This is a genomic window from Ruminococcus sp. B05 (assembly GCF_003628495.1).
GTDB lineage: Bacteria > Bacillota > Clostridia > Lachnospirales > Lachnospiraceae > Schaedlerella > Schaedlerella hominis.
Window position 1 is genome coordinate 1 of the sequence record NZ_RBZR01000021.1, and the last position, 56,725, is coordinate 56,725.

Annotated in this window: 48 protein-coding genes and 1 pseudogene; 47 read left to right on the forward strand and 2 right to left on the reverse strand. The window is 37.4% G+C overall.

The features are described 5' to 3' along the window. The first annotated feature begins 152 nt into the window (after positions 1 to 152). The 9 genes from D8Q48_RS13270 to clpB all read left to right on the forward strand — a co-directional run bounded on the left by D8Q48_RS13270 (position 153) and on the right by clpB (position 10,783). Positions 153 to 680 (forward strand): flavodoxin domain-containing protein, encoded by a 528-nt coding sequence (locus D8Q48_RS13270; protein ID WP_021422708.1) that lies wholly within the window; start codon positions 153 to 155, stop codon positions 678 to 680. 29 nt (positions 681 to 709) lie between these two features. After that, positions 710 to 1,105: an SRPBCC family protein gene (locus tag D8Q48_RS13275; RefSeq protein ID WP_011068146.1), complete on the forward strand. Its 396-nt coding sequence runs from the start codon at positions 710 to 712 to the stop codon at positions 1,103 to 1,105. 26 nt (positions 1,106 to 1,131) lie between these two features. Next, positions 1,132 to 1,452, forward strand: a complete 321-nt coding sequence (locus D8Q48_RS13280) for a TfoX/Sxy family protein (RefSeq protein ID WP_105309540.1) — start codon at positions 1,132 to 1,134, stop codon at positions 1,450 to 1,452. Positions 1,453 to 1,672: 220 nt separating this feature from the next. Beyond that, complete coding sequence (locus D8Q48_RS13285; protein ID WP_021422709.1) at positions 1,673 to 2,146, forward strand: GNAT family N-acetyltransferase; 474 nt, start codon at positions 1,673 to 1,675, stop codon at positions 2,144 to 2,146. A gap of 383 nt (positions 2,147 to 2,529) precedes the next feature. Further along, positions 2,530 to 3,498 (forward strand): calcium/sodium antiporter, encoded by a 969-nt coding sequence (locus tag D8Q48_RS13290; protein ID WP_022076282.1) that lies wholly within the window; start codon positions 2,530 to 2,532, stop codon positions 3,496 to 3,498. An 84-nt stretch (positions 3,499 to 3,582) separates the two neighbouring features. Beyond that, positions 3,583 to 5,160 carry an ABC transporter ATP-binding protein gene (locus D8Q48_RS17815; protein ID WP_118724316.1) on the forward strand — a complete coding sequence of 526 codons (1,578 nt, stop codon included), beginning with the start codon at positions 3,583 to 3,585 and terminating at the stop codon, positions 5,158 to 5,160. Position 5,161: 1 nt separating this feature from the next. Then, a complete protein-coding gene (locus D8Q48_RS13300; RefSeq protein ID WP_117991155.1) occupies positions 5,162 to 5,998 on the forward strand; it encodes an ABC transporter permease in 837 nt (278 codons plus the stop codon). 4 nt (positions 5,999 to 6,002) lie between these two features. Then, positions 6,003 to 7,898, forward strand: coding sequence for an extracellular solute-binding protein (locus D8Q48_RS13305; protein WP_121056772.1), 1,896 nt, complete (start codon positions 6,003 to 6,005; stop codon positions 7,896 to 7,898). A 287-nt stretch (positions 7,899 to 8,185) separates the two neighbouring features. After that, positions 8,186 to 10,783 (forward strand): ATP-dependent chaperone ClpB, encoded by a 2,598-nt coding sequence (gene clpB / locus D8Q48_RS13310; RefSeq protein WP_121056774.1) that lies wholly within the window; start codon positions 8,186 to 8,188, stop codon positions 10,781 to 10,783. Positions 10,784 to 10,975: 192 nt separating this feature from the next. Here the strand turns inward: clpB and D8Q48_RS13315 are convergent, their stop codons facing one another. Further along, positions 10,976 to 11,944 (reverse strand): 3-isopropylmalate dehydrogenase, encoded by a 969-nt coding sequence (locus D8Q48_RS13315; protein WP_121056776.1) that lies wholly within the window; start codon positions 11,942 to 11,944, stop codon positions 10,976 to 10,978. 1,075 nt (positions 11,945 to 13,019) lie between these two features. On the opposite strand from D8Q48_RS13315, the gene D8Q48_RS13325 reads away from it, so the two are divergent. The 26 genes from D8Q48_RS13325 (at position 13,020) to D8Q48_RS13450 (ending at position 41,607) form a co-directional block, all read left to right on the forward strand. After that, the gene (locus tag D8Q48_RS13325) at positions 13,020 to 13,742 is read left to right on the forward strand and encodes a CpsB/CapC family capsule biosynthesis tyrosine phosphatase (protein ID WP_121056780.1); all 723 of its coding nucleotides are present in this window, start codon (positions 13,020 to 13,022) and stop codon (positions 13,740 to 13,742) included. Between the two features lie 2 nt (positions 13,743 to 13,744). Continuing rightward, positions 13,745 to 14,527: a Wzz/FepE/Etk N-terminal domain-containing protein gene (locus tag D8Q48_RS13330; protein ID WP_121056782.1), complete on the forward strand. Its 783-nt coding sequence runs from the start codon at positions 13,745 to 13,747 to the stop codon at positions 14,525 to 14,527. Between the two features lie 16 nt (positions 14,528 to 14,543). Next, positions 14,544 to 15,266, forward strand: a complete 723-nt coding sequence (locus D8Q48_RS13335) for a polysaccharide biosynthesis tyrosine autokinase (RefSeq protein ID WP_121056783.1) — start codon at positions 14,544 to 14,546, stop codon at positions 15,264 to 15,266. Then, the gene (locus D8Q48_RS13340) at positions 15,263 to 15,970 is read left to right on the forward strand and encodes an immunoglobulin-like domain-containing protein (protein ID WP_121056785.1); all 708 of its coding nucleotides are present in this window, start codon (positions 15,263 to 15,265) and stop codon (positions 15,968 to 15,970) included. The genes D8Q48_RS13335 and D8Q48_RS13340 overlap by 4 nt, the downstream gene beginning before the upstream one ends. Before the next feature lie 54 nt (positions 15,971 to 16,024). Beyond that, positions 16,025 to 17,446, forward strand: coding sequence for an LCP family protein (locus D8Q48_RS17820; protein ID WP_279230739.1), 1,422 nt, complete (start codon positions 16,025 to 16,027; stop codon positions 17,444 to 17,446). 73 nt (positions 17,447 to 17,519) lie between these two features. Next, positions 17,520 to 19,526, forward strand: a complete 2,007-nt coding sequence (locus tag D8Q48_RS13350; protein ID WP_121056787.1) for a nucleoside-diphosphate sugar epimerase/dehydratase — start codon at positions 17,520 to 17,522, stop codon at positions 19,524 to 19,526. Positions 19,527 to 20,016: 490 nt separating this feature from the next. Then, positions 20,017 to 21,303 carry a DegT/DnrJ/EryC1/StrS family aminotransferase gene (locus D8Q48_RS13355; protein ID WP_121056789.1) on the forward strand — a complete coding sequence of 429 codons (1,287 nt, stop codon included), beginning with the start codon at positions 20,017 to 20,019 and terminating at the stop codon, positions 21,301 to 21,303. A gap of 9 nt (positions 21,304 to 21,312) precedes the next feature. Beyond that, positions 21,313 to 21,687, forward strand: coding sequence for a sugar transferase (locus tag D8Q48_RS13360; RefSeq protein ID WP_121056791.1), 375 nt, complete (start codon positions 21,313 to 21,315; stop codon positions 21,685 to 21,687). Between the two features lie 232 nt (positions 21,688 to 21,919). Continuing rightward, a complete protein-coding gene (locus D8Q48_RS13365; protein WP_158576599.1) occupies positions 21,920 to 22,429 on the forward strand; it encodes a hypothetical protein in 510 nt (169 codons plus the stop codon). Positions 22,430 to 22,490: 61 nt separating this feature from the next. Next, entirely contained in the window at positions 22,491 to 24,434 is a 1,944-nt protein-coding gene (locus tag D8Q48_RS13370) for a nucleoside-diphosphate sugar epimerase/dehydratase (RefSeq protein WP_118062460.1), read from the forward strand. A 43-nt stretch (positions 24,435 to 24,477) separates the two neighbouring features. After that, complete coding sequence (locus D8Q48_RS13375) at positions 24,478 to 25,761, forward strand: DegT/DnrJ/EryC1/StrS family aminotransferase (protein ID WP_121056793.1); 1,284 nt, start codon at positions 24,478 to 24,480, stop codon at positions 25,759 to 25,761. Positions 25,762 to 25,785: 24 nt separating this feature from the next. Next, complete coding sequence (locus D8Q48_RS17915) at positions 25,786 to 27,411, forward strand: sugar transferase (RefSeq protein ID WP_330514725.1); 1,626 nt, start codon at positions 25,786 to 25,788, stop codon at positions 27,409 to 27,411. A 275-nt stretch (positions 27,412 to 27,686) separates the two neighbouring features. Next, a complete protein-coding gene (locus D8Q48_RS13385; protein WP_121056795.1) occupies positions 27,687 to 28,121 on the forward strand; it encodes a hypothetical protein in 435 nt (144 codons plus the stop codon). Positions 28,122 to 28,145: 24 nt separating this feature from the next. Continuing rightward, the gene (locus tag D8Q48_RS13390) at positions 28,146 to 29,189 is read left to right on the forward strand and encodes a glycosyltransferase (RefSeq protein WP_121056816.1); all 1,044 of its coding nucleotides are present in this window, start codon (positions 28,146 to 28,148) and stop codon (positions 29,187 to 29,189) included. 7 nt (positions 29,190 to 29,196) lie between these two features. Further along, the gene (locus D8Q48_RS13395; protein WP_121056796.1) at positions 29,197 to 30,210 is read left to right on the forward strand and encodes a hypothetical protein; all 1,014 of its coding nucleotides are present in this window, start codon (positions 29,197 to 29,199) and stop codon (positions 30,208 to 30,210) included. Then, positions 30,197 to 31,444 (forward strand): hypothetical protein, encoded by a 1,248-nt coding sequence (locus D8Q48_RS13400; RefSeq protein WP_118062455.1) that lies wholly within the window; start codon positions 30,197 to 30,199, stop codon positions 31,442 to 31,444. Before D8Q48_RS13395 ends, D8Q48_RS13400 begins: the two co-directional genes overlap by 14 nt. Before the next feature lie 31 nt (positions 31,445 to 31,475). Next, positions 31,476 to 32,471 (forward strand): glycosyltransferase family 2 protein, encoded by a 996-nt coding sequence (locus D8Q48_RS13405; RefSeq protein ID WP_118062454.1) that lies wholly within the window; start codon positions 31,476 to 31,478, stop codon positions 32,469 to 32,471. 4 nt (positions 32,472 to 32,475) lie between these two features. Next, on the forward strand, positions 32,476 to 33,576 hold the full coding sequence (locus D8Q48_RS13410; RefSeq protein WP_118062453.1) for a polysaccharide pyruvyl transferase family protein: 1,101 nt from the start codon (positions 32,476 to 32,478) through the stop codon (positions 33,574 to 33,576). Then, positions 33,566 to 35,053, forward strand: a complete 1,488-nt coding sequence (locus D8Q48_RS13415) for a lipid II flippase MurJ (protein WP_121056798.1) — start codon at positions 33,566 to 33,568, stop codon at positions 35,051 to 35,053. Before D8Q48_RS13410 ends, D8Q48_RS13415 begins: the two co-directional genes overlap by 11 nt. Positions 35,054 to 35,061: 8 nt before the next feature. After that, on the forward strand, positions 35,062 to 35,589 hold the full coding sequence (locus tag D8Q48_RS17825; RefSeq protein ID WP_118062451.1) for an acyltransferase: 528 nt from the start codon (positions 35,062 to 35,064) through the stop codon (positions 35,587 to 35,589). 4 nt (positions 35,590 to 35,593) lie between these two features. Continuing rightward, positions 35,594 to 36,718, forward strand: a complete 1,125-nt coding sequence (wecB, locus tag D8Q48_RS13425; protein ID WP_118062450.1) for a UDP-N-acetylglucosamine 2-epimerase (non-hydrolyzing) — start codon at positions 35,594 to 35,596, stop codon at positions 36,716 to 36,718. A 20-nt stretch (positions 36,719 to 36,738) separates the two neighbouring features. Further along, entirely contained in the window at positions 36,739 to 37,977 is a 1,239-nt protein-coding gene (locus D8Q48_RS13430) for a nucleotide sugar dehydrogenase (RefSeq protein ID WP_121056800.1), read from the forward strand. Positions 37,978 to 38,038: 61 nt separating this feature from the next. Next, positions 38,039 to 39,907 (forward strand): glutamine--fructose-6-phosphate transaminase (isomerizing), encoded by a 1,869-nt coding sequence (glmS, locus tag D8Q48_RS13435; protein ID WP_118062448.1) that lies wholly within the window; start codon positions 38,039 to 38,041, stop codon positions 39,905 to 39,907. Between the two features lie 88 nt (positions 39,908 to 39,995). Beyond that, the gene (locus tag D8Q48_RS17635; protein WP_243003841.1) at positions 39,996 to 40,727 is read left to right on the forward strand and encodes a helix-turn-helix domain-containing protein; all 732 of its coding nucleotides are present in this window, start codon (positions 39,996 to 39,998) and stop codon (positions 40,725 to 40,727) included. Next, positions 40,696 to 41,229 carry a VanZ family protein gene (locus tag D8Q48_RS13445; protein WP_118062447.1) on the forward strand — a complete coding sequence of 178 codons (534 nt, stop codon included), beginning with the start codon at positions 40,696 to 40,698 and terminating at the stop codon, positions 41,227 to 41,229. Before D8Q48_RS17635 ends, D8Q48_RS13445 begins: the two co-directional genes overlap by 32 nt. Positions 41,230 to 41,418: 189 nt before the next feature. After that, positions 41,419 to 41,607 (forward strand): hypothetical protein, encoded by a 189-nt coding sequence (locus D8Q48_RS13450; protein WP_118743823.1) that lies wholly within the window; start codon positions 41,419 to 41,421, stop codon positions 41,605 to 41,607. Positions 41,608 to 41,686: 79 nt separating this feature from the next. Here D8Q48_RS13450 and D8Q48_RS13455 read toward each other — a convergent pair whose 3' ends face one another. Then, positions 41,687 to 42,754 carry a helix-turn-helix transcriptional regulator gene (locus D8Q48_RS13455; RefSeq protein ID WP_118062445.1) on the reverse strand — a complete coding sequence of 356 codons (1,068 nt, stop codon included), beginning with the start codon at positions 42,752 to 42,754 and terminating at the stop codon, positions 41,687 to 41,689. Positions 42,755 to 43,387: 633 nt separating this feature from the next. On the opposite strand from D8Q48_RS13455, the gene D8Q48_RS13460 reads away from it, so the two are divergent. The 12 genes and pseudogenes from D8Q48_RS13460 to D8Q48_RS13505 all read left to right on the forward strand — a co-directional run. Beyond that, positions 43,388 to 43,639, forward strand: coding sequence for a hypothetical protein (locus tag D8Q48_RS13460; protein ID WP_118062444.1), 252 nt, complete (start codon positions 43,388 to 43,390; stop codon positions 43,637 to 43,639). Positions 43,640 to 43,790: 151 nt separating this feature from the next. Then, positions 43,791 to 44,258: a helix-turn-helix transcriptional regulator gene (locus D8Q48_RS13465; RefSeq protein ID WP_121056802.1), complete on the forward strand. Its 468-nt coding sequence runs from the start codon at positions 43,791 to 43,793 to the stop codon at positions 44,256 to 44,258. A 158-nt stretch (positions 44,259 to 44,416) separates the two neighbouring features. Then, positions 44,417 to 44,560 carry a hypothetical protein gene (locus D8Q48_RS17270; RefSeq protein WP_158576601.1) on the forward strand — a complete coding sequence of 48 codons (144 nt, stop codon included), beginning with the start codon at positions 44,417 to 44,419 and terminating at the stop codon, positions 44,558 to 44,560. 163 nt (positions 44,561 to 44,723) lie between these two features. Further along, on the forward strand, positions 44,724 to 45,392 hold the full coding sequence (locus D8Q48_RS13470) for a sigma factor-like helix-turn-helix DNA-binding protein (RefSeq protein WP_118743825.1): 669 nt from the start codon (positions 44,724 to 44,726) through the stop codon (positions 45,390 to 45,392). Positions 45,393 to 45,863: 471 nt separating this feature from the next. Beyond that, positions 45,864 to 51,764: a SpaA isopeptide-forming pilin-related protein gene (locus D8Q48_RS13475; protein WP_121056806.1), complete on the forward strand. Its 5,901-nt coding sequence runs from the start codon at positions 45,864 to 45,866 to the stop codon at positions 51,762 to 51,764. Positions 51,765 to 51,858: 94 nt separating this feature from the next. Then, positions 51,859 to 52,005, forward strand: coding sequence for a hypothetical protein (locus tag D8Q48_RS17275; RefSeq protein WP_172697015.1), 147 nt, complete (start codon positions 51,859 to 51,861; stop codon positions 52,003 to 52,005). Further along, a complete protein-coding gene (locus tag D8Q48_RS13480) occupies positions 51,998 to 52,237 on the forward strand; it encodes a hypothetical protein (RefSeq protein ID WP_087202978.1) in 240 nt (79 codons plus the stop codon). Before D8Q48_RS17275 ends, D8Q48_RS13480 begins: the two co-directional genes overlap by 8 nt. Positions 52,238 to 52,298: 61 nt before the next feature. Next, the gene (locus D8Q48_RS13485) at positions 52,299 to 53,138 is read left to right on the forward strand and encodes a DUF6017 domain-containing protein (protein ID WP_270372691.1); all 840 of its coding nucleotides are present in this window, start codon (positions 52,299 to 52,301) and stop codon (positions 53,136 to 53,138) included. A 24-nt stretch (positions 53,139 to 53,162) separates the two neighbouring features. Next, complete coding sequence (locus D8Q48_RS13490) at positions 53,163 to 53,684, forward strand: PcfB family protein (protein ID WP_118062439.1); 522 nt, start codon at positions 53,163 to 53,165, stop codon at positions 53,682 to 53,684. Between the two features lie 56 nt (positions 53,685 to 53,740). Further along, a complete protein-coding gene (locus tag D8Q48_RS13495; RefSeq protein ID WP_330514726.1) occupies positions 53,741 to 55,630 on the forward strand; it encodes a VirD4-like conjugal transfer protein, CD1115 family in 1,890 nt (629 codons plus the stop codon). Positions 55,631 to 55,763: 133 nt separating this feature from the next. Beyond that, complete coding sequence (locus D8Q48_RS13500) at positions 55,764 to 55,976, forward strand: Maff2 family mobile element protein (RefSeq protein WP_005421639.1); 213 nt, start codon at positions 55,764 to 55,766, stop codon at positions 55,974 to 55,976. Between the two features lie 27 nt (positions 55,977 to 56,003). Beyond that, positions 56,004 to 56,597, forward strand: a pseudogene (locus tag D8Q48_RS13505) (CD0415/CD1112 family protein); the annotation flags it as partial. Positions 56,598 to 56,725: the final 128 nt, after the last annotated feature.

Sequence of the window (56,725 nt, forward strand, 5' to 3'; positions counted from 1 at the left end):
ATTGTTTTGTGTGGTAACTTTACAATATCAAATACTGGTAAGAATTGCCATTGCCTATTTTATTATTGAGAAAAAGAAAGCTGTGCCACAGCCTTGGCAGGCCATCGCGCAGCGATTTTGTTCAATTGGAAGTTGTAGAGGTATAAAGAATTATGAAAAGTTTAATTATATATGGTAGTCAATATGGAACAGCAAAAGCATACGCTACAAAACTTTCAGAGATAACAGAAATTCCTTGCATAAGTTATGAAAACATAAAGGATATAAAGGATTACGAGCAGATAATTTATTTTGGGGGGTTGTATGCAGGTGGTGTAAAAGGATTAAAAAACACATTTAGACTATTGAAAAATAGCAATATCAAAACGATTCTGGTTACTGTAGGGCTTGCAGATGTAAATAATAAAGAAAATACTAATAACATTAAAGCCTCCCTTGAAAAACAACTTGAAAAAGATATTTATAAAAACTCTTTAATCTTTCACTTAAGAGGTGGTATAGACTACAGTAAATTGAATTTCAAGCACAAGACTATGATGAAAATGTTATATCATTCTCTTAAAAACAAGCCAGTTGAAAGCCTTACGCAAGAAGATAAGGCACTGATAGAAACCTATAACACAAAAGTAGATTTTGTTGATTATGATTCGCTAAAACAAATTGTAGAGGTAATTCAATAAATCTCAGTTTGAAAAGGGGAAATGAAAAAGTGGCAATTTCAAATATAAATACAATTATTAGTAATGATTTTCAAAAAGTTTGGAACATTGTTTTAGCTGTTGATAAATATAACTCATGGCGAAGTGATTTGAGCAAAACAGAAATAATAAATGACAAACAATTTATTGAATACACAAAAAATGGATATGCTACTACATTTACCGTCACCGTTGTAGAACCATATAAACGCTGGGAATTTGATATGGAGAATAGCAACATGAAAGGTCATTGGATTGGTGTTTTTATAGACAAAGGGAATGAAACACAAATAGACTTTACAGAAAATGTGATACCTAAAAAGTGGTTTATGAAACCTTTTGTAAAAACCTATTTAAAAAAACAACAAAAGCAATTTGTTCTGGACTTAAAGAAAGCATTGGAATAATAAAATTCAAGATTGGAGGGTTGGAAATGGCTTCAAGTAAAGATTATTTACAATTTGTTTTAGAACAATTATCAGAATTACAAGAAATAACATATCGTGCAATGATGGGAGAATTTATTATCTATTATCGTGGAAAAATCATTGGCGGTATATATGATGATAGGTTACTGGTAAAACCAACAAAGTCTGCAATTTCTTATATGCCAACAGTTACTTATGAAATTCCATACGAAAATGCCAAAGAAATGTTATTGGTGGAAGAAATTGATAATAAAGATTTTCTGACGGGGTTATTTAATGTGATGTATGATGAACTACCAACGCAAAAACCTAAAAAGAAAAAATAAACAGTTTTTAACTTGACAATTTCATATCCATACACACAAAGCAGTTAGTCTTAGGATTGACTGCTTTTTTCTTACCAAAATTATAGATTGGAGTGATGAAATGATATACTCTTAGAACTTTTTAACAAGATTATTGAAGCATAAAATTTTGTTGTAGTGCTTATATGTGAATGGTATAATCGGGGTATGAAAAAAGATAAAATAGATTAGGAGTCAAGTTATGGATTATATCATAAGGGAAATTAAAAAAGCAGAATATGATTTACTCAATGACTTTTTGTATGAAGCAATTTATATTCCAGACGGTGTTGAGCCACCACCTAAATCAATAATTAACTGTCCAGAATTACAAGAATATGTTTTTGAATTTGGAAAGCGAAAAGATGATAGGGCTTTAGTTGCGGAAGTTCAAGGAAATGTCATAGGTGCTATTTGGGTACGAATAATGAACGATTACGGACACATTGACAATGATACACCGTCCCTTGCTATGTCTGTTTTTCAAAAGTATAGAGGACAAGGGATTGGGACTTCATTATTGCAACAATTATTGTTAGTGGAAAAATCTTTTGGTTATTCAAAAATTTCCTTATCTGTTCAGAAAAATAATTATGCAGTAAAAATGTATAAGAAAGCAGGTTTTCTTGTTGTTGATGAAAACAGCGAAGAATATATTATGACTATAAATCTATAACAGACAATCTAGTTTACAATTTCATATCCCTACATACAAAGCAGTTAGTCTTATGATTGACTGCTTTTTAAAAAGACACCATTTAGGTGTAATGATGTCTTTTGGGTGTTATTTTATAGTCATATCAAGGCTCATTCAATCGTGGTAAATTAGTGGTAAAATGAATGGTTTTCTATACTCCAAAATGCTTGAAAGTATAGTGGTTATGCGAATAATCCAAAATTAGATATAAAAATTAATATAAAAGCTATAGCGAAAAACAAAGCTCATAAGAAAAATTATGCGAAAATTTATGTGAAAATAAATAGAAGTTCCTTGACAGAAAATGCATTGGATTTTATCATGAAAGATACGTGAATTACGCAGGATGAAGGAGAAAAAATATGGATTATATATTATTGATCATCGGATTTGTATTGTTAATCAAAGGGGCAGACTTTTTCGTAGACGGAAGCTCCAGCGTGGCAAAAATATTAAAGGTGCCGACAATCATCATCGGTCTTACAGTCGTAGCATTTGGAACAAGTATGCCGGAGCTCTCAGTCAGTGTGACGGCAGCACTTCGGGGAAGTAATGACCTGGCAGTCAGCAACGTGTTAGGTTCCAATATTTTTAACCTGTTGGTTGTCCTAGGATGTTGTGCATTGGTAAAACCTGTGGCGGCAAAATGGTCCTTGCTCAAAAAAGAGTTTCCATTTTCAATATTGATCACAATTATTTTACTGCTTGTAGATTCTGATTTTTCTATTATGAAAATATTGGACGGAAACCAGGGATTTGTCCTGGGAAGATGGGCAGGATTACTGTTTTTGATTTTGTTTGTTCTTTATATATATGCAACCGTAAAATCCGCACTTCGCTCCAGAGCAGAAGCAAAAGATATGGAAGAGGAAGAGTATAAGACGATGAGCCCACTAAAAAGCGGCATTTATATCGTAATCGGATTAATCGGAATTGTGTGGGGCGGTAATCTGGTCGTAGACAGCGCATCGAATATCGCATTGACATTTGGATGGAGCCAGACATTTATCGGGCTTACAATTGTAGCACTTGGAACATCACTTCCAGAGCTGGTTACATCTGTTGTAGCAGCAAGAAAAGGAGAAAATGACCTTGCAGTAGGGAATGTTGTCGGTTCAAACATTTTCAACATTTTATTGATACTTGGAGTGTCTTCCTTTATCACACCAATCACACTCGATGTGACAGCGGTGTATGATACAATCATTTTAATTATAGCAAGTATCGTCGTGTATGTATCAGCAATCAGCAAACGCGAGATTCAAAGAAAAGAAGGAATTCTCTTTTTAGTTTGCTATTTTGCATTTTTCCTTTACGTGTTTATGAGATAGAAACAAGTGAGATATTTCATAAGGAATAGAGTTATAAAAAAAGAAAAATCGTAGTCGATAGATTACAAAAGAAGGGAGAGGACAATGGAGAAGAAAAAAATTATTGAATTCCGTAACATTGTAAAAAATTTTGATGGTCAGATTGTATTAAAAGGTATCAATCTGGATATTTATGAAAATGAATTTGTGACCCTGTTAGGACCAAGTGGATGCGGTAAAACCACATTGCTTCGAATTCTGGGAGGATTCCTGGATGCGGACGAGGGAAGCGTAATGTTTGATGGAGAAGAAATCAGTCAAAAACCTCCATATGAACGTGAGTTGAATACTGTATTTCAGAAATACGCATTATTTCCACATTTAAGTGTTTATGAAAATATTGCGTTTGGTCTTAAGATAAAAAAGATGAGCAAGGATATCATTGACCAGAAGGTTATGAAGATGCTTAAACTCATCGGTCTGGAAGGGTATGAAGATAAAAATACAACCCTGCTTTCCGGAGGACAGCAGCAGAGAGTAGCGATTGCCCGCGCCCTTGTAAATGAGCCGAAGGTCTTATTATTAGACGAACCATTGGCGGCGCTGGATTTGAAACTGCGTAAAGAGATGCAGTATGAGTTGAAACGTATCCAGCAGGAAGTAGGAATCACATTTATTTTTGTAACACATGATCAGGAAGAAGCACTGACAATGTCAGACAAGATCGTTGTTATGAAAGGCGGAGAAATCCAGCAGGTAGGAACACCGGAAGAAATCTACAACGAGCCTGCAAACGTATATGTAGCCAATTTCATCGGCGAAAGCAACATCATTTCCGGAAGAATGCTCGAAGATTACAAAGTACGATTTGATGATGTAACATTTGACTGTGTAGATTTCGGATTCAGAAAAGACGAACCGGTAGATGTAGTATTGCGTCCAGAAGATATCGATATTGTTGATGTCAAAGACGGAAAACTTACCGGAGAAGTACAGAGCGTACTCTTTAAAGGAGTCCACTACGAGATTATTGTTGAGACAGTCCCGGGAACAAGTGTAACCGTAAACATGCGAGTAGTACATAACCGTGATGTGACAAGCGAAGACGGAACAGAAAAAATCAGTGCCAGCGATTTTTACGTCGATGTGGAAGATGTAGAAGCACTTGATGATAAAGACATTATCGCTTTCTCAAATGCACAGGCATGGGATCCAAAGACAGACGAGTACATTTCCATCGCAAGAATTGAATATGATTTGAAGCCGGAAGAAGGAGAATATCCAGTTACATTCTCAACATCGAAAGGAACAAGTGTACAAAGAAACATTTTTGTTGTCAACCAGCCTTTCGTTAAAAATGAGAGAGCAAATGAAGGTGTTATGGCATTTAACTTCTCAAAAACAGTAGATGAAATCATAGAATCCCAGGCACTGGATACAGATTTGAAAACATGGGCAAATGCACAAGGTTGGAAGTTGACAGACGAAGACCAGAGTGTAGATTTAAGTGTAGATTACGATTTTGAGCCGGAAGATGTAAAAGAAGGTGTATATAAGATCACATTCTCAACGACAGGTCGTGAGTTTAAGATTCATACAACAGACTATTCCGAGGAAGGTCAGGAAGTCGGGCTGACATTCTTCCCGGAAGATATCCATGTTATGTCGAAGGTGGTATTTTAATATGAAGAAATTCTCACAGTTAGCAATCCCATATATCGTGTGGGCGGTGTTGATGCTCGTACTTCCAATGGCACTGATTTTCCTTTACTCTATCACAGAGCCTGGAAACAGCATCATATCCTTCTCAATAACACTGGATCAGTACATCAAATTCTTTACCGACAAAGATTTCTTACTGATTCTGTGGCGCTCACTTGCAATTGCGGTTAAGACAACCATCATCTGTCTGCTGCTTGGTTATCCGATTGCATATTACATTGCAAGAACAAAAGAAAAAACACAGAACATGTTAATCTTATGCATTACAATTCCAATGTGGATCAACATGCTTGTGCGTACTTATGCGTGGATCGGTCTCTTAAGTGATGGCGGATTGATCCAGAAAATATTAAGTCTCGTAGGTCTTGGACACATAAAGCTCCTTTACACAGAAGGTGCAGTATTGCTTGGTATGGTATACAACTTCCTGCCATTTATGATTTTGCAGATTCAGACATCCCTGTGTAAAATGGATACTTCCTTATTAGAAGCAAGCGCAGATTTAGGGGCAAGTCCGGCGCAGACATTTCGACGCATCACCCTGCCATTATCATTGCCGGGCGTGATCAACGGAATCACATTAGTATTTTTGCCGGCAGTAAGCTCCTTCTTCATTCCAAAGCTGTTAGGAGGAGGTCAGTATTTCCTTATTGGAAATATGATTGAAAACCAGTTTATTACAGTAGGAGAGTGGAACTTCGGAAGTGCCATCTCTATGATCATGGCAGTTATTATGATGCTACTTATGATGGCAGTGCGTAAAACTGAAAAACGAAATGCAGGCGGAAAGGAGGCATAATCTAATGAAAAAAAATAAGCATCCATTTGGTAAGATACTTCTGGTTCTGACGATTGTGTTCTTCTATCTTCCAATTATATATATGATTATTTTTTCATTTAACGATGGAAAATCATTGACAAAATTTACCGGATTTTCATTGCGCTGGTATCAGCATATGATGGATTCCGGAGATATGATGAGCGCATTATCCACAACATTTAGCGTGGCAATCATCGCAACAATCATTTCAACAATTATCGGAACAATCACGGCAATCGGATTAAGCAAATCCAAAAAGATTATCAGAGATCTGATGGAGCAGGTAAACAATCTGCCGATGATGAATCCGGAAATCGTAACAGCGATTGGATTTATGCTGCTGTTCATTACATTTAAAATAGAAAAAGGCTATGTGACAATGCTTCTGGCACATATCGCATTTTGTATACCATATGTAATCTTGTCAGTCATGCCAAAAATCCGTTCGCTTGACCCAAATATCGCAGATGCGGCGATGGATTTAGGGGCGACACCGTGGCAGGCATTGACAAAAGCCATTGTACCGCAGATTACACCGGGAATTATCTCAGGTGCACTGATTGCATTTACCATGTCAATAGATGATTTTATTATTTCATACTTCGTGACAGGCCGCGGCGTAAAAAACTTAAGTATTGTAGTTTATACGATGAGCAAGCGTGTAAATCCAAGTATCAATGCGGTGTCAACACTTGTTGTTGTCATTATTACAATAGCGCTGGTAATTATTAACATTGCACCGGTCGTAGCTTCAAAACGTGCAAAAAAAGAAAATGTAGGCCGAAGAAAATTCGTTTATCCGGCAACTGCAGCAGTATGTGTATTGTTAGCAATTGTGGTTTTTGTAAATATATCCGGAAACAAGGCCGCGTCAAAGCCATTTGAAGGCCAGACCTTGCACATTTACAACTGGGGCGAATATACCGGTGAAAATATCATCAACGATTTCCAGAAAGAGACCGGGGCAACCGTTGTTATGGAGAACTTTGATTCCAATGAACAAATGTATATCAAAGTCGCAAATGGAGAATCCTACGATATCCTTGTTCCAAGTGATTACATGATCCAGAGATTGATAGGCGAAGGATATCTGCAAAAATTAGATCATTCAAAACTAGACTGCCTTGATAAGCTCGATGATGGCGTAAAAAATCTGGCATACGATCCGGGAAATGAATACTCAATACCATATTTCTGGGGAACAGTCGGAATCATTTACGATAAAACAAAGGTAGATATCGAAGATTTGAAAAAAGAAGGCTACAACATTTTCCTCGATGAAAAATATAAAGGAGATATCTATCTCTACGATTCCGAGAGAGATTCCTTTATGATGGCGTTGAAAGCATTGGGATATTCCATGAATACAACGAATGAAAAAGAAATCCAGAAGGCTTATGACTGGCTCCTTCAGTGTGTGCAGACGATGGATTCGGAAATCGTTATGGACGAAATCATTGACAACATGGCACAAGGCCGAAAAGCATTAGGCTTAATCTATTCAGGAGATGCAACTTATGTCATGGCAGAAAATGAAAACATGGGTTACTATTTACCGGAAAGCGGAACAAACCTCTGGTCTGATGCGATGGTTATTCCGAAAAATGCAAAGAATCCAGAACTTGCATACGCATTTATCAACTATGCAAGCGACTATGACGGAGCTTATGATAACTCAAGCTATATAGGTTACACTGCCGCAAATAAAGAAGTTATGGATGATCTCTCCAAAGTGGGCGGCGATTTCGAAGGAATCAATGCGTACATTCCAAGAAGCGACAATCAAAATGATGAAATATTTGAATATAATGAAGATACAAAGAAGATTATCAGTGATCTGTGGAGCAGAGTAAAAATTGCAGCAAGTAATGCGAAGTGATAAGAGGGGTGCGAAAGCACTCCTTTTTCTATGTGGCGAACGTAAGTATTTCTTATTATATGAAAGTGGATGTGAGGGCTTACGAAAGCAGATTGGTATCTGAAAAGAGACATGAAAATAAAATTAGCACTCACCATTAAAAAGTGCTAACAAAAGTGTTGACAAACCAAAAAAGCAGTGGTATTGTTATAGAGTAAATAGAACAAGAAAAATTCATGGTAGCTTTTAGAACGCTTTTAAAAACTACCATTTAGCAACCAATTTTTATAAAAAAGGGGGTTTGTGTTATGAACATTAATAAATTTACACAGAATTCATTGCAGGCAGTTCAGTCTTGTGAGAAGGTTGCCTATGATTATGGCAATCAGGAGATCGCACAGGAACATTTACTCTATGCACTGGTTACACAGGATGACAGCCTGATTTTAAAATTATTAGAGAAGATGAACGTTCAAGGCACATTGTTTATCAATCGTGTAGAAGAAGCAATCAATAAAAGACCAAAGGTGCAAGGGGGACAGGTGTTTGTCGGACAGGATCTGAATAATGTATTGATCCATGCAGAAGACGAGGCCAAACAGATGGGAGACGAATACGTTTCAGTTGAGCATTTGTTCCTTGCATTGTTAAAACACGCAAGCAGAGAGATGAAAGCACTGTTTCGAGAGTTTGGAATCGACCGCAACTCATTTCTCCAGGCATTGTCCAGTGTCAGAGGTAATCAGAAAGTGACAAGCGATAATCCGGAGGCAACCTACGATGCACTTGCAAAATATGGTACCGACCTGGTTGAGCGTGCAAGAGAGCAGAAACTGGACCCGGTTATCGGACGAGATGCTGAGATCCGTAATGTAATCCGAATCCTTTCACGTAAGACAAAGAACAATCCGGTTCTGATTGGTGAACCAGGTGTTGGTAAAACGGCAGCAGTAGAAGGTCTTGCACAGCGAATTGTAAGAGGAGATGTGCCGGAAGGCCTGAAAGATAAGATTATTTTCGCACTGGATATGGGGGCACTTGTAGCAGGAGCAAAGTATCGAGGAGAATTCGAAGAACGTCTGAAAGCCGTATTGGAAGAAGTAAAGAACAGCGAAGGCAAGATCATTCTCTTCATCGATGAGCTGCATACAATTGTCGGAGCTGGTAAGACAGAAGGCTCTATGGACGCCGGAAATATGCTCAAGCCAATGCTTGCACGAGGCGAGTTACATTGTATCGGAGCTACAACTCTGGACGAATATAGAAAATATATCGAGAAAGACGCAGCACTTGAGAGACGTTTCCAGCCGGTTTTAGTAGATGAACCAAGCGTAGAAGATGCCATTTCCATCCTTCGTGGACTGAAAGAACGTTATGAAGTATACCATGGCGTTAAAATCACAGACGGAGCACTTGTGGCAGCGGCAACATTGTCCAACCGATATATATCAGACCGTTTCCTTCCGGATAAAGCAATCGACCTTGTCGATGAAGCATGTGCATTGATTAAGACAGAATTAGATTCCATGCCGGCCGAGATGGACGAATTGCGAAGAAAGATTATGCAGCTTGAGATCGAAGAAGCAGCACTTAAAAAAGAAGAAGACCGGTTAAGCAAAGAAAGACTGGAACATTTACAGCAAGAACTTGCAGAACTTAGAGAACAATTTTCAAAACAGAAAGCACAGTGGGATAATGAAAAACATTCCGTAGAACGTGTTCAAAAAATCCGTGAAGAGATCGAACAGATTAATAACGATATCCAAAAAGCACAGCGCTCATACGATTTGGAAAAAGCAGCCGAGCTGCAGTATGGAAAACTTCCACAGCTTCAAAAACAATTAGAAGAAGAGGAAGCACATATCAAAGAGAAAGACTTACGTCTGGTACATGAAAGTGTTACAGATAATGAAATCGCCAGAATCATTTCCAGATGGACAGGAATTCCGGTAGCAAAACTAAACGAGAGCGAGCGAAGCAAGACTCTTCATCTTGACGAAGAACTGCACAAACGTGTCATTGGACAAGACGAAGGCGTAACAAAAGTGACAGAAGCTATCATCCGTTCCAAAGCAGGAATCAAAGATCCATCCAAACCAATCGGTTCATTCCTATTCTTAGGACCAACCGGTGTAGGTAAGACAGAACTTGCGAAAGCTCTCGCAGAAAGCTTGTTTGATGATGAAAATAACATGGTTCGTATCGACATGAGCGAATACATGGAGAAATATTCCGTGAGCCGTCTGATCGGAGCTCCTCCGGGATATGTCGGATACGATGAAGGCGGTCAGCTGACAGAAGCAGTTCGTAGAAAACCATACTCCGTTGTACTGTTCGATGAGATTGAAAAAGCACATCCGGACGTATTCAATGTACTTTTGCAAGTACTGGATGATGGTCGTATCACAGACTCACAAGGCCGTACAGTAGACTTTAAAAATACAATATTGATCATGACATCCAACATCGGATCCTCCTACCTGCTGGATGGAATTCAGGACAACGGCGAAATCAAGCCAGAAAATCAAGAAATGGTAATGCAAGATTTAAGAGCACATTTCAGACCAGAATTCCTGAACCGTCTCGATGAGATTATCATGTTCAAACCATTGACAAAAGAAAACATCGGTTCAATTGTAGATTTAATGATTGCAGATGTAAACAAGAGACTGGAAGATAAAGAAATCTCCATCGAATTGACACCAGAAGCAAAAAGCTTCGTTATAGATGGCGGTTACGATCCAACTTACGGTGCAAGACCACTCAAACGATATCTGCAGAAACACGTTGATACATTAGCTGCAAAACTGATCCTCGAAGGAAATGTCGGAACAGGCGATGTGATCTTATTACAGGTTGAAGATGGCAAACTTGTAGCGAAGATAAAAGGTCGAAGTGATATTTAATAAAGAGAATAAGTAATATTAGATGGCAGACTGTGCGAGCAGTCTGCCATTATTTTAGTCTCAGATAGCATAATGCCCACAAAAATACCAAGCGACTATGCTCTCTTGCTCAGCTTCGTCGGGCAAGCCCGACTCCAATTCGCCAGATTGCATAGTCGCTTGGTATTTTGTATGGTGGAACGGGGGATCCCATCACTTATCCAATACTTTATTAATCTGTTCCACAGGTAAATTCAAAAGTTCAGCAAGCTTATCAACATCAGTGATTGACTTAGATAGAGTTCTGATAAATTCTTCGGTCACTTGTTCTGTTACCTGTTCTGTTACCTGTTCTGTTACTTGTTCGGTCACCTGTTCGGTTACTTGTGCTGTTACTTGTTCGGTCACTTGTTCTGTTACTTGCTCCGTTACTCGTTTCGTTACTTCCTCCGTCACTCGCTTCGTTACCAGTTCTTCCTGTTCTTGAAATTCCTCCGCCATTAATTCTCTCAATGCTTCACACATAGTTTCTTTAACCTCCTTTACTGCATCCCAGTTCGCTCGGGTAATAACTTCCATTGCAGCTTGATATAATTTCGATGATTTTTTTGTCTCATATTCTCTGAGAAGCGTTTCAATTTCATCAGGCTCAGACATGTTGTTGCGTAAACTCTGCAACCAGAGATTTTCTTTCGGATCTAATTCCCTCGTCACCAAAAGCTGCATCGGAAAAGCATCCCCGGTAATATAATAGATTCCAGCCTCCACATGACTAATATCCAGTCCACGAAATTCTTTCAAATGTTGAACCATTCTTCTCGGAAAATGATTACAAATGAAAGTGATAGTCAATTCATCGGGTGGAATCTCGCAAATTTTATCTGTGTCTGACTGATAAAAACAGCAGTATCCGTACACTTTGTAAAAGTCATTGATTGTTAGGTTATCATCCGGACTTTTGTATTCAATGATATTGTATTTTTTAAAAATCCTGCCAATATTTTTGTGAATCGCTTCGTTTTCAGCAACCTTGATGATCAATTCATCCATTTGCATAGGCTTTTTGGAAAGCAAATGCTCCGGCTCAAAGGTAAGTTTTTCAGCTTCGGCTTCAAATTCGATCTGGATTGATGCCTGAAAAGCCGGATGCCATTGAATTGTATCTTTTGTACCTTCCTTCAATTAAAGTCTCCTTTCATTATAAAGTTTCCAGTTACTTAATGCAATGACAAAGAGACAACAAAAAATATACCATTGAAGTGAAAAACAATATAGAAATCCTCGATTATCAACTTGTCAAAAGCATCTTTTTTCATATCGGATTATGTTTCAGAAATCGAAACCCGAGATGAGAGCCTTGCGGCTTAGATAATTCAGAGAAAAGAAATCCCCTGAAGACGTAGTGATACCATATCATGAAAATTAAGTTATGTAAAGTAAGAAGTTTTATGTTTCACAATACACAGTTTAGCAGAAAGCGAGGGGAAGCATCTACGAGTCTTGGAATAAGCAAGTTGAGGATGTTGTTTTTGGAGCAGAAGCATCTACAAGCCTTGGAATAAGTAAATTGAAGATGCAATTTTTGAGTGGGAAGCATCTTCAAGTTATAGAATAAGCAGGTTGCAGATGCAATTTAAGTAGAAGTGAATATCTGCAAGTCATGAAATAAGTAAATTGCAGATGCAATTATACATGAGTGGCAGGGAAAAAGCATCCGCAACAGCGAATATCCCACTCTTGCAGATACCGCCGCATCAAAAAAAGCATCTGCGATATCGAATATCCCACTCTTGCAGATATCACTGCATCCTAAAAAGCATCTGCAACAGCGCATAACCGTTCCTCCCCCGCCACCTCTTGTACAAATAAAAAACAACAAATTTTTCGGGGGGGCGTTGACATAGGTATATCAAAGTTTTATACTTAAAATGTTTTGTAAACAAATAATTGCAATTTATAGTTATACGTAAGATGAAAAAAATGAAAAAATGAAAAAATGAAAAGATGCAAAAAACATAACCCAAAAGCGTAAAGAAAAAGCTTTTCGCTTGTCTTATTTCTAGAGACATTTTAATATCAAAATGTTTTGTCTGGATAACACTACCCGATTTGATACGACAGATACTAAAAGGCAAAATAGAATTAGAGTGGAATTTATTGACAAATTTCATGAATACCTATAGACTAATATTAGCGAAATAGGTCTTTTTGCGACCTTTTTTAGCAAATAATTGAGAAAGATGGAGGTCATTTTTGAATGGACAGATACATAGATATGCACTGTCACATTTTGCCTGGTGTGGATGACGGAGCACAGAATCTGGAAGAGACAAGACAGATGCTGCAGATTGCCTTTAATGAAGGAACCCGTTTAATCATTGCAACTCCACATCATCATCCGCGCAGAGGACATAAAAGGCCGGAGATACTTAACGAACAGTTAAGACTGGTACGGGCAGAAGCAGCGAAGATTAGTGATAAATTCCGAATTTATCTGGGAACCGAGGTTTTCTTTGGACAGGATGTTCCGGAGAAGATAAACAGGGGAGAGATTCTTACAATGAATAAAAGAAACACTGTATTGCTGGAATTTTCTCCATCCGATAGTTACGACTACATACGTCAGGGAGTGCAGCAGGTTCAGATGACCGGGAATCAAGTGATTATTGCCCATGCAGAGCGTTATCAATGTCTGCTAGATGATATTGGATATGCAGAAGAATTGTGTGATATGGGCGCAAGCATTCAGGTGAATGCAGGAAGTATCATTGGCGATGGCGGTCGCAGAGCCAAGAAGTTTGTAAAAGAACTGATGGATGAAGATATGGTGTTCGGAGTAGGAACCGACGCACATGGAGTACAGACACGTGCTCCAAAGATGAAAAAGGCGGCAGATTACGTCAAGAAAAAATATGGAGAAGAATACATGAGGAGGATTTTCTTCGATAACGCAGCTACGTTATTGAGAAAGAGAAAGTAGTTATGAATCAATACACAAAAAATACAAGAATGAATCCAGAGTCAGATAATGACGAATTGACAATTGACCTGACAGAAGTTATCGGTGCTTTGTTAAAAAAAGCACACATCATTATTCTGACAGGAATTATCGTAGCTTTGTTGGCATTTATTGGAACAAAGCTTTTTATTACGCCTATGTATACGGCAGAGACAAAAGTATATGTACTGTCCAAATCAGATGGGGCAGCAGGTATAACAACAAGTGATTTACAGGCTGGTTCATATTTAATAAAGGACTACACAGAGCTGGTAAAGAGCCGTACAGTAATGGAACAGGTTATCGCAGTATTAAACCTGGATGTGAAACCTGAAGAGTTAATGAAGATGATATCGGTTGAAGCTGCAACAGACTCACGAATCCTTACTATCAAAGTAGAAAACGATGATCCAAAACAGGCGAAAGAGATTGCAGATGCAGTTCGCGAAGCTGTCAGCGTACAGATCACAGAGATTATGGATGCAGATGCAGTTAATACAGTTGAGAAGGCAGACCTTCCAAGTGCACCATCTTCACCAAATACAATGAAGAATACAATGATGGGTGGAATCCTTGGGATTATTCTGGCAATGGGAGTTGTTGTATTAATCTATATCATGGATGACACAATTAAGACACCAGACGACGTAGAACGTTATCTGGGACTGAATACATTAACGTCTATTCCAATCGCAGAAGGAGCAAAGAAGAATAAAAAAGCGAAAGGATTGTCAGCATGTCAGTTCACAAAGACGATGAACAGATAACAAAGAGGGAATAAAGATGCAGGAAATAGAATTAAAAGAAATAAAAAAAGATTATCGGAGTAATGAAGCATACAAGTCTCTCCGTACCAACATTGAGTTTTCAGGAGAGGATAATAAAGTATTGGTGTTTACAAGTTGCACACCAAACGAAGGAAAGAGTACAGTAACAATCGCAGTGGCACATTCATTTGCCGAGGCAGGTAAGAAAGTACTGTTTATTGATGCTGATTTAAGAAAATCAGTATTAGCAGGACGACATAAAGTAAACGGACAACTGAAAGGACTGTCACATTTCTTATCAGGACAGACAGAGCTTGGAGAAGTTATGTATCGTGTAAAAGATACAAACATGGTTATGATCTTCGCAGGTGTAGTACCGCCAAACCCTGCCGAGCTGTTAGGAGGCAAACGATTTGAAAGTCTCCTTACAAGTGCAAGAAAAGCCTATGATTATGTAATTATTGATGCACCGCCGCTGGGAAGCGTTATTGATGCAGCGATTATAGCAAAACAGAGCGATGCATCAGTGCTTGTAATTTCAGCAAACACAGTCAGTCATAAATTTGCAAAAGTTGTAAAAGAGCAGTTGGAAAAATCAGGCTGTCCAATCCTTGGAGTAGTATTAAATAAAGTAGATATGGGACAGAATAAGTATTATGGAAAATACTATGGAAAATATTATGGCTCATATGGCGATTATGGTCATGAGGAAGAGGGAAAGGCTGAGGAAGAGGCATGAAACAAGAAAAGTTAGTAGCTGTGCTGATAGCAGGCTGTCTGATACTTGGAGGTGCAGCACTGGTTGTTCGTGGCAGTCAGGATCGACAGGCTCCGGTTATTAAAGTGAAGAAAGCAGACCTCACATATCAAGAAGGGCAAGGTTATGGAGAACTTTTAAAAGGTGTCAGTGCAGAAGATAACCGAGACGGAGACCTTACCGATGAAGTGTTTGTAGACCGCGTTGTGCAGATTAAAGATGGCAAAGCAATCGTATATTACGGTGTGATGGACAAGGCAAAGAATGTAGGAACTGCCAAGCGAACAGTTAATTATGTAGAAAATGGAAATGCACAGACGGATGCACATCCTAACACAGAAAATATAGCGGATGAGAATACAGAACAATCCGGAGAGGCAGCAGCATCACAGAACGAGCCTGCCAAAGCAGATGCAAACAATGATCTCACACCGGTCGGAGAAGCACCGGTAATCGCACTTACAACAGACCAGGTAACAATTGCAGCCGGAACAGAATTTGACCTTATGAGTGTAGTCAAAGGTGTTGCCGATGGCAATGATGATGCAGATTCATTATCAACGCGTATCAGTGTAGATGGTCAGTATGATGTAAATGTTCCAGGAAGTTATTTATTACATTACTATGTAATAGATTCCGATGGCAATGCATCTGAAGTAAAAGCATTTACATTGAACGTGCAGTAGGATATGTACATTAAGAGGATACAAACAGCAGGATAGAAGGAGTATATCAATCAGATGAAAGAACAGAAGAAGACACTGCATATGGCAGGAAAGTTGATTACATTAATACAGTTGATTCTTGCGGTCGGTTTGATTGCAGTTATCTGGAACAGCGGATTGGTACCAACGAAATATCTGGTGGCAATTATCATTGTATTATTAATATTATTTGGAGTAACATTCGGATTACAATATGTAAAAAATAAAGTCTATATCGTAGGAATTGTACTTAGTATTATACTGAGTATCTTACAGGCAATTGGAATTGTCTATATGTTGAAGGCAGACAAGCTGATGGCAGATGTAGGTGGAGCAAATTATAAGACAGATAATATGATCGTAGTTGTTAAAAAAGACAACCCGGCATCGAATCTGATGGATGCTTCGATGTATCGCTTTGGTACACAGACTGCTGTAGACCAGGAAAACACACAGACAATGCTGGATAACATTAACAAGGCATTGGGACGCGAAGTTAAAGTAGAGCAGTATGGTACTGTTCAGGAACTTGCAAATGCTTTATTAGAAGGTAGGGTAGATGCGGCAATTTATAATCAGGCATTAGATGGCCTGATCACAGATTCAATTGAAGATTATTCCGACAAAGTACGTGTTTTATATCACTATGGAATTGAGACAGAACTCGAACAGGAAACAGCAGATGTAGGAGAACCATTTAATGTATACATAAGCGGTATTGATGTAGATGGTCCAATCGCAACAAACAGCCGAAGTGATGTCAATATTATTATGACAGTAAACCCAAATACAAAGAAGATTTTACTGACAACAACACCACGTGATTATTACGTACAGATACCGGATATTTCAGGAGAGCAGAGAGATAAGCTGACACATGCAGGCATTTATGGCGTGGATGCATCTATGCGAACATTAGAGCAGTTGTATGGCATTGATATTTCTTATTATGCAAGAGTAAACTTTTCGTCGCTGGTTAAAATCGTAGATACATTAGGCGGCGTGGATGTGGACTCGGATTTTGAGTTTACAGCAGGAGGATATCAGTTTAAAAAGGGAATGAATCATCTTGACGGAAAACAGGCATTGGCATTCTCAAGAGAACGTTACAGTTTTGAAGATGGAGATAATCAGAGAGGAAAAGACCAACAGAAGGTTCTGACAGCGATTTTAAATAAAGCAATGTCACCTGCAATTTTGTCTAATGCAAGTGCATTGATTGCAGATGTCAGCGACAGTGTACAGACTAATATGACACAGGAAGAGATGGCGAAATTTATTAAGATGCAGTTGAATGATGGTGCAAGCTGGACTATTGAATCTCAGGCAGCATCAGGAAACGGAGATACACAAGCATGTTATTCATCAGGAGACCAGCCACTGTATGTGATGTGGCCGGATGAAGCAGTGGTACAGAGCATTAGTGCAAAGATGAATGAGATATTAAATGGAAATTAAAGGATAAAGGTAATAAGGTTTAAAGGAAGAGAAGAAAAAATATGAGTGGAGTATCAAATCAAGATAAAGAAAGATGAAAAAAAAGAAAATTGAACACTGGCAGATGATAGCATTATATCTGATGATATATGATGTGCTCGCAATTAACTTTGCCTACTTTTTTGGATTGTGGCTGCGTTTTGATTTGCACTTCACAAGTATTCCGGCAGAGTATATGAGTGCATTCTTGAAGTTTGCACCGATACATACAGTATTTACGATTTTTGTATTTGCACAATTACGTCTCTATAACAGCTTGTGGAGATTCGCAAGCTTTAGCGAACTGAACAGAGTAATTGTTGCATCTGTGATTACAACTATCTTTAATATAGTAGGAATGACAGCATTTATTCAGCGTATGCCATTATCTTACTATATAATCGGATCGGTTTTACAGTTTGGACTTACATTGACAATTCGTTTTTCATACCGCTATATGAATTTAGAGCGTGGCAGACGAGAGAAAGAGGCGAACCCATTACATAATGCAATGATCATCGGTGCCGGTGCAGCAGGTCAGACTTTAATCAGAGAGCTGAAAAGCTCAGGAGAGGTAAAATCAAAAGCTTGCTGCGTGATAGATGATAACCCAAATAAATGGGGTCGTGTTATGGAAGGCGTGCCGATTGTCGGGGGTCGTGAAGATATTCTCATCAATGTGAAGAAATATAAGATTGACCAGATTTTATTTGCGATACCGACTGCAAGTGCACAGGCAAGAAGAGAAATCTTAAATATATGTAAAGAAACAGATTGTGAATTAAAACAGCTTCCGGGAATCTTTCAGCTGGCAAATGGCGAAGTGTCCATGAGCAAAATGAGACCGGTTGCGATTGAAGATTTACTTGGGCGAGATACAATCAAAGTAAATATGGAAGAAATCTTCCAGTACCTTAAAGGAAAAGTAATTCTCGTAACAGGTGGTGGCGGTTCAATCGGAAGCGAGCTGTGCCGTCAGATTGCGGCACATGAACCGAAACAGTTGATTATATTTGATATCTATGAGAACAATGCATATGATATCGAGCAGGAATTAAGACGAAAATATCCAGAATTAAACTTGAAGGTTCTGATCGGTTCAGTACGTGACAGTAAAAGAATCAATCAGGTGTTTGAAACATATAAACCACAGATTGTATATCATGCGGCAGCACATAAGCATGTACCGCTTATGGAGACAAGCCCGAATGAAGCAATTAAAAACAATGTAGTAGGAACTTACAAGACAGCCTACGCAGCACTGAAGAATGGAACAGAGAGATTCGTACTGATCAGTACAGATAAAGCCGTAAACCCGACAAATATTATGGGAGCGAGCAAGCGTCTCTGTGAAATGGTCATCCAGAGTATGGACAAGATCAGTAAATCCGGTCATACAGAATGGCTTCCATTCTTACATGAACATGAAGATAAACATGTGAATGGACAGATAGTTCCGGACCCGGAAGACCATATGACTGTAAATGTAGAAGAAAATGCGGCTGCATATGGTAAAGGAAAAACAGATTTTGTTGCCGTTCGTTTTGGAAATGTACTTGGAAGTAATGGTTCAGTCATTCCATTATTCAAAAAACAGATTGAAAATGGTGGTCCGGTAACGGTTACACATCCAGATATCATTCGTTACTTCATGACAATCCCAGAGGCGGTCAGTCTGGTACTTCAGGCAGGAACTTATGCAAAAGGCGGAGAAATCTTCGTGCTGGATATGGGAGAGCCGATGAAGATTGATACATTGGCAAGAAACCTTATCAAATTGTCGGGATATAAACCAGATGAAGATATCCGAGTTGTATACAGCGGGTTACGTCCGGGAGAAAAACTGTTTGAAGAGAAGCTGATGGCTGAAGAAGGTCTGGAGAGAACGGAAAATGAATTAATCCATATCGGTAAACCAATCCCGTTTGATACAAAAGAATTCCTTGGACAGTTGGAAGAACTGGCAATGGCTAGTTACGAGAACAGCGAGGAGATTGTAGAGATGGTGGAAAGCGTTGTGACAACGTTCAAGCCAGCGGGAGAGCATCCGAGTGGAAAGTAGGAATGTGTAGATTTAAAAGGTAAGGAGTAAAAATATGGCTTTCGTAAATAATGAAAGATTTGAAAAGTTTGAAAAGAAGGTATATCGATATTTATATAAGTAAAGCGATATAAGTAAAAATATAAGTTAAACGATATAATAGGGATAAATTCTTAGATAAATCCCGTAAAATCAACGATTGGACGGCTTTAGCCGGAAGTTTGATTTTGTAAATTCTCCCTATTCCAAAAGGTTAAAAGTGGTTCGGATAATCGCTATGGTGACTTTCTTTGAAGCTCAATTTAACCCTAAGAATAGAGCAAATTACAAGAGGAAAATTTTCGACATAGCCTGTACTGGATAGCAATATCTGTTCGGGCTTTTTGTCGTATTTAAAAATATAAAAGAAATAGCAATGGACTTTTACGTTGTATAAAAGTCGATTTGTATTTATAGAAAGAATTAATAATGGAAATTTTAACCCCGCATAATAACTATAGGAGAGAGTAAAATGTTTAATCCAGAGAAAATTAATTTTGAGAAATTTGAAAATAAGGTATGGCTTTCATCACCAACAATGCATGGTGATGAATTACAGTATATGACAGAAGCGTATGAAACAAACTGGATGTCTACTGTAGGTAAAAATATTACAGAAGTAGAATGTCAGATTGCTGAAAAAGTAGGATGCAAATATGCAATTGGCTTATCTGCAGGTACTGCGTCTTTACATCTTGCTATGAGATTAGCTGGCGAACATTTATATGGAATGCCTAAATTGGGTAAAGGATCATTATATAAGAAAAAAGTTCTGACAAGCGATTTAACATTTTGTGCGACAATTAACCCTATTGTATATGAGGGTGGTATTCCTGTTTTCATTGATAGTGAAAGAGATACATGGAATATGGATCCGGAAGCTCTTGAAAAAGCATTTGAAATTTATCCGGATGCAAAACTTGTAGTTGTTGCCAATTTGTATGGTACACCAGCTAAGATGGATGAAATTAGGGCAGTTGTAAAGAAACATAATGCATTATTAGTGGAGGATGCTGCAGAAAGTTTAGGTGGAACTTATAAAGGTGTACAGACAGGAACATTTGGAGATTACAACTGCATTAGTTTTAATGGTAACAAGATCATAACTGGTTCTTCAGGTGGAATGTTCTTAACAGATAGTTTAGACGATGCTAATAAAGTACGAAAATGGTCAACTCAGGCAAGAGAAAATTCTCCATGGTATCAGCATGAGGAGATTGGATACAATTACCGTATGAGTAATGTTATTGCCGGTGTTGTTAGAGGACAGATTCCTTACCTAGAAGAACATATTGCACAGAAAAAAGCTATCTATGAAAGATACAAAGAAGGGCTTAAAGGTTTACCAGTTACCATGAATCCATATGATGAAGATAATAGTGATCCCAACTTCTGGTTATCATGCATTTTGATTGATAAGGATGCAATGTGTAGACAGATAAGGGGCGAACATCATGCTTTATATGTATCTGAGCATGGAAAGAGTTGTCCAACAGAAATCTTAGAAACACTTGCTAAATATAATGCAGAAGGAAGACCAATTTGGAAACCACTTAGCCTACAGCCAATCTTTAGAAGTTGCGATGCTATTACTAAAGAGGGATCAATTCGTGGTTGCACAGATGCATATATTCCAGGAAGAAAAGAAAGTGTAGGATATGATCTTTTTAGTAGAGGATTATGTTTACCATCTGATAATAAGATGACTATTGAAGAACAGGATAAAGTAATGGAAATAGTAAGAGCATGTTTTGAATAGGAGATAGGGATGTATAAAAAATGTTTTAAAAGATGTTTAGATTTTATTTTAAGCTTACTTGCACTCATTGTATTATCACCAATTCTTTTAGTTCTTATGATGTTTGGAACAATCTTTATGCATGGTAATCCTTTTTTTACACAGAAAAGACCTGGTAAAGACGAAAAAATATTTAATCTTATTAAGTTTAGAACAATGGACAATCGTAAAGATATAGAAGGAAATTTACTTCCCGATGATGTTAGATTAAATAAGTATGGAAGATTACTTAGAAGCACATCATTAGATGAATTACCTGAATTAATAAATATTTTAAAAGGAGATAGCGGTATAATAGGAACAACCAAGAAAAACATTGATTTTACAGGGGTTTCGCTGGCTTAGTCGAATTTTGTTATGATAATTTTTCTTTGTGTTGTGTCGATTGAGCGGGGGAACAAATATAAAAGAATGGTTTCTTGGATGCTTATTTTGACCCACACTGTAAGCTGAAAAATTATGATAAGGAGGTTTGACCTAGCCTGCGGATGCTCTTTAAAAAGAACATTCACAGGCTAGTCGTCGTGTTAAAGAACTTACCTAATAAAAACAAATAATTATGAGGAGCGTGTTGAAAATGGGAAGAAAATTATTAATTGTAGCCTCTAAAAGATATGGAGATTATGTAAAAGAGATAGCAGAGTCAATGGGTTGCTTTGAGGAAATCTCCTTTGTAGATAATGACAGAGAAGGAGCTATTGGAAAACTGGAGGATGTGGAAAGTTTTTATCCGGAATATAACTGTGCAATAGCTGCATGTGACGATGGAACAGAAAGACTTGAGTGGAATAAAAAGTTGGAGGCACTTTACAATATTCCAGTTTTATTTCATATGGATTCTACTATTTCCCCATCAGCTAATTTAATGCCTGGCTGTATTGTTGAGCCAAGGGCTGTTGTCGGCTGTGGAAGTACTATTGGGCAGGCAACGGTCATTGGTGCCAATGTGGTGGTAGAACCATATTGTTTTATTGGAGATAGTTGCACATTAAAATCAGGAACAATTGTGAAATCAACAAGTATGGTTGCAATGAACACAAGCACAGAACAAGGAAGTGTTCTGTTTACGTCATTAACAAAGGAATGATAAGGTTCAATAATTATAGGAAGGATGAAACCGCCCTGATTTTCGTGGGGGGGGGTACACGATGAATAGTACAAATGAAACAAAGATGGATATGAAACAGGCAAAACAAAATAACACGCCAAACATACGCTGGACGCTTGTCGGGTATGATTTGATTGTATATGCATTAGTAGCAGTTATACTCCTGGTGTTATATGGAGGAATGGATAAATTATCAACTGTTGGGATCTTTCAACAAGTAGGTCTTTCTGTTTTGTGTATTTTCACAGCACGTCTAATAGGTAAAATTTACGGGCAAGTATGGAGATATGGTGGGATTCAGTGTTATATCCGCTTGCTGTTTACTGACTCTATCGCTTTTGTGGCGTATCTATGTCTGGAACTCCTACTTCCAGTTCAAAAAATTACATTTGCAAGATTACTTTCATTGGTTAGCTTGAATTTATTAGGAGCATTGGCGCTTCGCATGATGTATCGCTATGCATACAAATGTGGAAACCAGGAGACAACAAGAGGAAAAATTCTTTCTATATTATTGCATGTATTTTCTGGTATTGAAGCTGGAAATGAAAAAGAAGTGCAGAAGATCAAAGTTGCAATTATTGGTGCTGGACGAGTTGGTGTGAGTTTGGCAGAAGAACTTTTGAACAATTCAGAAGCAGCGTATGTACCAAGATGTTTTATTGATATTAATAAGGAAAAAGTTGGACGAGATATACATGGCATTCCGGTTTGGTCTGAAACGGAAGCAACTTTTAAGAAGTTAGGCGAATTTGAAGTACAGGAAATCATTTTTGCAATCCCATCAATGGATGCAGCAAAGAAGAAAACTCTTTATGAGTATTACAAGAATGCGGGATACAAATTAAAAGTATATGATTATCCGACTATGTATGCGGCAGGAGGAAAACGTCATCTTCGAGAATTTGATATTGAGGAGCTTTTATTTAGAAAACCTTTAGTTGTTTCGGATGAGCGTACCAATGCATATTACAAAGATAAAGTCGTACTGATCACAGGTGGTGGCGGTTCTATTGGGTCAGAACTGTGCAGACAGTTGGCCAAGATGAATCCGAAGAAGATCATTATCTTAGATATTTATGAAAATGGTGCATATGATGTTCAGCAGGAATTGAAGATCGCATATGGAAATAAGCTGGATTTGCAGATTGAAATTTGTTCCATCACTCATAGAAAAGCTCTTGAAAGAGTATTTGAAAAATATCATCCACAGATCATTATCAATGCAGCCGCTCACAAGCATGTCCCATTGATGGAGCATAACTGTGTAGAAGCCATTTACAACAATGTATTTGGTACACAGAATCTGGTGGAGCTTTGTGAGGAGTATGGTGCGGAACGCTTTATGATGGTATCCACGGATAAAGCGGTTAATCCGACAAACGTAATGGGTGCAACTAAGAGAATGTGCGAGATGATCGTTCAAAGCGCAAGTACTCATGGAAAAGTAAGATACAGTGCGACTCGTTTTGGAAATGTACTTGGCAGTGCCGGATCGGTTATTCCATTATTTAAACGCCAGATTGCTAATGGGGGACCGGTTACAGTTACAGATAAACGAATCATCAGATATTTTATGACAATTCCAGAAGCATCACAGCTTGTTCTTCAGAGTGGTGCGATTGCCAATAATGGAGAGCTGTTTGTTCTTGACATGGGACAGCCAGTAAAGATTATGGATCTGGCAGAGAATATGATTCGTCTGTCTGGTGTACAGGGAATTGAAATTATTGAAACGGGATTAAGACCGGGCGAGAAGCTGTATGAGGAGCTTTTGGTTAAGACAGAGGAACTGGATAAAACGGATAATAGTATGATTTTTATTGAAAGAGATACAGCTTTAAATAAAGAAGAGATTTATAAAAAAATCAAAGTTCTTAGAGATGCCTGTGATACAGGTGATGATTTGATTGCAAAAGAAGCTCTCCGAAGTGTTGTACCAACATTTAAGACACCAGAAGAGGTAAACAAAGAGATTGCATAAAGAATAACCACAACATGGAGCGATATAAAAGAGGTAATTACATATGTTTAAAGAGAACAATAATTTTGAAAAATTTGAATCAAAGGTTTGGTTGAGCAGTCCGACTATGCATGGTCCGGAAATTGAATATGTGAAAGAAGCGTATGAAACAAACTGGATGTCCACAGTTGGAAAAAATATCAACGAAGTTGAAAGAATGGCATGTGAATATATTGGATGCAAACATGCAGTTGCATTATCTGCCGGAACAGCATCATTGCATCTTGCTATGAAATTAGCTGGTATTGAAGCATATGGTATGCCAAAAGTTGGACATGGTGCATTGGAAGGAAAGAAAGTTTTTTGTTCAGATATGACTTTTGATGCCACTGTAAATCCTGTTGTTTACGAGGGCGGTGAACCGGTATTCATTGACACGGAATATGACACATGGAATATGGACCCGGTGGCACTTGAAAAAGCATTTGAAATTTATCCGGATACGAAGGTAGTAGTAGTTGCTCACCTTTATGGAACACCAGGAAAAGTAGACGAATTAAATGCCGTTATCAAGAAACATAATGCAATTCTGGTAGAAGATGCTGCAGAATCTATGGGAGCTACATATAAGGGAGTACAGACTGGCACATTTGGAAAGTATAATACGATTTCCTTTAATGGAAACAAGATTATTACTGGTAGTGCTGGTGGATGCTTCCTGACAGATGATGAAGAAGCAGCAAATAAGGTTCGTAAGTGGTCAACTCAGGCGAGAGAAAATGCTGCATGGTATCAGCATGAAGAACTGGGATACAACTATCGGATGAGTAATGTGGTTGCTGGTGTTGTTCGTGGACAGTTTCCTTATCTGGATGAACATATTGCACAGAAAAAAGCAATCTACGAAAGATACAAAGAGGGATTAAAGGATTTGCCAGTATCCATGAACCCAATGGATCTGGAAAATTCAGAACCAAACTATTGGCTTTCCTGCTTGATTATTGATGAAGATGCGATGTGTAAACAGGTTCGTGGAGAGCAGGATGTCTGCTATGTCAAAGAAGCCGGAAAAACGTGTCCGACTGAAATTCTGGAGGCAATTGCATCTATTAATGCAGAGGGCAGACCGATTTGGAAACCAATGCATATGCAGCCGATTTATCGTTTAAATCCGTTTATTGTCAGAAATGGTAATGGACGTGCAAGATCAAATGCGTATATTGCAGGTGGAGTGGCAGATGTAGGAATGGACATTTTTACAAGAGGATTATGCCTGCCAAGTGATAATAAAATGACGGCAGAGCAGCAGGATAGAATTATTGAAGTGATTAGAGCTTGTTTTGAATAGAAATATATTGTGGGAGAGATTATAGTGTCAAAGAAAAAAATAGTTGGAATTATAGCATCATCTATTGTTGGTGGAACTGCGGTAGCAACTTGGATTATGAAGAAAAAAGCGAAAAAAACCATTTATAAAGCTGAAAACATAGAAGCAATTCCGACACGTAAAATGGGATTTTATGAGAAATACGTTAAAAGAGTAATAGATATTGTTTGTGCATCAGCAGCGATTATATGTTTTAGCCCATTATATATAGGTGTTGCAATTCTTGTCAGATTCAAACTTGGAAGTCCGGTATTGTTTACTCAGGATCGTCCAGGTTTGATTGGAGAAGATGGCAAAGAAACTATTTTTAAAATGTATAAATTCCGTACGATGACAGATGAGAGAGATGAAAATGGAGAACTATTACCAGATGAAGTGCGGTTAACCTCATTTGGCAAGTGGCTTAGAAGTACAAGTCTTGATGAACTTCCAGAGGCTTTTAATATTTTGAATGGGACACTTTCAATTTGCGGTCCGCGACCACAGTTGGTCAGAGATCTTACATTTATGACAAAAGAGCAACGTATGCGCCACACCGCAAAACCTGGATTGAGTGGATTGGCTCAGGTGAATGGAAGAAATGCAATTAAGTGGGAAGATAAATTGGACTGGGATTTGAAATATATAGAAAATGTGTCATTGTTAGAAGATTTAGGTATTATATTAAAAACTGTAAAAACTGCTTTTATTAAACAGGAGGGAATTACAGATGGAGATATGGCAACAGCGGAAGATTTAGGAGATTATCTTTTAAAAAATAAAAAAATAACTTCTGAAGAATATGATAAAAAACAAACAGAGGCTAAACGAATTTTAAATAAAAGTGATGGAATGTTTAGAGAAGAAAACTTGGTTTCGATTATTATGCCTTCTTATAATACAGCTTCCTATATAAAAGAATCAATACAGTCGGTTTTAAATCAAACTTATACTAAATGGGAACTGATTATTGTAGATGATTGTTCAACTGATGAAACAGAAGAAGTACTTGCTAAAATCACAGATTCTCGAATCAAATATTTAAAAAATGAAGAAAATTCTGGAGCTGCTATAAGCCGTAACAAAGCATTACGAGAGGCCAGAGGACAATGGATTGCTTTTCTTGATTCAGATGATCTCTGGATGTCTGATAAACTTGAGAAACAGATTAATTTTATGAAAAACAATGGATATTCATTTTCTTATACAAATTATGAAGAAATTGATGTTGATGGAAATAGAACGGGCATAAAAGTTACTGGTCCTAAGAAGATTACAAAGACAGGAATGTTTAATTACTGTTGGCCGGGATGTCTTACTGTTATGTTTGATGCGAATAAGGTTGGACTCATCCAGATTGAAGATATTAAGAAAAATAATGATTATGCTATGTGGCTAAAAGTATGTAAAAAGGCAGACTGTTATTTGTTAGATGAATATTTAGCACAATATCGAAAAGGCCGTGTTGGGAGTGTAAGTACGCATAGTATTAAAACAATGATTGGATGGCATTACAAGCTTTATAATGAAGCTGAAAATATGGGAATGGCAAAGAGTTTGTTCAATACGGGAAGAAATTTGCTGTTTGGTTGTTTTAAAAAATGGAAGTATGTTAAAAGTAGTATGAAATAGGTGGTGCAATATGAATCAATACTCAAAAAGGTTTTTAAAAACTCATCTGATAGAAATAATAATGTCTATTCCCAAAACAATATATTTTAATTTTAAAGTATTGCCAGTAACGCAGGCTATCAGATTACCATATATTGTATCTTATCATGTGAAGTTGTCAGGGATAAATAGAAAAACATTTTTGACAAAGGATAATGATTTATCTACTTGCTCAATGAGAATAGGTTTTGGTGATTCGATAACATCAAGGAGAGAATCACCTAAGAGCTTACTTTGTGTTGAACGGGGGGGGGGTAATCCAGGTTGGAAAAGATTTAGGATTATCACAGGGATGTGTTATATGTGCTAATAATGCAAAACTTATTTTAGGTGATAAATTTAGATGCAATTACTCAACTACAATTGATTGTTCTGACGCTGATATAAAAATCGGTAATAATGTTGTTTTGGGATGGAATGTCACGATAAAAAATAATGATGGACATTATGTGGTAGAAAACGGTAAAGATTCGATTATTTCAAAAAAAATAATTATAAAAGATCACGTATGGGTATGTGCATATGCAACATTGTTGAAAGGGGTTTGTATTCAAAAAAATTCAGTTGTTGCGTATGGCGCATTATTAACGAATACAATTGATAAAGAAAATGTATTGTATGGTGGTGTTCCTGCTAAAAAGATAAAGGAGAACATTAATTGGAGAGAATAGTAATGAAAAGTGGGAGGAAAATTTGTGAGAAAAGTATGTATCATAGGATGTTTTGCTGATACATTGGATTTATTGAATGGGCAAACGGTAAAAACTAAAATTGTATACAAAGAATTGGAAAAATCTCTTGGCTGCGATGAAGTTATGAAAATCGATACATATGGAGGCATGAAAACGCTGGTGAAAACTCCAATTATTGTGTTAAATGCATTAAAGAATGCCGAAAATATAATCATTCTTCCAGCAGAGAATGGATTGCGAATTATTGCTCCATTGTTGATTGGATTTAATAGCGTGTTTAAAAGAAACATTTATTATGATGTAATAGGTGGATGGTTACCAGAATTTGTAAAAAAAAGAAAATGGTTAGGCATATTTTTAAAAAAAATAAATTCTATTTTTGTTGAAACATTCTCGATGAAGGAACAACTAGAAAGTCAGGGATATAATAATATAGATGTTATTCCGAATTGTAAAGAATTGGATATATTGGATGCTAAAACAATAAAATATACAGGTACCAAGCCATATCGTTTATGTACTTTTTCCAGGGTGACGAAAGAAAAAGGAATCGAAGATGCGGTTCAAGCGGTATGTGAGATAAACTCTATGCATAACGATGTTTTTGCTGAGTTAGATGTATATGGTCAGATTGAAGATAACCAAAAAGAATGGTTTGAAAAACTACAAACTTTGGCACCTCAATATATAAGGTATAAAGGAATGGTGCCGTTTAGTCAGAGCACAAAAGTATTGAAAGAATATGATGCATTGCTATTCCCTACATATTATGAAGGAGAAGGATTTGCTGGTACGATTATTGACGCTTTCGCAGCAGGTCTTCCAGTTATTGCAAGTGATTGGAAATATAATTCGGAAATAATTAAATCAGGAATGACAGGCGTGATTTTTAAAACACATAGTATAAGTGAATTAAAAGCTGCAATAATGTCAATTGATAGTGATATAAAAAAATGGAATTTGATGAGACAGAATTGCGTATCCGAAGCTAAGAGATATTTGCCTGCGAATGCAATGAAAAAATTAATTGATATAGTAAATGGATAGAGGAAAAATGATTAAGATAGTAAGAAGTTCAAGTACAAATGCAGAAGTCACAGATTATTATTTAGATGTTATTGCTTCGCTTATGGAGGCATGTGGTGAAAAAAAATATGAAGATGATGTGGATTTGAAACAGTGTAAAAGAGAGGATATTATTATTGCTCCTACCGCCGTTGATTTTGTTAAATTATATTTTAAAGGGTATAAAAATCAAATTTATTGGATGCAAGGAATAGATGCAGAAGAAAGTTACATGAGAAATGGAAGTAAGTTGAGAAGTTATGTCCTTGATGTTATTACAAAATTTGCTATGAAAAAAGCAATGGCGATTTTTTATGTTTCTAAGGAAATGAAAAAATTTGAAGAAGGTAAATTTGACATTAGTACAGATAGAAAATGTTTTATTATGCCTTGCTTTAATGTTAGCAGAACAGAAACACTTCAAGTAAATGAAAGAAAATATGAAAAGAATATATTTACTTATGTAGGATCTTTAAGCGAATGGCAATGCTTTGAAGAAACACTTGACTTTTATAAAAAAATTGAGGCTATTGATCCGCATACAGAATTAAAAATATTTACTTTTGCTGAAGAAGAAGCTAGAAGAATAGTAGAAACAAAAAATATAAAAAACTGTACAGTAGCATCAGTTGCACCTGAAATGATGTCAGAAGCATTAGCTGATGTAAAGTTTGGGTTTGTCTTACGAAATGATGTCCCAGTTAATCGTGTAGCAACACCTACAAAATTATCATCATATTTATCTGCTGGAGTTATTCCTGTTTTTAGCAAATATTTAAAAGATTTTTATAATAGGACAAATGATTTTGAATATGTTGTGCCAGTGTCAGATTTTAATCCGTCAGAGAAATTGCAAAAACTGTTAGGTGAAGAAATAGATACGAATAAATTAATTTCTGAATATATGGAATTATTTAACACATACTATAATCCTCAATATTATATAAAAAAATATAAAGAAAAAATGGGCGAACTTTTGGAGGAGAAGTATGGAAGTAAATAAGAGAAGATTTGGTATAATCTCTTTAACGGGAGCCGTGGGGTTTTTCTTTGCCCTTGCTCCAGTTCTAGATCCTTATATAGTGGTAGAAATCGGTAGCGGATTTACTTTAAAAATTAATGATATAGTTATGCTATTTCTGACAATGCTGTGTTTTTCAAAATCATATAAGATTGAAAGAAAAACAGGATTCTTATGTATATGGTTATTAGGACTGGGAATCATCGGTATATTTGGAAATTTAGCAAGTAATACTGATATGGTGAATTCATTCAAAAATTTGAGTGTATGGTTGATTTATGCAATCTGCTTGAATTATTTATGGAAGACACCATGTAGAGATAAATTTCTGTATTGGCTTGAATTGATAGCTATTGTTGCTTCAATACTTGTAATATTACAGTTTATAAGTGGATATGTAGGAATATCAATGTGGGATGGAAAAATTCCAGGCCTTGCATTGGGAAAGTATGATGGTTGGGCTGGTTATATTGATGTAAATACAGGAGATATACGACCAAACGGAATATTCCAAGAGGCTTCATATTTGGGTATTTATGTTTCTGTAGCGTATGTGCAAGCCTTTAAAGAAGAAAAAATTAAAAGAATGTTATTATATGCTGTTGCGATGTTGATGACTACGTCAGTAGTAGCGATTATTATACTTATTACAACAACTGTTATGATACTAATTATGAAAAATAGAATAGATTTGTCTTCAAAGATGACTAGAAGAATTTTGCTTTTAATAGGTGTTTTTATTGTAGGACTTGTCGTGGTAAGTAATTCAAATGAAGCGGTTGGTGATTCTATAGCATACATAATGAAGCGTTTTACTAATTTTAATTCAGATTTAAATGGTGCAAGAATGAGTTCAACAAAATATAGAATTGTTGGACATGTGGAATTATTTAATCGATATTCTATTATGCAAAAAATGTTTGGTGTGGGAATTGCACAATATGGAAATTTATTTAATGTAAAATCTTATGGTAATGTTTGGGTAACAACACTTCTCAATTGTGGAATACTAGGCGTAAGTTATTTGATTATATGTGTATTAAATATGATAAAGAGAATACGGAGAGAAAATATTGTTTTTCTTGTTATTTTTGTTCTTGTTTTATCTTCTGATTGGCAGTGGTTTAGCTGGTACTTTTTTATGCTGATTTCTGCTTGTATATTATCAGGCAATGATAATAATGAAGATTTTGAACAGAGATTAGTAAAAAATTGAAAGATGCGAAAAGAAAGCGAAAATAAAGATTATGAATGAGAAAGTAGCAATAATAATACCTGTTTATAATTCTTCCGAATTTTTAGGAGAGTGTATAGAAAGTGTGATTGCACAAACATACAAAAATTTAGAGATCATTTTAGTAAATGATGGGTCTACAGATAATAGTTTAGAGATTATTGAAAAGTATTCTCGGAATGATAAAAGAATTAGATATTGTTCTTTGAAAAATAGTGGAGTGTCTACGGCGAGGAATAAGGGTTTGAAAATGTGCGAATCTGACAAAATTGTCTTTGTGGATTCGGATGATGTTATAACTCCAAATCTTATCGAAATGCTTACAGATGAAGGAGAGAATTCTGATTTTGTAATGTGCGGGTATATAGTTAATGATATGAATAAAAATACCAAATATGAGTATTTTTGTCCTGAATTTTCAGGGAAGATAAGAGAGTTTTGCAATCGCCTGATCGATTTTTTAATTCCACCTTATCTGTTGGGACCTTGCTTTAAATTATTTGATAGAAAAATAATCGAAAAGTGGAATATTACATTTCCGACAGATATTTCATATGGTGAAGATGCGGAATTTGTATTAACGTATCTTGAAAATATCAAAACCATTAAATGTATAAAAAATACTGGATACATATATAGACAATATGATTCAGGAACGCTGAGTAAACGATTCAGAAAAGATAAAATGGATATTTATAATAGAATAAACGAGCATATTTTGAAATTATTGGTTACTAATGATGCAGAAAATTGTCTTCCTGAAATTTATAATAGGTATATTCAAAATTTTGTTGAATATTCAAGAGAACTATTTATGTCCAAATTAAAGTATGATGAGAAGAAAAAACTTTTTTTCAAAAAAGGTGAATCAAATTATGTACTAAAATATGAAAAAAAATCTGGTGTACTTAGCATTGCACAAAAAATACTATTATTTTCACTAAAAACAAGGATTGTTTTCCCGGCATACTGTATTTTTTATTTAAAAGAAAAGATTTGTAGTAGGTGATAATATGAGGAAAATTTTTTTATGGGGATATTGGGCTAAAAATTTTGGTGATGATCTGTTCCTTAAAGTTTACTTGGAACAAATGAAAGAAGCTACCCATAACACATATATATTAACAGAAAAAAAGTATAAAGAATTTTATAAAAAAATGGGTGTAAAAGTTGTAACTAAGGATTCGTTTATTTATAAATTGTCCTACAAACTATTGATGTTATGCAGGAAACCAGAATTATATTTTTTATTGGTAAATAAAAGAAGTTTATTTGTTTTGTTAGGAGGCTCGTTATTTGCGGAAAATAAGGGAGAACTTGCTGAACAACAACAATTTGTTAATCTTGATTACGCAACAACAAAAGCGGAAAAAGCGTTTGTTATTGGAAGTAATTTTGGGCCATATACTCATGAAAAGTATAAAAAACAATATGAAGTATTATTCGGTAAAATGGAAGATGTTTCATTTAGAGATAAGATGTCTTTTGATTTGTTTAATCAAACACTTAAAAATGTAAGGTATGCACCAGATATAGCATTTGAAGGAAAGTGGGAAAAAAATATAAAAAATAGTAATAACATCGTGATTTCTGTGATTAACTTGGAAACTAGACAAGAGCTTGCAGCTTATAAAGATATTTATGAAAAAGGCATTGCAGATATATGTTTACATCATATAAATAAAAATGAAAAAATCTTTTTAGTGTCATTATGTCAACAAGAAGGTGATGATTTAGCTTGTAAAAGAATAAATGATATTTTGAACCAAAATAATAAACGATTTGTCGAAGTGATAAATTATAATTCTATAGATAGAACAATTGAGCTTTTCGCATCTGCAAAAAAAATATATGCTACGAGATTTCATGCGCTAATGATGGGATTGTATTTTCACAAAAATATAGTACCGATTATATACAATGAGAAAGGCATTAATGCAATAAAATCTTACTGCAGACCATTGAAATGGTTTTCAATAGAAAATTTCGATGAAAAAACTTTACATCAAATGACGAAAATAGAGCAAACAGCAGAATTAGAATTACCTGCTTCAAGGCAATTTCAAGGACTGCTGGAATATTACAGGCTTAGGTGGTGTAATAATGATATTTAAACAATTGAAACAGTATAGAGGTTCGTTATCACTTGTGTTAATGATTATTATTACTGGAATAACACAGGTTTTAACTTTAATGAAATCTTCGTTGGTAGCTGGAATATTTGGAACAGGTGTAGAAATAGACGCTTATAATTTGGCTAATAGTATCGTTTCATTTTTATTTGGATTTATAGCTGCCGGTATTTCTACGGTTATCATACCAAATTATGTAAGAAAGACTGAACGTAGAAATGTAGATTCATTTATTACAGTGCTATATGGAGTGATTGCTCTTATTGTTTGTATACTTATTGCTTTTAGGTATCAAATTATAGGAATATTCTCAAATAGAAATGAACTTTTTATAAATATTTGTTGCAATGCATTAGTGGTATTATTATTAGCAAATTATTTATTGGCAATATCAGACGTGACAGTTGCATATTTTCAATGCAAAGGGAAATATAATCTTCCTAAAATAGTTAGTCTGGTGGCTCAATTAATAGTAGTAGTAGTGTTGATACTATCACCAAGTCTTTCTATTTCACAATATACCTATATTATTGCTATTGGATTGGTTGTGAATTTTGGACTTGACACATTATTTGCAATTAAAGAAGGGTGGAGAATACGACCTTCTTTCTCTATTTCACTTGAAACAAAAAGAATGTTTGGGCTTTTTTTCCCAATAGTATTTAGCACCGGAATTTATAAATTGTCATTGATGGTAGATTCTACTATAGCAGCGAGATTGGAAACAGGTGAGATTACTGTATTATCATATGCTTCGCAAATATCAAATATAATTAATACGCTTTTAATTGGAAATTTGTTAACTTACTATTATCCTAAAATAGTAAGAAAAATAGATACTGATAATGATCAAAAATCATTTTGGAAACAGACAATTTTGTTCCATTTGATTGTATGTTTAGTAATTGCTGGTTTTACAACTGTTGGACATGAAACAGTAATGTTGCTATTTCAGCATGGGACATTTACAGAGGAAGCAGCAAAACTTGTTTATGTTGGAGCGTTAATATATATTATAGGACAACAGACGGAAGTAGTTCGTGATTTGATTTATCGCTATTTTTATGCAAAAGGAATTACTAGCGTAACTGCAAAAAATGCTATGGTGGTAAGTGCTGTTAATATTTCAGTAAGTATTATTCTTGTATATTTTATTGGATTTTTTGGTATTTTTTTAGGCACTATAATTGCTTCATTGGTATCCTTAATAATTATGTTTATTAAATTCCATACATATTTTGGATTTGAGAATTCATTTAAAACAATTTTTGGATCATTATTAAAAAATAATTGTATTGTTATTATTACGATAATAATAGTATTTATTTTAAAGAAAATCGTTGTTATCGAGTCATTGTTATTACAGATTCTTATATTTGGTACAGCAACATTGGGTATATATTTATTATTCTCAGTGCTGTTTTATAAAAGTTTTAAAGAAATGATAAAAATGGATTGAGGTTGAAAATGATAGGTTTTTTAAGAAGATTATATTTAAAAAGAACGTTGAAAAGAGTTAAGCAAGTAGGTATAAATGCATTTATACATGAAAGCACTGAAATATATGCACCTGAATTGCTTGAAATAGGGGATTATGTTCATATTCAACAGGGCTGTAAGTTTTTTGCTGATGGGGGAGGTATAACTATTGGAGAGGGAACCATATTTGCACATGATATTCAAGTAATGGCAAGAAATCATGTATATGATGACTCTGAATTGCAATCAGTTCCATATGATTGTCGTTATAAAAATAAAAAAGTAGTAATTGGTAATTTTTGCTGGATAGGAGCTAGAGCAACTATATTGCCTGGAATAACAATTGGAGATGGTGCTATTGTTGGGGCAGGGAGTGTCGTAGTGCATGATGTGCCGAAAGGTGCAGTAGTTGCGGGAAATCCAGCGAAAATATTAAAGTATAGAGATATAAATAAATTCGACAAGCTAGTCGAAGAAGGAAAATGGTATATCAAATTAAAGAAAGAGAAGGTATGACATAATGAAAAAAGTAATGTTGGTTTTTGGAACAAGACCAGAAGCTATCAAAATGTGCCCATTGGTAAATGAGTTAAAGACTAGAAAATCTTTAAAAACCATAGTATGTGTTACTGGACAGCATAGACAAATGCTGGATCAGGTATTGAACACATTTAATGTTGTTCCGGATTATGATTTGTCTATTATGAAGCAAGGTCAGACATTATTTGACATTACAACTGGAATTCTCGAAAAAATCAAGGCAGTACTTGAAGAAGTTAGACCAGATATTGTCCTGGTACATGGAGATACATCTACAACTTTTGTTACAGCTTTGGCTTGCTTTTATCTTCAAATTCCAGTTGGACATGTAGAGGCAGGGCTTCGTACATATAATATTTATTCTCCATATCCTGAAGAATTTAATCGTCAGGCAGTAGGAATTATATCTCAATATAATTTTGCACCGACCAAGATGGCAGCAGACAATTTAATCAAAGAAGGAAAAGATTCATCGAAGATATTTATTACGGGAAATACGGTTATTGATGCTATGCAACATACAGTACGGAATGACTATACACATCCAGAACTTGAATGGGTTGGGGATGGAAAACTTATTTTTATTACTGCACACAGAAGAGAGAACCTTGGAGAGCCGATGCATAATATGTTTCGTGCTATTCGTCGAGTCCTTGATGAGCATCCAGAGTGTAAAGCAGTTTACCCTATTCATATGAATCCGGAAGTAAGAAAAGCAGCGGAAGAAGAATTAGGTGGCTGTGAACAGATTCATATTATTGAGCCGATTGAAGTGTTTGACTGTCATAATTTTGAAGCTAGGTGTCATATTTGTTTAACAGATTCTGGCGGAATTCAGGAAGAAGTTCCATCTTATGGGCGTCCAGTTCTTGTGATGAGGGATACTACAGAAAGACCAGAAGGTGTAAAAGCAGGGACATTAAGACTTGTTGGTACCGATGAAGAAGTGATTTATAATAATTTTAAAGAACTTCTTGAAAATCAAGAATCATATAATGCCATGGCGAGAGCTTGCAACCCTTATGGTGATGGACATGCATGTGAAAGAATTGCTGATATTCTTGAAGAAAAAGAATATCAAGAGTGGATTGTTGAGAATTCTTAGAATATAGAGGAATGTGAAGAATGAAAATAGCAGTAGCAGGAACAGGATATGTGGGATTATCTATTGCCACTCTTTTATCTCAAAATCATGAGGTAATGGCGGTAGATATTATTCCAGAGAAAGTTGAGAAGATTAATAAAAGAATCAGTCCGATTCAGGATGAGTATATTGAGAAATACTTAAAGGAAAAAGATCTGAATCTGACAGCTACATTAGATGCAGAAGCAGCATATAAGGATGCAGATTTTGTTGTAATTGCAGCCCCGACCAATTATGACAGTAAAAAGAATTTTTTTGATACATCAGCGGTAGAAGCAGTAATAAAGCTGGTTATTGAATATAATCCAGATGCAATTATGGTCATTAAATCAACCATTCCGGTAGGCTATACTGCAAGTATCAGAGAAAAATTCCACTGCGACAATATTATCTTTAGTCCGGAATTTTTACGTGAGTCAAAGGCTCTGTATGACAACCTGTATCCATCAAGGATTATTGTAGGAACAGATATTGAAGATGCCAGGCTTGTAAAGGCTGCGAATGCATTCGCTGGATTACTGCAGGAAGGGGCTATTAAAGAGAATATTGATACTCTGATTATGGGATTCACAGAAGCAGAAGCAGTAAAATTATTTGCGAATACATATCTGGCACTCAGAGTTTCTTACTTTAATGAACTGGATACTTATGCAGAGATGAAAGGCTTGAATACACAGCAGATCATTAATGGTGTATGCCTTGATCCTAGAATTGGCTCCCATTATAATAATCCGTCATTTGGATATGGAGGATATTGTCTGCCAAAGGATACAAAACAGCTTTTGGCAAACTATGAAGATGTTCCGCAGAATATGATGTCTGCAATCGTTGAATCTAACAGAACCAGAAAAGACTTTATCGCAGATCGAGTTCTTCAGAAAGCTGGATACTATGCATATGGAGATGAGAACACCTATGATGCTTCTCTGGAGAAAGAAGTGGTGATTGGTGTATATCGTCTTACCATGAAATCCAATTCAGATAACTTCCGTCAGTCTTCTATACAGGGAGTAATGAAGCGGATTAAAGCAAAAGGAGCTACGGTTATTATTTATGAGCCAACACTGGGAGATGGAAGTACTTTCTTTGGTAGCAAAGTTGTAAATGATTTAGAAAAATTCAAAGAACAGAGTCAGGCAATTATCGCAAACAGATACGACAGTTGTCTGGATGATGTGAAAGATAAAGTATATACAAGGGATATTTTTAAAAGAGACTAAAAGGCAATACGAGGGGAGTATTGACAAATACATGTTTGTGAGTTAAGGAGTAGAATTTTTTATGTGTGGAATAGTAGGTTTTACCGGGAGACAGCAGGCAGCACCTATTTTATTAAATGGATTGTCTAAGTTAGAGTATCGAGGATATGATTCAGCCGGAATTGCTGTGCGAGATGGGGAGCATCTGGCACAGGTAGTAAAGGCAAAAGGCAGATTAAGTAATCTTGTTGAAAAAACGGATGAAGGAAAAGCATTGCTGGGAACATGTGGAATTGGACATACACGTTGGGCAACGCATGGAGAACCGAGCCAGATCAATGCTCATCCGCATGTATCTGGAAATTGTTCAAGATCAGGTTCCGGGGAAGTGGAATCTGAAGTTGTCGGAGTACATAATGGAATCATTGAAAATTACACGGAACTGAAAGAAAAACTGTTAAAACACGGTTACACTTTTTATAGTCAGACAGACACAGAAGTGGTAATTAAACTGGTGGATTATTATTATAAAAAGTATAACCTGGGACCGATTGATGCGATTGCGAAAACTATGGTTCGTGTGCGTGGATCGTATGCACTGGAACTTATGTTCAAAGATTATCCAGGAGAAATCTGGGTAGCAAGAAAAGATAGTCCGATGATCATTGGCGTGACCGATGGGGAAACATATGTCGCTTCTGATGTACCTGCTATTTTGAAATATACAAGAAATGTTTATTATATTGGTAATCTGGAATTTGCCAGATTAACACCGGGAGAAGCACATTTCTATAATCTTGATGGAGATGAAATCGAAAAAGAGACAACAGAAATTAAATGGAATGCCGAAGCTGCTGAAAAAGCAGGATTTGAACATTTTATGATGAAAGAAATCCATGAACAACCAAAGGCAGTTAAGGACACTTTAGGATCTGTAATAAAAGATGATTGTATTGATTTATCTTCGGTTGAACTAACCGAAGATGAAATTCGGGGATTTGATCAGATTTATATTGTTGCATGTGGTTCCGCATGGCATGTTGGAATGGCTGCACAATATGTAATAGAAGATTTGGCAGATATTCCGGTAAGGGTGGAACTTGCTTCAGAGTTTAGATATAGAAGAATGTCATTAAATAAAAACTCTTTGGTTATAGTGATCAGCCAGTCTGGAGAGACTGCAGATACGCTGGCTGCTTTACGTCTGGCAAAGGAAAAAGGAATCACGACTTTGGCAGTTGTAAATGTTGTTGGTAGCAGTATTGCACGTGAAGCAGATAAAGTGTTCTATACACTTGCCGGGCCGGAAATATCTGTGGCAACAACAAAGGCTTACAGTGCTCAACTTGCAGCAATGTATTGTCTTGCGGTTCAGTTTGCAAAAGTCGGAAATATGATTACAGAAGAACAGTATAGCAGTTACATTTCTGAGCTATTGACGATTCCGGAAAAGATTCAGAAAATATTACAGGATAAGGAAAGACTTCAATGGTTTGCTGCAAAATATGCAAATGCACATGATGTATTCTTTGTAGGTAGAGGAATTGACTATGCGATTTCTTTGGAAGGAAGTTTGAAATTAAAGGAAATTTCATACATTCATTCGGAAGCTTATGCAGCAGGAGAATTAAAACATGGTACGATCAGTCTGATAGAACCAGAAACTTTGGTAATTGGTGTATTAACGCAAAGTGACCTTTATGAGAAAACGATTAGTAACATGTTGGAATGCAAGAGTCGTGGGGCATATCTGATGGGATTGACAACATATGGCAAATATGAGATTGAAGATCAGGTAAACTTTGCAGTATATGTTCCAAAGATTGATGAGCATTTTGTAGGAAGTCTTGCAGTGATTCCGTTGCAGTTAATGGGATATTATGTCAGTGTGGCGAAAGGACTGGATGTAGACAAACCAAGAAATCTGGCAAAGAGTGTTACTGTGGAATAAAGTATTTGAAATTAGAGGTGCTCTGGGTTGGTATAGAGATAGATGTCAACCCAGAGTATTAGTACAAAATGATTGGATTGACACGAAAATGGGAAGACCAAAAAAGAAACCAGAATATGATTCGGAAAAGATAATGGAGCAGTTTACGAACTGTATTGCTGAAGCATATATGTCTGGAGCAGGCGGTGGATCAGCAAATTCATTACGGCAAATATCAGAACAGTTCAGCATTACCTTAATGAAGACACGCAAAATATTAATTACGGCGGGTGTGTATCATACTGAGCTTAGTGAGCAGGTTATTTCGTTAAGGGAAAAGGGAAAAAATATTTCAGAGATTATGCAGGAGACTGGGTTGAGCAGATCTTCGGTTCATTCCTATTTGCCGTATACAAAAATGATATACAATGCGGATGAATTAAGCCTGTATGCAGAGAGGTGTAGATTGTACCGGGAAAGAAAACAGGCTGTTGAAAAATTGTATTGCTGCATCGATAAATCATATGAATTACTGGAAAATCATTTGTGGGAGACGTTAAAATTGTTTTCAGGCTATTCTTTTACGACTGTAAAAGGATTAAAATTTCATTATACGGTCAATGGAAATGAAATTCTAATTGATCGAAAAAAGAAGTCAATAACCAGAAGTAGTGTAAATATTGCTCTGAAAGAAATAGTTAAGATGAATGGAAATGTAAGCGGACCGAAGAAATTGAATGTTTTTGGAGCAAGTTATCTGTATTCGATATTCTTGCGGTTTGGTCTGATTAAAATAGAAGGGGAATGGAATGGATATTTACCAGATATGGACAACATATAATAAGAAATGGTCGAAATATGAGATATTGGCATTTAGTGTATTGTTGCTCTTGACAGTTATCGTAGTAGCAGGATGCGTATGTAGAAAAAAGATTAATTTAATTCAGGCAGTAGCTGTTGTGATGATGGTAATATTTCTTGGAATTGTATTTGGTTCTACGGTATTTACCAGAACAAGTACGGTTCGTCAGTATGAATTGATACCATTCTGGTCATGGAAGGCAATTTTTAAATACAAAGACTGGGAATTGATAAAAGAAAATTTATTGAATTGTATATTGCTGCTTCCGGCCGGAGCATTATTACCGATAATTGCAAATCATAAAGTGAAATGGTATCGAGCATTATTGTTTGGAGTTCTGGTATCAGCGGTAATAGAAACAAGCCAGTTGGTATTTATGCGTGGATTATTTGAATGGGATGATATGATTCATAATGGACTTGGTTGTATGATCGGAAGCATGATAATCAATTTTTTTATGAAAAATAAAATTAGGGATTGACGAACATATGTTCTGATAGTATAATCATAAATGTCAGGAGGAAACAGGAGGTCAGCACTGATCCTTTGGATAGAATCTATATGGTAAGCAACAGTTAAGTACTGTTTCGGGATGGCTTATCAGAAACTCATCAGCGGTTTTCTTTCCCTTATCCGTTTGAGTGATATTATATTGCTTGGAGGACTGGAGATGAGATCAGATTTGAAAAAGATTTGTGAACAAAAAAGTACAGATTTAGTGGGACAGACAGAGAGAGCATTGTATTTGATGGCTGTAATCAGTGCGATTACAGATCGGGGGAATAATGCGGAAGTGAGACGCAAGAAAGACGGAACTTTAACTGTATATGAAGTAAAAAAGAATATCGTGACCGTTTAATAAATTGGTATTAAGCGAAGGACTAATAGGAGTCAGAAACATTTACACATAGAAGTGGATGTTCCTGGCTCCTTTTTTGTTATTCTGCTTCTGATGGAGTCGCTGGTGCTGGAGGAGCTGCAAGGCAACTCTTTAAAATACATGACAGTTCCCGATCATCTTCGTTCAAGATGTGGAAGGTCTTTTCCAGATTTGATTCATTACATAATTTGGCAAGTTCTTTTACTGAGGTAGAAAGAGGAATGTCTTCCTTCAATGTATTTTTTGGCAGTGCATAGTACTCAGTGGCAATATTTAAGTAATTTTCAAGGTTTCGTCGAAAGTCTGGATCAAAATTATTATGAAGAAGAAGTTCGTTTAAAGTTTTCTTTTTTATCCAGATATGCTTTTCCTGTATCCGAAGAAGCCCTTCGATGAGTGTACGGGTATCGGAATCAATTTCTGGATATTGCTGCATATTGCACAAACAGAATCGGTGTATCGCAGGATGACGATAACGCCCGGATGAGGCAGTTGCAGCACAGCCGATAACGCAGGCAAGTTCTTTGTTATTGAGATTGCCGTGGTTAAAAACCATGAACCACATATCTCCATATTTGCTACAAACAAGTCTGCAGAACATTTGGCTGTTAGATGAATAAACTAAAGTTCCCTCATAGTGCTTAGAAAATGGGGTACCTTCATTTGTAAAATCGCCAGAATCAATGTCAAGTATAGCGGAGCATTCATGCATAGAATTAAAATCTCCCAGACGAAGTGTTCCATGAACCAGTGTTTGACCTGAATGATCTTCTGGATAAGCAGAGGTTGGAAGAAAGAATACATGATAATTTCCAGTGTAGCCATTATATGCTGGATGCTCGATGTCGAAGATGAACCGTTGCTGTCCATTTTCTGCTGACGTTTTTGCGATTTCAATAGAATGAAATACAGCGTTGAGGTTTAAGTCTAATCCATCACAGACCTTTAACAAAGTGGATAAAGTTGTAGAGGAAGGGGTTTTAAACATGTTGTCGATAGTTCTTGGAGACATTTTCCCGGTTTTCTTGACGCAAATATCAGCCAGATCGCGAGAGGTTAAAGATTTTTCCTTCATAACATTCTCAATGTAATTGACGATTTTGCGAAGAATTTCTTGATTGTTCATAAGGTAGGACTCCTTTCTGAGAAAGTGACATTTATTGGTTAAATATATGATACCATATGTGCTTAGAAAAGAAAATAATAAAATTGCAAAATATTGCACAAAAAAATAATGTAAAAGAAAGGATATGCGTTGTTAATGAATAGACATGTAAAATAATGCAATTTGCACAAAAAAAGACACCATAACACATTGGTTATAGTGCATATTGACAATAAATGGTAGCAATGCTATAATGTAAAAGACCTACTCCCTTGGCACGAGAGTAGATCTAAAAACGCTTAGACAGACAAAATCGACATCATCCTACTGGTCTATATCCAATTGGCACTTGGAAATAATAGGATTGGTGTCGGCTTTTATCGGTACTATATCATGTTGTACATAACATTAGTTGCGGCTCAAATATGAGTGCCCTTCTATTGAGTAACTTTAGATCTGAACCTTCAACCCAGATTCTCTTTTCCTCTTTTTGAGGAACATATAGAAAAAGTTGTCAAATACAACATGCATTAGTATATCATGCGGAGAAAAACCAGTCAAGGTTTTTTTGCAATAGATATATTAAATTTGTATGAAAAATATGTAAAATAAGAACAATTTCCAGCAAGTATAGTGGCTGGAGAGACGAAAAGAATGCGAGAAATTACTATGGATAAAAATGCGATAAGAGAAACGGTGCGTATGATAGCAAGTGACCAGATCGTTATCAGCGTTGTAGGAGTAACTGTTTCAAGAAAAGATACACTTGAAAATTATATAACGGTAAACAACGAAATGATAACGGTAGTTGGGGGAAAGTCTCTGCTGATAAAGTACTTGGCAGGAGGCAGCTACGTGTTGACGATAAACGCAGGAAAATTATTTTGTGAAGGTAATACAGGATAAAAGTCTGAAAACGTAAGCACTACTTTTTTCTGGAACGGATTTTATGTATGGAATAGCCGGAATAGAAATGTCAATCATTTCGTCCGGCTATAATTGTCTTTATTTATAAGGCAACAATATAGAAAATCTGTTCAAGAAGGAGGTGGTTATAATGTCATCTGGCTGTGGGAAGCGAACTCAAGAAGATGTTGGAAAGCTTGTGGAATCCTGGCGTAAAATGGCTGGTTGGACACAGGAAACACTTGCAGGTTACTTGGGAATTTCAGCTAAACAATATCGGAGAATCTGTCGTAAATATGAGTATCAGTTTACAGGTACGCAGGCAAAATTTCTTTCAGAGCTGTCAGGAATAAGCATGGAGGATTTATTTCCTGATGTTGATATATGTATTGATTCGCGATTCTTGGCTAATATTAAAAAAATGCCAAGTTCACAGCAGACAGAGAAGATAACAATGGTAGAAATGGTAAATAGCGATGATGAAAATGATAATTTAATAATTGAATATGCAGGGGAAATAATGAGAATACAGGATAAAGAATTGAAGGCAGATATGACTAATCAATTAGGAGGTCTAGTGAAATTAAGTAGACGCTTAGATCAGAAAAAAAAAGGTTAAACGTTCGTTCACAACATGGTGAATGGGCGTTTTTTTTTGCCACAAGTATAAAAGGGACAAAAATGTCCCCTTAAAATTTGAAAAAAACGTTTATATGTCCTTTTTCTGATTTTGATAATTGTTAAGATTAGACCATCACAAGAGAGGAGGTAGAAGCAATGACCAGAGATGAATACTTAGAATTTATCAGGCATCAGCCCTACGATTCAATGGGAGATTTTAGCTTCCTTTTGGATGAAAAAGCTGATAGCTCTGAAAATACTGCGACACAAGCAGTAAGAGACAATATGAACGCTGATTAATCTGCTGACAGGTTTTGCCTGTATAGCTGATTGATACATTAAGCAGCAAGGAGAGGCTTCGCAAGCCGCTCGGTATAAAAAAAACCGGGCAGATCGGAGTCTTTTTTTGCTGCTTTTTTTGTCTGCTGACAGCCCGGTGCCGAAAGGCAGAAAGGTGGTTGTCATGCTGACACTCAGAAAATTAAAAGAAATGATAGAGTCCCCGAAGAAAGGCGCAAAGAAGCCGACTCCTAAAAGTTTACGAGAGGGTAAGGCTCCGGTTATTGCTCAGAAAGTAATAAAGAGCGATACCGATCTGGTTACGATCACGGTTTATAAGAATGGATATGTAGTTTATGAGGCAATGAGTCGGGTAACGGTATTTCCAATCGAAGATATTTCCGGCTACCGCTATTCATCCGTGGCTGGAAGTAGTTATGGATGTGACCTGGATGAATCCTATTTTGAAGAAGCGGAATGGTATCTGCGTTTCCTTCTTCATGGAGAGGATCGCCTGAGTATCAATCTGGACAGTCGCAATCAGAAACATTGTGTTTCTTTATCTTCTGCTATGGAAGAAATGCAGTTATGTGAAACGGCAGCCGAGGATATGGAAGAAATGATTATTCAGCAGATGATGACAGAAAACATGATGAATATGCTGACATCAAATCAGAGAGAACTTGTTTATGCTCTTTATTTCGAACACCAGACTTTTCAGGAATATGCAGAGATTCATGGTATCAGTTCAGCAGCAGTCAACAACAGAAGAAAGAAGGCACTTGCAAGACTTAGTGCAAGTCTGACAGCAGATTCCGAAACCGATAAGAAAAAGAATTTGAGAAAAAAATAAAAAAATTTGCGAGAGGGGGTTGGTAAAACCCCTCTGCCGGGCTTTATAGGTGAAGGGTTAATTCTTCAGAAAGAAAAACCCGGACTTGTACCTTGACAATTTCATACCAGCAGCGAGAGGATACCCGGAATTTTTCAGCTACGCATTCTTGCGGCGGAATCCGGTGAAAACGTGAGGGAATACAGATGGGAGGCACCCTTTGCAGGAAAGATTACGAATTACCTCTTGCGGCTTATAAATGCTTGATCCTTATTTAAATTGTTATTTCCATAAACGGAGATAACAGCAGATACCATGTGGCGGTGCTTCGCTTAGTGCAGGTGCCGCCATATGCATGTGCTGTTATCAATGAATTGGTATCAGTAACAGATAAAGTTGTCAGGGAGGTGGTTCCGATGATTGGATAGTGCAGGTACAGACCTGCTGAAAAGAAAAACGATGATAAATGAAGAAAGAGAGGATTAAGTCAAAATGAAAATGAAGTTCAAGAGATTCTTATCAGGGGTTATGGCAGTGGCAACGCTGGCATCGGTGATTGTTCAGCCGGTTGCAGTTTCAGCATCAGAGATTGAGCCGGAACCTCCATCATTTGAACAGCAGTATCCGGAATTAAAAGATGTCCAGGATTTACTTGATTCAGATGAAATTGTAACTGCAAATGATATTGAACTGTCTTATGGAGAAGAATTTGAGGTGGAAGTAGATCTGTCCGGTATCGAAGGGGTAGATGAAAGCAAAATGAAAATCTTATTCCATGAGGCAAAGAATGAAGATGGTGCAGATTTTGACACTCACACACCGGATACCTATAAGGCTGTGTATGCTGTGGAGCCGGTTAGCGGACATCCATCTTATAGAATCAGCAGAAATATCACAGTGAAAGAGCCGGAAACAGAGCAGCAGTCAGAAAGTTCTTCTGAGATTGTAGTTGATGACAATGGCGATACAGGAGATACGGAGCTGAGTGATGACGATTCAGATTCGCACCGGGAAACAGAGAACGAGATTGATTCCGAAACTGGACTGACTGTTTCAGAAGCATTAGAACAGGCAGAAAGTAATGGAATTGATCTGTATGCAATGGATGCAGGAGAAACCATAACCTTTATGGCTTCAGCAGGAAATGCAAGAAGTTCACAGCAGGTTTCTGTTACAAGGGGAACCATGTATCGTTACGCAGATTATGGATATGGTAGTTACCTTACTTATCAGTATACTGTGAAATTTGGTAATGTATCTGCCACAGCATACTGTGTGCAGCCATCCAAGCCGGGACCTGGTACGGGAACGTACACGATCAATAAGGTTGGAGATGGCAAGGCACTTGCGAAAGTATGTTATTACGGTACAAAGGCATCTGGAGATGATGGATTCTTTACAGAAGAGAATGGATATGGAAATTTAAGTGCCGGAGCCAGATTTATTCTGGTACACCTCGCAGCATCTTATGCAAATAGTAGTGGGGACGCTTTTTCAGGTGCAAACAGTACTGCACAGAATCTTGCAAAGAAACTTTATAATTATTGCGTTTCTCAACCGGATATTCCATCAGTGGCAATGTCTTTTTCAGATGCAAACGTAAAAGCCTATGTAGATGGTAACAGTCAGAGAACAAAGGATATAACGTTTAAGGCAGATGCATTACAGACAATTACTATGAAACTTCCTGCAGGTGTACAGCTTCATAACCTGACAACAGGGAAAACAAGTAAAGCCGGAGAAAGCGTTGAAATCTGTGGTGGCACAAAGTTTTATCTGTCTGCACCGCTGACACAGGTGAGTGATGTGGCAGAGAACTGGTCATCTACCATGAAGGGAAGCATTACAAAAGATTATTCTGCTTATAAGATTACCACAGGATCTGGAACACAGGATCTGGCACTGGTATTTGGAGAAGGCGTGGACGATGAAAAGTATGTGGACTTCAAAGTATCCTGGATTGAACTGGCAACAGTAGAAGTTGTGAAGAAAGATTCCACAGCAGATGTAAATCTTGCTGGTGCTGTATTTGGTATTTACAGCGATCCGGATTGCAAAAATCTGATTACTACAATGCCGGAAACAGACAGCAACGGCAAATCTTCTGCAACGATTGTAAAAACACAGGATACCGTATATCTGAAAGAAATCACAGCACCGAAAGGCTATGTACTTAATACGACAGCTTACAATGTGAAGCTGGTAGCAAGCAAGACTACAACTACAACCGTACCGGACAAGGAACAGCTTGGAGAACTGACGGTATATAAAGAAGGTCAGGTTCTTGTTAGTGCAGATGTCAGTGACAGTGGTGTTGCATTTCAGTATGAAAACAGACGTCAGAAAGGTGCAGTATACAATGTATATGCCGGAGCGGATATTATATCTGCTTATGGTGCGAAGATTTACAGTAAGGGTGATCTGGTAAAAGAAAATCTGTCCACGGATGAAAACGGAGCATGTGTTCTGAAAAATCTGCATCTTGGAACTTATGTTGTAAAGGAAATGCAGGCACCGGAGAACTTCTACAATGCAGGGGAAGAAAAAGAAGTAACGCTTTCCTATGCAGGACAGAACGTGGAAGTTGTATTTTCCGATGTAACATTTACAAATGACAGACAGAAAGCAGATGTGAATGTTGTGAAAAAGGATAACGATACAGATAATCCGTTATCCGGAGGTATCTTTGCTCTGTATGCTGGCAGTGACATTGCAAATGCAGATGGAACAGTGATTGTAAAAAAAGGAACATTGATTGAAAAAGCGACAACTGGAGCAGACGGAAAAGCAGCATTTACTGCAGATCTGCCGATTGGATTTTCCTATGTAGTGAAAGAGGAACAGGCACCGGAGAACTATCTGAGAAATTCAAAAGACGTATATACGTTCAAATTTGCGTACACCAATGATAATGAGCCTAAAGTTTCATTTACACATACGTTTGTGAATGAGAGAGTCAAAGCTAAGATTACTCTGGAAAAGAGAGACGCTGAGACGAAACAGGCAGTTGCACAGGGAGACGCAACACTGGAAAAAGCAGTATATGGACTGTATGCCCGTAATGATATTGTTCATCCGGACGGTGCGACTGGTGTAATCTACAAAGCAGGGGAGCAGGTTGCTACACTGACTACGGATAAGAATGGACAGGCTTCTGTGGATAATCTGTACCTTGGAGATTACTTTGTGAAGGAGATTAGTCCATCTGTTGGCTATCTGGCAGATGAAAACGAGTATGACCTGGTTTGCAACTATGAAGGGGATCTGGTTACTGAGGTCAAACGTGATTGTACTTCATTGGAACAGGTAATCAAACAGCCATTCCAGATTATTAAAGCAGCCAATAATGGCAAGACAGACGCTGATCTTTTGGCAGGAGCAGGTTTCAGTGCTTATCTGGAGTCTTCTCTGACAAAGAAAGCGGACGGAAGTTATGATTTTGATTCCGCTACGCCGGTTGTAATTGGAGAAAATGGTGCAACAGAAATCTTTACAGACGAAAAAGGATATGCTTGCAGTATTGCACTTCCGTATGGAACTTATATTGTACGTGAGACTACAACACCTCACAATTATACTCCGGTAGATGATTTTACAGTTTGCATTACAGAAAATCATCCAAATACTCCGCAGACATGGCGTGTGCTTCTGGATGATGAATTTGAAGCGAAGCTGAAAATTATCAAACAGGATGATGAGACGAAAAAGCCGGTTTTACAGAAAAATACAGAGTTCAAGATTTATGATCTGAACAATAAGAAGTATGTAGAACAGGTTACTACTTACCCGACTACGGTGAAACATAAGTCTTATTTTACAGATGAGCAGGGATATTTGATTCTTCCGCAGAATCTGAAAATTGGAAAGTACCGTATTGAGGAAGTAAATGCACCGTTTGGCTACACGCTGAACGAAAATTACTATGAAGTAACAGTAGATTCCAACACTGCATATCAGATGGAAGGAACTTCTGGGGATGTGATCATCGAAGTGATTTATGAGAATCATCCGGTTAAAGGAGAATTGACTATCGTGAAGAAAGGCGAGGTTCTGGATGGATTTAAAGATGATTTTACATATCAGACAGAAAATCTGGAAGGAGCAGAGTTTGAAGTTTATGCAGCAGAGGACATTTATACCGCAGATTTCCAGAAAGACGATAATGGAAACCGTATTCTGGAATATGCAGCAGGTGCTCTGGTAAAAACTGTTACAACCGATAAAGATGGAAAAGCGGTCATGAAGAATCTTCCACTTGGAAGTTATAAGATTGTGGAAACGTCTGCACCGGAAGGCTTTGCTTTAAATAGCGAAGCACAGACAATTACATTCTCTTACAAAGACCAGGAAACACCAGTGATCGAACAGACAGCCACATTTGACAATGAACGTCAGAAAGTGGAAATTTCAGTGGTTAAGCAGGATGCAGATAATGAATCACCAGTTGCAGGCGCAGAATTTGGACTGTATGCAAAAGCAGATATAGAAGCTCACGGAACAGTAATCGTGAAGGCTGATACACTGATTGGAACCGCAATTTCCGATGAGAACGGAAAAGCTGTATTTTCACAGGATCTGCCATTTGGTGAGTACTATATCAAGGAACAGAAAGCTCCGAAAGGCTATGTATCTTCTGGTGAAGTGATTGAAGTGAAAGCTGAATATCAGGGACAAGAAGTAAAAGTTGTACAGGTTGCTTCTGTATTTAAGAATCAGCCGACCAAAATTGAGGTTTCCAAGTCTGATCTTACGACAGGAGTAGAGTTATCTGGTGCGACACTTACTGTGCTGGATAAGGATGGAAATGTAGTTGACACATGGAAATCTGTGAAGGGTGAGAAACATCTGATTGAACGTCTGACCGTAGGAGAAACCTATACACTTCGGGAAGAACTGGCTCCGTATGGGTATCTGAAAGCAGAAGAAATTACTTTTACTATCGAGGATACCGGAGAAATCCAGAAGGTGGAAATGAAAGATGATGTGCCAACAGGAACAATTCTTATTAATAAAAATGGAGAGTTCCTGGATAAAGTGACCCCACTGGATTCTGTGGGTGGCTGGATCAGTCATTTATTCCAGTATGTGACAGGAAATCTGAAGGATGTTACGTTTGAAGTTTATGCACTGGAAGACGTGAAAGCGGCTGATGGAGAAAGTGAGGATTACTACAAAAAAGATGAACTGGTAGCAACCATTACGGCGGATGATACCGGGGTTGCCAAAGTATCAGGACTTCCGCTTGGCAAGTATTATGTAAAAGAGAAAGCTACGGTGGATGGTTTTGTCCTTGATGATAAGGCAAGAAAAATTGATCTGACATATAGAGATCAGGATACTGCAGAAGTGACTTACTCTGCTGACTGGCAGAACAACCGCCAGAAAGCTGAGGTAGAAGTTGTGAAAAAAGAGAAAGATTCTGATCGAGTGCTGGAAGGGGCTGTGTTTGCTCTTTGTGCGAAAAATGATATTACAGGTGCTGATGGAAAGGTGATTCTGAAAGCGGATTCTGTGATTGAAGAACTTGCAACTGATAAAGAGGGTAAATTGACATTTACGGCAGACCTGCCGATTGGCTTTGAGTATTATATCAAAGAAACCACTCCGGCACCTGGTTTTGCAACAACAAATGAAGTACAGGAGTTTAAGTTCGAATATGAAGGTGCAGACAAGGAAAAAGTAAGATATTCCTTTACTTTTGAGGACGAGCCTACTGTAATTGAAGTTACCAAGACATCTCTGACAGATGGAAAAGAACTGGAAGGGGCAAAACTTCAGGTAACTGATGAAGATGGTAAGGTGGTAGATTCCTGGACTTCCGGCAAAGAAGCTCATATCATCAAAGAGATGGTAGTAGGACGCAAATATACTCTGACAGAAACAAAACCGGCAGACGGTTATGTAACAGCAGAAAGTATTACCTTTACCATTGAAGATACTGCAAAACCGCAGAAAATTGAAATGAAAGATGATGTGACGAAGGTAGAAATCTCTAAGACGGATATTTCCGGAAAAGAACTGCCAGGAGCAAAACTGACAATTCTCGACAAAGACGGTAAAACGGTAGAGAGCTGGACTTCAGAGGAGAAACCGCATTACATTGAAATGCTTCCGATTGGGGAGTATACACTTCGGGAAGAGTCTGCCCCTGATGGTTATCTGATAGCTGAGGACGTGAAGTTTACAGTTGAAGATACTGGGGAAATCCAGAAAGTAGTTATGAAGGATGAAACAAAACCAACAGAAACACCAGTGCCGGAAAACCCAACCACACAGGTAACAGAAACACCGAAAACAGGTGATGATACACACATGCTTCTTTGGATTCTGCTTGCAGTAGCAGGTATGGCAGGTGCAGTATCAGCAGTGTGGGTAGTAAGAAAAAAGAAATAAGAAACCTTTGACCAGGAGGGCATTTATGGACAGAATTGATTCATAAATGCCCTCTTTTTGCTAATACTAAGAAAAAATGAAAGGGGAATGTATTTTGAAACAGATATTGATTATTGCAGGAGTAGCGGTTATCGCAGCGGTTAATTTTGTAATGTACTGCTGTCTGAGAGTGGCATCACAGGAGGATCAGATGTTGGAACGAATGAGTAAAAGAAGGGAGCAGGAAGGAGACGATGATTAGATATGCAGAAGACAAGCCAAAGTCCTGTGAATACTGTTACTTCTGGAATGAGAAGAAGAAAGAATGCAGGCAGATGAGATGTTTTTATCAGCTTCCGGAGAAGCCGCCTGACCCAGATCCGCTTCATCGCTACTGGGTTCCATGTAAAGGCTGCCCATATGGGAAAAGTCCCTGCATTGGCTATTGCATGGCGAAAATATTAAAAGAACAGAGAGAGAAGAAGTCTGGATAATCGTACATATGCCTTTCCATATCATTATGGGGAGGAAGCTGAGCAGTACACGTTCTACCGGATTCCTAAGATTCTTTTTGTAAGCCCGGTATTTGGAAACTTATCCTGTGAGGCAAAATTGCTGTATGGATTATTGCTTGACCGTATGCAGTTATCTATGAAGAACCGATGGCTGGATGCAGAGGGCAAAGTATATATCTATTTTTCACAGGAACAGATTTCAGGACTTATGGGATGTGGAGTGAAAAAAGTCCGGTGCCTGTTAAAAGAACTGGATGACAGAAAAGGAATCGGGTTGATTACAAGAGTCAGGCAGGGATTAGGAAATCCCGATAGAATTTATGTAAAAAAATGTGTATCACCAGACAGGTTAAAGGGAAACTTGCAGTACGGTCAAAATGACCTGTCAGGAAAGGCAGAAATGACCGATACAGACAGGTGCAAATTGCCAGGTAATGATATAGAGGATAGTAATACTGAGAATAACGATACAGAGTATCATTCATTCTATTCGGATAGCAGTGAAATGAAAAGAAAAGAGGCAGAGCGTAGTGCCTATCAGCAGATTATTAAAGAGAATATTGGCTATGCCTACATTGTAGATGAGTTTAACCAGCAGATGTTGGATGAAATTGTCGGTCTGATGGTAGATGTGGTGTGCTCGGAACAGGAATTTATACGGATTGGAGGAGACAGAAAACCGCTTTCCGTTGTAAAAAGTCAGTTTCTGAAATTGGATTCAGAACATATGCGATTTGTTCTTCACTGTATGAAGGAAAATACCAGTAAGGTATTGAACATGAGGCAATATTTGCTGGCAGTATTGTATAATGCACCATTAACGATCAGCAATTATTATTCATCTCTGGTACAGCACGATATGTATGAAGGAAATATATGATTTTACGGAAAGGAAGTGATTCAGGTGCAGGAGGAGGTAAATGAGAAAACGGTATCATTGTGTATTACCGGTGGCAAAGTAACAGTTCGCTTATTAAAACAGGCAATGATGAGATTCCTGGCTGCAATGGAAAAAGAAAAGGTGGAAAGATCAAGAAAACAGCAGCAGACAAAAGGACCGCCGGATAAAGAATACCATGGAAAGCAGAGCATGAAGAAGCTGGCACAGCAGAACGTACAGCTTTCCAATATTGAGATCACGGATAATAATATCAAGGCTTTTGAGAAAGTGGCGAAGAAATATGGCATTGATTTTAGCCTGAAGCGTGATAAGTCCGTAGATCCACCCAGATACTTTGTCTTTTTTAAAGCAAGGGACGTGGATGTAATGACAGCAGCATTTCGGGAGTTTACTGGAAAGACACTGAATAAAGCGAAAAAGCCGTCTGTCAGAAAAAAATTACAGGAAGCGATTACTGCCAGAAGCCAGGACAAGCAGCGAGAGCGGGAAAAAACAAAAGAGAAACAGAAGGAGCCGACGTTATGATTGGAATAAAGAATTTAAAGAAGAAACTCAAAGGATTCCAGGTACGTCCGCCCAATATGGAGAAAGCGAAGAAGGTTTTGCTGTATCTGCCATATGTGATTGTGTTCTATGTGGCAGGTAAATTTACATGGCTGTATCAGTATTGCCGGGGTAGCACCGTGATAGACAGACTTGTTGTTCTGCTTACGAATTATCCCCTGGCTTTTAAGGATTGGCGTCCATGCTTTCAACTGAAAAGTCTGGTGGCAGGTACAGTTGCAGCAGTCAGCATATGGGGAGTCGTATATTTTAAGGGCAAAAATGGAAAAAAGTTTCGACAGGGTGAAGAATATGGTTCTGCACGTTGGGGAAATGAAAAAGACATAGCGCCCTTTATAGATCCGGTCTTCGAGAATAATATCTTACTGACACAGACAGAACGGTTGACGATGAACAGCCGACCAAAGAAACCCAAGTATGCCAGAAATAAGAACGTAATCGTGATCGGAGGCTCAGGTAGCGGTAAGACCAGATTCTATGTAAAACCACAGCTTATGCAAATGCCGGATAATGTGAGTTTCGTGGTCACCGACCCCAAGGGAACCATCATTGTAGAATGCGGTAAAATGCTGGCAAGGGGAACACCGAAGAAGGATAAGAACGGAAAAATTATGCGTGATAAACATGGCAGAGTAATCATGTCACCGTATAAAATTAAAGTGCTGAATACGATTAACTTTGCAAAAAGTATGCACTACAATCCATTCCATTATATTCGTTCGGAAAAAGATATTCTGAAACTGGTAAATACCATTATGGTGAATACGAAAGGCGAAGGCGAAAAGTCCAATGAGGATTTCTGGACGAAAGCGGAACGTCTGCTGTATTGTGCTTTGATTGGGTATATCTGGTATGAAGCACCAGAGGAAGAACAGAATTTTTCGACTCTGCTGGAGTTTATCAATGCTTCTGAGACAAGAGAAGAAGATGAGGAATTTAAGAATGCAGTCGATGAACTGTTTGAGGAACTGGAAAGAGACAATCCAAATCATTTTGCAGTAAGGCAGTATAAAAAATACAAACTGGCGGCAGGAAAGACAGCAAAGAGTATTTTGATCAGTTGTGGTGCCAGACTTGCTCCATTTGATATTGCTGAACTTCGGGAGCTGATGTCTTATGATGAAATGGAACTGGATATGATTGGAGATCAGAGGACTGCACTGTTCATTATTATCTCTGATACGGACGATACGTTTAACTTTGTAGTGGCGATGATGTACAGTCAGCTTTTCAACTTATTATGTGACAGGGCAGACGATGTTCATCATGGAAGACTGCCTTATCATGTGCGAATCCTCTGTGACGAGTTCGCAAATATCGGCCAGATTCCGAAGTTTGATAAGCTCATTGCAACCATCCGAAGCAGAGAAATCTCAGCGTCCATTATCCTGCAATCACAGTCTCAGCTTAAAACAATTTACAGGGATGCAGCCGAAACCATTACAGGCAACTGTGACACAATGTTGTTCCTTGGTGGTAAGGAAAGTACCACATTGAAGGAAATTTCAGAGACACTGGGAAAGGAGACAATTGATTTATATAATACCTCAGATACAAGAGGTCAGAGCCGGTCTTATGGATTGAATTATCAGAAGACAGGCAAAGAACTGATGAGCCGGGATGAACTGGCAGTCATGGATGGTAATAAATGTATTTTACAGTTACGTGGTGTCCGTCCATTTTACAGTGATAAGTTTGACATCACAAAACATAAGCGGTATAAGCAGTTATCCGATTATGACAAAAAAAATGAGTTTCATGTGGAAGAATACATGAAACACCAGATGGAAGTACGGCTGGAGCCGGAAGAACAGTTTGACCTTTATGTGTATGAAGGAAGCGAACTGGAAAAGCAAATAAATACTGAAAAAGAAGGCACAGAGCATGTAGAGGAAAACAATACATAGCTCTTTTTTGATGCCCTTTTGGGAGGTAATACTATGCACAAGCATGAAAGACCGCCCATTAGGGCGGAACCTCTGAGTAGAAATTACCGGAACAATACAACAAAGCAGGAATTTCGAAAGGAGAACATAGATTATGGCGTTTTTTACATCAGCAATTAATATTTTACAGACTCTCGTAGTCGCTATTGGAGCCGGATTAGCAGTTTGGGGAGTAATCAATCTGCTGGAAGGTTATGGAAACGATAACCCAGGTGCAAAGTCCCAGGGAATCAAGCAGCTTATGGCAGGTGGAGGTGTCGTTCTGATCGGTACACAGCTTGTACCATTACTGGCGAACCTTTTTTAGCCGGAAAGGTAAGAAGGGAGAACACGCATGGATAAGATTTTTGAAGCAATAGAAGAATGGATGCGGAACCTTCTTACAGGCATGGTTAGCTCAAACCTGACAAACATGTTTACTGACGTAAATGAAAAAACAGGAGACATTGCAAGTCAGGTTGGGCAAACGCCCCAGGGATGGAGCGGCAGTATCTTCAGTCTGATTCAGAATCTGTCAGACTCCGTGATTGTGCCGATTGCCGGAATGATCATAACCTTTGTGCTGTGCTATGAGTTGATTTCTATGCTCACAGAAAAGAACAACATGCATGACATTGATACATGGATGTTCTTTAAATATTTTTTCAAAATGTGGGTGGCGGTCTGGTTTGTAAGTAATGCGTTTACGATTACCATGGCGATTTTTGATGTGGGTCAGAATGTGGTAAACCGGGCAGCAGGAGTGATCAATCAGCAGACAGCAATCAACATTGATTCGGTAGTTACGTCAATGGAAACTGCGATGGAGTCAATGGAGGTAGGAGAGCTGATCATATTGGCATTAGAAACTCTTTTGGCGAGTCTGTGCCTGAAGGTTATATCCATATTTATAACGGTCATTTTATATGGTCGTATGATAGAAATTTATCGCGCGTCCAGAAGCGCCGCTTTTCATCCAAAGGCAGTGCGCGGACATTTTGGGAATCCGGCTTTAGCAAGCCGGTAAAGAAAAGTATCAAAGGCGTGAAAAGCGTCACTTTAGCGTCATCCGATTTA

Bases quoted from the DNA above. Each gene is read 5' to 3' on its own strand.
- D8Q48_RS13270 (WP_021422708.1), top strand. From the start codon at position 153: ATGAAAAGTTTAATTATATATGGTAGTCAATATGGAACAGCAAAAGCA.
- D8Q48_RS13280 (WP_105309540.1), top strand. From the start codon at position 1,132: ATGGCTTCAAGTAAAGATTATTTACAATTTGTTTTAGAACAATTATCA.
- D8Q48_RS13285 (WP_021422709.1), top strand. From the start codon at position 1,673: ATGGATTATATCATAAGGGAAATTAAAAAAGCAGAATATGATTTACTC.
- D8Q48_RS13290 (WP_022076282.1), top strand. From the start codon at position 2,530: ATGGATTATATATTATTGATCATCGGATTTGTATTGTTAATCAAAGGG.
- D8Q48_RS17815 (WP_118724316.1), top strand. From the start codon at position 3,583: ATGGAGAAGAAAAAAATTATTGAATTCCGTAACATTGTAAAAAATTTT.
- D8Q48_RS13300 (WP_117991155.1), top strand. From the start codon at position 5,162: ATGAAGAAATTCTCACAGTTAGCAATCCCATATATCGTGTGGGCGGTG.
- D8Q48_RS13305 (WP_121056772.1), top strand. From the start codon at position 6,003: ATGAAAAAAAATAAGCATCCATTTGGTAAGATACTTCTGGTTCTGACG.
- clpB (WP_121056774.1), top strand. From the start codon at position 8,186: ATGAACATTAATAAATTTACACAGAATTCATTGCAGGCAGTTCAGTCT.
- D8Q48_RS13325 (WP_121056780.1), top strand. From the start codon at position 13,020: ATGGACAGATACATAGATATGCACTGTCACATTTTGCCTGGTGTGGAT.
- D8Q48_RS13330 (WP_121056782.1), top strand. From the start codon at position 13,745: ATGAATCAATACACAAAAAATACAAGAATGAATCCAGAGTCAGATAAT.
- D8Q48_RS13335 (WP_121056783.1), top strand. From the start codon at position 14,544: ATGCAGGAAATAGAATTAAAAGAAATAAAAAAAGATTATCGGAGTAAT.
- D8Q48_RS13340 (WP_121056785.1), top strand. From the start codon at position 15,263: ATGAAACAAGAAAAGTTAGTAGCTGTGCTGATAGCAGGCTGTCTGATA.
- D8Q48_RS17820 (WP_279230739.1), top strand. From the start codon at position 16,025: ATGAAAGAACAGAAGAAGACACTGCATATGGCAGGAAAGTTGATTACA.
- D8Q48_RS13350 (WP_121056787.1), top strand. From the start codon at position 17,520: ATGAAAAAAAAGAAAATTGAACACTGGCAGATGATAGCATTATATCTG.
- D8Q48_RS13355 (WP_121056789.1), top strand. From the start codon at position 20,017: ATGTTTAATCCAGAGAAAATTAATTTTGAGAAATTTGAAAATAAGGTA.
- D8Q48_RS13360 (WP_121056791.1), top strand. From the start codon at position 21,313: ATGTATAAAAAATGTTTTAAAAGATGTTTAGATTTTATTTTAAGCTTA.
- D8Q48_RS13365 (WP_158576599.1), top strand. From the start codon at position 21,920: ATGGGAAGAAAATTATTAATTGTAGCCTCTAAAAGATATGGAGATTAT.
- D8Q48_RS13370 (WP_118062460.1), top strand. From the start codon at position 22,491: ATGAATAGTACAAATGAAACAAAGATGGATATGAAACAGGCAAAACAA.
- D8Q48_RS13375 (WP_121056793.1), top strand. From the start codon at position 24,478: ATGTTTAAAGAGAACAATAATTTTGAAAAATTTGAATCAAAGGTTTGG.
- D8Q48_RS13395 (WP_121056796.1), top strand. From the start codon at position 29,197: ATGATTAAGATAGTAAGAAGTTCAAGTACAAATGCAGAAGTCACAGAT.
- D8Q48_RS13400 (WP_118062455.1), top strand. From the start codon at position 30,197: ATGGAAGTAAATAAGAGAAGATTTGGTATAATCTCTTTAACGGGAGCC.
- D8Q48_RS13405 (WP_118062454.1), top strand. From the start codon at position 31,476: ATGAATGAGAAAGTAGCAATAATAATACCTGTTTATAATTCTTCCGAA.
- D8Q48_RS13410 (WP_118062453.1), top strand. From the start codon at position 32,476: ATGAGGAAAATTTTTTTATGGGGATATTGGGCTAAAAATTTTGGTGAT.
- D8Q48_RS13415 (WP_121056798.1), top strand. From the start codon at position 33,566: ATGATATTTAAACAATTGAAACAGTATAGAGGTTCGTTATCACTTGTG.
- D8Q48_RS17825 (WP_118062451.1), top strand. From the start codon at position 35,062: ATGATAGGTTTTTTAAGAAGATTATATTTAAAAAGAACGTTGAAAAGA.
- wecB (WP_118062450.1), top strand. From the start codon at position 35,594: ATGAAAAAAGTAATGTTGGTTTTTGGAACAAGACCAGAAGCTATCAAA.
- D8Q48_RS13430 (WP_121056800.1), top strand. From the start codon at position 36,739: ATGAAAATAGCAGTAGCAGGAACAGGATATGTGGGATTATCTATTGCC.
- glmS (WP_118062448.1), top strand. From the start codon at position 38,039: ATGTGTGGAATAGTAGGTTTTACCGGGAGACAGCAGGCAGCACCTATT.
- D8Q48_RS17635 (WP_243003841.1), top strand. From the start codon at position 39,996: ATGGGAAGACCAAAAAAGAAACCAGAATATGATTCGGAAAAGATAATG.
- D8Q48_RS13445 (WP_118062447.1), top strand. From the start codon at position 40,696: ATGGATATTTACCAGATATGGACAACATATAATAAGAAATGGTCGAAA.
- D8Q48_RS13450 (WP_118743823.1), top strand. From the start codon at position 41,419: ATGAGATCAGATTTGAAAAAGATTTGTGAACAAAAAAGTACAGATTTA.
- D8Q48_RS13455 (WP_118062445.1), bottom strand. From the start codon at position 42,754: ATGAACAATCAAGAAATTCTTCGCAAAATCGTCAATTACATTGAGAAT.
- D8Q48_RS13460 (WP_118062444.1), top strand. From the start codon at position 43,388: ATGCGAGAAATTACTATGGATAAAAATGCGATAAGAGAAACGGTGCGT.
- D8Q48_RS13465 (WP_121056802.1), top strand. From the start codon at position 43,791: ATGTCATCTGGCTGTGGGAAGCGAACTCAAGAAGATGTTGGAAAGCTT.
- D8Q48_RS17270 (WP_158576601.1), top strand. From the start codon at position 44,417: ATGACCAGAGATGAATACTTAGAATTTATCAGGCATCAGCCCTACGAT.
- D8Q48_RS13470 (WP_118743825.1), top strand. From the start codon at position 44,724: ATGCTGACACTCAGAAAATTAAAAGAAATGATAGAGTCCCCGAAGAAA.
- D8Q48_RS13475 (WP_121056806.1), top strand. From the start codon at position 45,864: ATGAAAATGAAGTTCAAGAGATTCTTATCAGGGGTTATGGCAGTGGCA.
- D8Q48_RS13480 (WP_087202978.1), top strand. From the start codon at position 51,998: ATGATTAGATATGCAGAAGACAAGCCAAAGTCCTGTGAATACTGTTAC.
- D8Q48_RS13495 (WP_330514726.1), top strand. From the start codon at position 53,741: ATGGAGAAAGCGAAGAAGGTTTTGCTGTATCTGCCATATGTGATTGTG.
- D8Q48_RS13500 (WP_005421639.1), top strand. From the start codon at position 55,764: ATGGCGTTTTTTACATCAGCAATTAATATTTTACAGACTCTCGTAGTC.